The organism is Thioclava sp. 'Guangxiensis' (assembly GCF_045348365.1).
Classification (GTDB): Bacteria; Pseudomonadota; Alphaproteobacteria; order Rhodobacterales; family Rhodobacteraceae; genus Thioclava; species Thioclava kandeliae.
Genome location: NZ_CP155823.1, coordinates 576715 through 620000, shown reverse-complemented (window position 1 = coordinate 620000; position 43286 = coordinate 576715). Strand labels below are relative to the sequence as shown.

The window sequence follows — 43286 nt, the reverse complement described above, 5'->3', positions numbered from 1 at the left end:
GAGGCCGAAAGGCGTAGTCGATGGGAACCAGGTTAATATTCCTGGGCCGTGAGATGGTGACGGATCTGAACCGTTGTTCGACCTTATCGGATTGGTCGGGCAGCCTACAGGTCCCTGGAAATAGCCTCTCTATAAGACCGTACCCGAAACCGACACAGGTGGACTGGTAGAGAATACCAAGGCGCTTGAGAGAACCACGTTTAAGGAACTCGGCAAAATGCCTCCGTAAGTTCGCGAGAAGGAGGCCCCATCTGTAGGCAACTATAGGTGGGGGGCACAAACTAGGGGGTGGCGACTGTTTACTTAAAACACAGGGCTGTGCGAAGCCGTAAGGCGACGTATACAGTCTGACGCCTGCCCGGTGCCGGAAGGTTAAAAGGAGGGGTGCAAGCTCTGAATTGAAGCCCCGGTAAACGGCGGCCGTAACTATAACGGTCCTAAGGTAGCGAAATTCCTTGTCGGGTAAGTTCCGACCTGCACGAATGGCGTAACGATCTCCCCGCTGTCTCAAACGTGGACTCAGCGAAATTGAACTGTGTGTCAAGATGCACACTACCCGCGGTTAGACGGAAAGACCCCATGAACCTTTACTACAGCTTCACACTGGCATCAGGATTGTGATGTGCAGGATAGGTGGTAGCCTTTGAAGCCGGAACGCTAGTTCCGGTGGAGGCATCCTTGAGATACCACCCTTCGCACTCTTGATGTCTAACCGCGGTCCGTTATCCGGATCCGGGACCCTGTGTGGCGGGTAGTTTGACTGGGGCGGTCGCCTCCCAAAGAGTAACGGAGGCGCGCGAAGGTGGGCTCAGACCGGTCGGAAATCGGTCGTTGAGTGCAATGGCAAAAGCCTGCCTGACTGCGAGACTGACAAGTCGAGCAGAGACGAAAGTCGGCCATAGTGATCCGGTGGTCCCAAGTGGGAGGGCCATCGCTCAACGGATAAAAGGTACTCTGGGGATAACAGGCTGATGGTGCCCAAGAGTCCATATCGACGGCACCGTTTGGCACCTCGATGTCGGCTCATCTCATCCTGGGGCTGGAGCAGGTCCCAAGGGTACGGCTGTTCGCCGTTTAAAGAGGTACGTGAGCTGGGTTTAGAACGTCGTGAGACAGTTCGGTCCCTATCTGCCGTGGGTGTAGGATACTTGAGAAGAGTTGCCCCTAGTACGAGAGGACCGGGGTGAACGGACCACTGGTGGACCAGTTATCGTGCCAACGGTAGTGCTGGGTAGCTATGTCCGGACAGGATAACCGCTGAAAGCATCTAAGCGGGAAGCCCCCTTCAAAACTAGGTATCCCTTGAGGGCCGTGGAAGACCACCACGTCGATAGGCTGGAGATGTAAGTGCAGTAATGCATTCAGTTGACCAGTACTAATTGCCCGATTGGCTTGATTTGATCCAGTAGTAGACAGACACTCCTACAGATCAAAATCATGCATACGAACACAACTTGACTTGGACGCTCTTTATTCGGTTTGGTGGTCATAGCGCTGGCTATACACCCGGTCCCATTCCGAACCCGGCCGTTAAGGGCCAACACGCCAATGGTACTGCGTCTCAAGACGTGGGAGAGTAGGTCACCGCCAAACCTAATAAAGAGCGTCAATCATCTCTATAACGATACCCCCCCAATCAGACACATCCTTACGCGGGATGGAGCAGCCCGGTAGCTCGTCAGGCTCATAACCTGAAGGTCGTAGGTTCAAATCCTACTCCCGCAACCACTGAAATCTTACCAATTAGCCGCAAAGCCTCCTTAGGGAGGCTTTTTTGCTGTCTATCAACACCTTCCTCGAATGGGGCGGGCCTTCGTCTTCACCGAAACGGTGATGGGGACATGGGGGGCGTCTGCCGTTCACGACGGGCAGGTGGGCGTGCCGCATATGGGGGCCGGGGGCCAATCAGGCCAATGTCCCGATCGAGATGATCGAAGCTACCTATCCCTTGCGCATCCGCCGATACGGTATTGTGTCGGATACCGGTGGGGCGCCATCGGGGTGGAAATTCCTTTATTCGCGAATATGAATATCTTGGCGAAACCGAGGGGCTTATGTCGCTGCGCTCGGATAAACGCGATTACCGGCCACACGGGCTTTATGGCGGGCAAAAGGGGACTGGTCCGGTCAGCCATCTGATCCGAGGGGAAGAAATGATCGAGCTACCCGTGTTGGTAACCGAGCCCTACCCATTGAAGAAAGGAGATATTTTCCGTCATATCTCACCATCCGGCGGCGGGTTCGGCGCTCCTTCGGAGCGGTCGGCCAATGATATCCGGCACGACCTAGAGGCAGGGCTGATCTCGGCGGCAACAGCAATGCGCGATTATGGATATACTGCGTAGGTGCTGGTGGGAGGATCGTGCACCAACGGAAGGAATAGCTGATCCCGGACCGAGCTTGGTCTTGCCCTCCTGAACTAGTCCTCTATCATGCGGGATAAACTATCCCAAAACCTAGACCGCTTCAGGGCGGCAAGGCCAGAGGCGTATCCATCTCCGTGTAGGTGGCGGACATATAGGTTGCGAGCTGGCGGTCGAACGCGTCCAGAAACGCGTCCAGATCGCGGCCGAGAAGCGTGCCGCGCGGGCGAATGATAGAGAAGCCGAAGCTGGTCCGTGCCTCGAATGGTCGTGTCACCCCGCCCGCAGCCGCGTGCAGCCGTCCGGTGCAGGGGTCGGCCACCGAGACCCCCAGACCACGCAGCACCAACTGCGAGGCCAGTGTCGCCAGATGTGAGCGCACCACCACTTCGGGCGGAGTATTCATCTGGCTGAAGGCGCGCTCCATCATCACGCCGGTGGCGGTCGTGTCGTGATATCCGATCACCGCGTGGCCAACAAAATCCTCGAACCGGATTACGTCGCAGGCGGCGAGGGGGTGGCCTGCAGGCATCAGGCAGACATAGGGCAGGTGAACATTACGGATCAGATCGATGTCGTGGGCATGGCGGGTAGGGGCGGTAAATCCAAGCTGACACTGGCGGCTGGCGACCTGCCTGATGACATTGTGGGTCTGCATCGAGTTCAATGTCACGCGGAAATCGGGCTGATGGGGCAGGAGATCGGCCAACGTATCGGCAAGGATCGAATGCGCCAGTGCCGGCATCGCGGCAATCGAGACGGTCGAGCGCCGCCCCAGCCGAATATCGCGCGCGCTTTTCTCGATTGCGGTAAGTCCCACGAAAGAGCGGTTTACCTCGATCGCCAGCTCATGGGCCTCGGGGGTGGGCACGATTTTGCCACCGAAGCGGGTGAAGCGCCGCAGGCCCGTGCGCTCCTCAAGATCGCGGATCAACCGGCTAACGGCGGGTTGCGAGACATTCATGATTTCGGCCGCTCCCGAGACGGAGCCGCATTCGAGGATGATTTGGAAAGCGTCGAGCGCACGTCGGGAGAGGTAGGCCATAATTGGCCTTGCTCCGCTGAAGAGGTGGGCGCGGATGTTGGCGTGCTCTCGCAGGGGCTTTCCGTGTCAGGCGGGAAGGGGGGCTTTGGGGTGGACCAGCTCTGCCGCACGCAGATCGGCCCAGAAGGCTGCGGGGATGGTCTCGCGCAGGGCGGCTGTATCTTCGGCAATCCGCGAGGGGCGGCTTGCGCCGGGAATGACGGCGCTGACCGCCGGATTGGCCAGCGAGAATTGCAAGCCTGCCGCCTTCATCGACACGCCATGTGCTTCGGCAATGGCCAGTATCGCATCAATCCGCGCCTGCATCGGGGGCGTGATGGGGGCATATTCGAAATTGGGTCCGCCAACCAGCGCGCCCGAACTGTAAGGCCCGCCAACCACGATCCCCAACCCCTGAGCATTCACTTCCGGCATCAGCCGTTCAAGCGCGCGACTATGGTCCAGTAGGGTATAGCGTCCCGCCAAGAGCGAGCCATCGGGGCGCGGTCCGTCGAGCGAGAGCAGCAACTCCACCGCTTCGACGCGGTTCACGCCAAGACCCCAAGCCTTGATCACTCCTTCATCTCGCAATCGATCCAGCGTCACGAAGGCGCCTTTGCGGGCCTGATCGAACACGCTGATCCAGTCGTCGCCCCAGAAATCCTGCGCCACATCATGCACCCAGACGATGTCGAGCCGGTCGGTCTGCAGTCGGGCGAGGCTGTCTTCGATCGAGCGCATCGTGGCATCATGGCTGTAATCGCTGATGACCCTGTTTTTGCGCCCATGCGCGAAGACCGGATTATCGTTCGGCTCGGCCATCTCGTCGAGCACGACCCGCCCGACCTTGGTGCTCAGAACATAGTCATCGCGCGGCTTGTCCTTGAGGGCCTGCCCCATACGGATCTCCGCCAGCCCCGCACCATACATGGGCGCATTGTCGAAATAGCGGATCCCGTCGGCCCATGCGGCTTCGACGGTCTCCATGGCTTCGTCTTCGGGGATTGCGCGGAACATATTGCCCAAGGGCGCGGCCCCAAAGCCGAGTTTGCTGGTCAGGAGATCTTTGAGCGCCAAGAGTGATGTCCTTTCGGTCTGCGTGACATCCCGCATCCGCGGGACCTGCGTCGCAGCCTGGCGCAAATCTGCAGCTCGCACAGCAGACGAGCCTGCCCGATTGCAGGAGCATCTTGCCAGATCAGTTCCGCTCGAGCAGCGTCTTGGGCGTGATCCCGTAGGTCTTCTTGAACGCCTTGCCGAAATAGGAGCTGTCATTGAAACCATAGGCAAAGGCGGCCTCGGAGACGCTTTCGACGCGGCGTTCATTGAGTGCGGCATAGGCACAGGCCAGACGCTGGCTCTGCAGCCATGCCATAGGCGTTGTGCCCGCTTCGGTGAACAGCCGCGCCAAGGTGCGCATCGAGACATTCTGGGCAGTGGCGATTTCGGCGAGGCCCAAGCCGCTATCGGCAAGATTGTCACGCATGTAATGCTGGATGCGGCTCAGAAGCCGCTGGTTGCGAGAGCCACAACTTTCTGCGCCAAAGCTTGCACCTATGGCTGCGGTCATCATGTCCAGTACCGAGGTCGAGAAGCCTTGCAGGGCTTGCTCGCGGTCACCCTGCGCCGAGATCTCGGAGGCCTCGACAATCAACGAGGACAGGATACGCCCATAAGGCGTGTCGCCCTTGAGGACGCGACCCGTGATGTCGTCCAGCTGGGTCAGGCGTGCCTGTGCCAGCGCGCGGGGAATGCGCAACGAGACGCAGCGGTAATCGGCATCGGAATGGTGCTGATAGGGGCGGGCGGAGCTGTAGAGGTAGATGTCCCCCGGTCGGGCCCATGTCTCGTGGCCGTTTTGCACCAGCATCGTGCGCCCCGACAGCATTGCCACGGCAAAGAAATCATCGCGCGGATCATAGCGCACATCGCTCAGGCGGCGCTCATAGGTGATCGGGCTCGACGCCACGCGTGAGATCATCATCTGCCCGAAAGGTAGGGCTTCTAAAGTCGCGCTGAATTCCTCGTCTTTGGGTGCACGCCCCATACACGGGGCATAATTCTTGAAGACGAGATCGTTCCAATAGGCGAAACGGTTCTGTGTCTCGATCTGGCTGGTGTCAAAAAGAGCGCTCATTGACCCTCGCGATAGCAACTTGGTTTGGACCGAGTATTTCTTCAAATAGCTGTTAGGTGAATGTCATCTTGGGGAAGATGAGGCGTGCACCCCATCTCCCCCGAGAAGCCGAGCATAATCTGCCGGAAATATAGGCTATAAGCGTAAATTTCCGGCATAAATTAGCCAGTCCGGCGACCAAGCGCGAAGAGGCTTGCCGCAAAGAGAGTCACCAGACCGACCAGCCAGTATTGCCATTCGGTGCCGACCTGCATGAAAGTCGTGGCCGAGAAGGTCAGCTGGATCAGCAATGCGCCGAAGATCGTGGCGATGAAAGATCCCATACCACCGCTGATCACGGCCCCTCCCAGCACCACTGCGGTAATGGCCATGAGCGAATAATTGGCGCCGGTCGTTCCCGAGCCTACCCCCACGGTCGCGGCCAGAATAAGCCCCGCCAACCCGACCAGAAACCCGTTGAGGGCAAAGGCTGCCGGTAGCAGAACCTTGCGTTTGGCGCCGAGTTTGGCCGCCGATGATCCGTCCGAACCCAATGCCCGCAACTTCTTGCCGAAGGCTGTGCGCATGAGCACCAGCTCCAGCCCGACTGCCAGCATCACGGCCACAATGGCGGCCAGTGTGACCGGACCGAAACGCATCAATGCACCGTCAATCAACTTGGCATCGATGATCCCGCCCGGCACCGGGCGCAGATAGAGCGAGAGCCCCTGCAACGCGAAGAAGGCTGCCAATGTGACGATGATCGAGGGAATTCCCAGCACCAATGTGATCAAGCCTTGCAAAAAGCCCATTGCGGTGGTGATGGCCAGAATGCCAATGACGGTAAACACAAGCTGCGTGCCCGAGATGCCGTCCGGGATCCAGAACGACGACAGCACCACGACGAACCCCGCCATTGGCCCGACCGAAAAATCGATCTCGCCTTGCAGGATCAGGAAGAGCTGGCCAAAGGCGATCAAGGCCAGCGTTGCCATCTGGATCTGCACATTGTCGAGGTTATAGGGCGACAGGAAGCGGCTGTTTACCGAGACCGCCGATTGCACGATCAGCGCGCAGGCCAGCGTCAGGATGCCGATGGCAAACCATTTGCTGTCCAGAAGGCCACGCAGCATGCTGCGCTCGCCTGTGGCTGGGCTTTCGGTTTCGCGGCGGCCACCGGCGGTCAGGTTGGCTGCGGTAATCTCGGCGTCATTGACGTGATCGCCCGAAAGCTCGGCTGCAACCTCGCCCCGCGCCATGATTGCCACATGGTCGCACAGCCCCTCAAGCTCTACCCCGTCCGACGAGGCCACGATCACGGCCACACCCTGCGCGGCAAGCGCCCGCAGCTTGTGGTAGATATCGCTTTTCGAGCCGATATCGACGCCTTTTGTGGGCTCGTCCGCGAGGAAGATGCGCGGGGAGCCAAGGATCTCGCGCCCGATCAGCACCTTTTGCTGGTTGCCACCCGAAAGGGCATTGATGGTCACGCCATGAGAGGGCGCCTTGATCCGCAGATCCGTCGTGCGCTCGGCAATCTGGCTGCGTTCTGACAGCCGGTCAATGCGCAGCCCTTCGCCGTTGACACCCGCGCCAAGGTTCTCGGCGATGCTCATCGACATGAAGAGCCCCTCTTTGTGGCGGTCGTCAGGCACATAGGCCACGCCTGCCTCGCGGGCGGCAGCGCGGCTTTGCCATTCGAGGGCTTCACCGTGCAGGGTGACGGTTCCACTATGGGGCGCAAGTCCCGCCAAGGCACGCATCACATCGCGCTGGCCCTGACCCTCGACGCCCGCAAGGCCCAGAATTTCGCCCGGACGCAGGGTGAGGTTGATATTATTGAACCCTTGCCCCGAGAAGTCACGCAGCTCCAGCAGAGGTGCCTCTCCCTGCGCCCCCGCTTTCGGCGGATAGACCTGTCCCACAGGGCGGCCCACAATCATCGATACGATATCGGCGCGGGTGAACGCGTCACGCGGGCGGGTGGCGATCAGTGCGCCATCACGCAGCACGGAAATCCGGTCGGCGATCTCTTCCACCTCGTCGAGACGGTGCGAGATATAGACGATGGCCACGCCACGCTCCCGCAGACGCCGGATCAGCGCAAAAAGCTGGCGGACATCTTCTTCCTTGAAAGGTTCGGTCGGCTCGTCCAGCACGATGATGCGCGGATCGGAGGCCAGCGCCCGCGCGATCTCGACGACATGGCGCTGGCCGATGGTCAGGTCCGAGATGCGCGCATGGGGGTCCGCAGCCAGAGCGCCCGTCGTCACCTGTGCGATCAGCGCGCGCACGCGGGCGGCTCCTTGCGCCCCTTTGAGCGAGGGATCGGCCAGCGACAGACATTCGAGCACGCTCAGATGCGGCGGCAGAGGCGGGTGCTGGAAGGCCACGGCAATCCCGGCAGCCCGGAAGCGGTCGGGATCTGCGCCCTGCATGCGTTGGCCATTGATGACGACCTCGCCCAGCGTCACCGGCAAAACTCCGCAGGCCACCGAGATCAGCGTGGATTTGCCCGCGCCGTTTTCACCGATCACGGCATGGACCTCGCCCGGCGACACCGAAAGATCGACGCCGTCTAGGGCAATGGTCTTGCCGAAATGTTTATGGATGTCGCGCAGCTCCAGCACGGCGGGTTTATCGGACACCGCCGCCTTCGGTCGCGAGGCCGGATCTTTGGGGCGCGGTTGCGGCCGGTTCCGGATATGCCGGATCAGCTGCGGCAGGGTCACGCCTGCCAGAATGATGGCCGCCTGCACGATGGACTGGATGGCATAATCAAAACCCAGCGACACGACGATCTGGTCCAGCAGGACAAGGAACACCGCCCCGATCATCGTCGCCAGCACGCTGCCGCGATCACCGTTGAGAGGGCTACCGCCCACAATAACGGCGGCGACCGTGGTGAGCATATAGGGATTACCCGACAAGAGCGTGGGCGTAACAGCAAGCCCTGCCAGCATTACACCGGCCAGCGCGAAGAGAAGCCCTGCCGTAGTATAGGCCCCCAGCGTGCACAGGCTTACGGGAATGCCCAAGGCGCGCGCGGCATCGGCGCTAACAGCAGACATGAGGAACTGGCGGCCTGGACGGGTGCGCGAAATGCCCCAAGCGAGGGCGGCCCCGAGCAGCAGAAACGCCAGAAACAGCACAGAGACCAGACCGACCCGTGCGCTGGCGATCTGCACAAGCGCTGAGGGGGCCGAGCTGATCGAGCCGCCTGTCATCCAATAGACGAGACCGACCAGCAGGGAATTGGTGCCGATGGTGACAATCAGCGGCGGCACCCGCACAAAGGTGACGAGCGCACCATTGACCAGCCCGATCAGCGCGCCGCAGATCAGTGTCAGCGCCACATAGCCCAATGTCGCCCCGAGCCCTGCATCGCTTGCGGGCAGGGCGGTCATCATGACGGCCGCGACAGAAATGGTGCCTGCCACCGAGAGGTCGAAGCCGCGTTGCTGGATGACCAGATACTGGCCGATCGCGGCAACACCCAGCACCCCGATAAAAGGCGCCATCGCGAAAAGGGAGCCCGCCGACACGGCCCGCGGTGCCAGAACAATCGCCAGTGCCACGAGAAGCACGACACCGAGGGCTGCACGGAAAGCCAGCGTTCCGGTGCTTTCCCGTAAAGTCTGGCGCAGCGCGGCTCCGGTTTGCGGCGTGGGGTCGGGGGCGGCCTGAAGGGAGGCCCCTTGATGATAGGGGTCGGGTGCGGGCATCGGGTGTCTCGTCTTGCAAATGGGTAGAAACAGGCGGGCCCGTATGCAGGCCCGACGGGCGTGGCGGCGGAAGTTTCCTCCCGCCGCGCTATGTTTTATTTGAAGATTGCGATCAGCTGCTCTTTCGACAGAAGCGAGGAGTGCAGCGAGACATCTGCCGGAAGATCAGGGTCACAGACTGGGTGGATTTCGGGATTGTCGGCGGTGCTATCGACCAGAAGATCCACATTGACGATGCTGGGCTCTTCGCTGTCGATATCATTCACCGCCGCAAGACCTTTACGCAGGGCAAGGCGGAAGATCCAGGTCCAGGAGCTGGTCAGACCCATTTCGAGTTTCGGCTCGTTGGGCTTGTTCTCGGTATAGAAGCATTGCGCGCCGTTGGCATCAAGCCCTGTGACGGGCGGCATCGGACGACCAGCGGCCTTGAAGGCCCGCAGCGAGCCCAGAACGCCCACGCCATAATCCGAATACATGCCATCAATCTCGGGATATTTGGCCAGAAGCGCGGTGGTCACTTTCTGGTATTGTGCCGGATCCCAGCCCGAGACAACCGGTCCCTCCAGAACATTGATACCCGGATTATCGGCAAAGACCTTTTTCCAGCCCGGTTCCTGTGCGGTGGTTTGCGGTGCCCCCGGCGAGCCACCCCAGACGATTACATTCCCTTTGCCGTGCAGCTGGTCGACGAGGAATTGCGCATAAACGCTGGCCATCTGTTCCTGATTTGGGGTGACGATGGTGGTGTAATCGGTGCCGATCTTGCCGGGGAAGTTCACGCCCACCTCGATCGGGATCACGACAGAGCCCATGCGCATCGCATCGCGCATGGCGGGGATAGCGGCGGGGCCTGCATCCGGCGGGCCAAGCAGGATGATGTCAAAGCCTTGCGCCGCGAGCGAGCGAATATTGGCCAGTTCTTTTTCGGGGTTGCCCTGACCATCGGCCAGACCGACCTCGGTGATGTTGGGGCATTTCGCGGCCTCGTCCTTGAGTTCCTCGAATTTCATCTGCCGGTTGGCATTCATGAAACCGACCGAGAGCGCCACTTTGATGGGCTTGGTGCCACAGAATTTCGTGACATCCTCGAAATCGGCTTCGGTGCCGACCTTATCGGAGTTGAGATTGGCGGCATGCGCCGCACCGGCCACAAGAAGGGCAGCGGCCACCGCGCCCGCGCGCTGTGTCAGGGTCTTGAAATTCATGATGTCTCCTGTTGGAAGAGCGTTTACGGGGCTTTTGCCCCTTTTGTTATTCAGTTGGCTTTGGGGAAAACCGCGCGGCGCGAGAGCGGCAGAGAGATCATCGTTTCGAAATCGATGAATTTCGCGCTGTCTGCCATCACCTCGGGGATAGCCCAGCATTCCTCGGCCTGTTGCTCTGTCTCGAAGCTGTAGATCGAAATGGCGTCATATTCGAGATCGCCCTCGGTCACATAGCGCGCACCCGCGCTGGCACTGGCGGCAGGGAAATGCTCGTAAGAAATCAGGCCGCGATTGGTGATATGTTCCAGCATCAGCGGGCCATGGCGGTCACGGTAATACGCCTGAAATTCCTCCAGCGACATGCCGGGTTTGCGGCGGAAAATCATTGCGACAGAATACATTGGCTGTCCTCGGTGTTGGGTGTCTATTTGCTATGCGGCCCCTTTCGAGATCGGGCCGTTCCCCTATGGCTAGCAATTGGCGTGGCGCTGCGCCCGTACCCTGTTGCCAGATTGCGGGATTCTCTTGCCAGCCTTAGTCTCTGGCTGCCACGCGGCCATGATCTTGGCAAAATGCTCCCGTTTTCGGGCAATCTCGTCCGGTCGCATCCGGTGTCCGCGCTTTATCAAAGGTCCGAACACCGATTGGAGATATAGATGCCGCATTCCCCGACACCCGCGCCCCAAACGTCCCCCGCCCCCAAAACGTTACGCCTGAAGATGGCGCAATGGCAGGGCGGCAATCTGCCTGCCTATCATTTCGGAGCCGAGTTGCTGGCATGGCTGGCACCACCCTCCGACACACCGATGGTCGAAGTGCCCATCGATCCGCCGAGCGCCGATCCTTTGCCGCTCGAGGATGGAATTCTCGCCAAAAGCCGCGTGCTCGCGCAGGCCAGATCCGCCCGCGCGCTGATTGATGCCCATGCGCCCGACCGTCTGGTTGTATTCGGCGGGGATTGCGGCGTGGATCTGGCGCCCTTTGCCTATCTCAACGAGAAATACGAGGGTGATCTGGCGATCCTCTGGGTCGATAGCCATCCCGATATCATGACGCCCGCCGAGTTCGAGCGTGCCCATGCGATGGTGCTTGGTGCGTTGATGGGGCAGGGCGATCAGGATCTGGCGGATATCGCGGCACGCAAGGTTGAGCCTGCACAGGTGGTTTATGCCGGTATGGACGAGATGAGCCCGCTCGAGCGTGAGCGCCTGACGGATTGGGGGATACCGTTTATCGGGCCGGATCAGCTGGCTGAAACCAGCGCGCCGGTATTGGACTGGCTCCGTCAGAGCGGGAAGAAACATGTTGCGATCCATCTGGATCTGGATGTGCTCGACCCGAAGGGGTTCCGCTCGCTGCTGTTTAACAAACCCGGTAGTGACAATGCCGAATGGGCAGACACGCCGCAGGGCCGCATGAGCCTTGCGCAAGTGGTGCGGCTGCTGCGCGATGTGGCTGGAGAGGTCGAGATTGTGGGGCTGGGTATTGCCGAGCACCTGCCGTGGGACGTGATGAACCTGCGCGACATGCTGGCAGAGCTGCCGCTTTTATCGGACTAATGGCAAGGGGCGCCCAATTGGCGCCCCTGTTTTATATGCAGGCGTGACAGATCGGGTTCATTCAGCGGCCGCGCGGCTTTCCGCTCCCGCCTGTAAAAGCCCCACGACCTCTTTCGTGCTGCGGATATCGGCATAGACCGGATAGAGACTGTCCAAGCTGCCGTTATGCTCGTCATCATTCAGCGCCGCATTACCGTCAGAGATGAAGATCACCTTATAGCTCAGCTGATGGGCGTCACGGGCCGTTGCCTCGGAACAACAATTGGTGACGGTGCCGGTAATCAGAACCGTGTCTATATCGAGATCCTCCAGAACCCTCTGCAGATCGCAGGTGCCTTGGATGAACCCGCTGAAGCGGGTCTTGTCGAGGATCGCCTCGCCCTCGGCGACATCGAGACCCGGCCATAGAGCGTGATCATGTTCGCCCGCGGTGAAGCCTTTTTTCAGACCTTCGGAGAATGGCGTGCCAAGCATCGACCCATACCAGCTATTCCACTGCTTTTTCTCATCGGGATCATAGGTATAGCGCAGGAAAATATTGACGCCGCCCGCCGCGCGGACCGCTCGCGAGAGGTCATTGACATTAGGGACGATGTCTCGCGCGACAGGCACCTCGGAGACGGCACCTTCTTCCATGAATCCGTTCTGGAGATCGACGATGATATGCGCCGTGCGCGAAGGATCAATGGTCTCGAAGGCATGGTCGCGGCCATTGCGGTTATGCTTGCCCCGAGCCAGGGAGGCGGGGGTCATCTTAATGTTATGCATCTGATTTCCTTTCTTGTTATCAGGGTTCGAGACCCCGGTGCAGACGGGCCTAGCGCAAGCCTGACCGAGTTTACAAACTCGGCTCGGTCAGTGCATGTCGCGGTGGATAGGCGGGTATGGGTTGTACTGTTTGCCTTGGTAAAAGCGGGTGTTTGCCGGAACTCTGGGCTGCGGTCGCGGGCAATGGATCAGAGGCGTTCCTCCGTTTTGGCATCGAAGACCGAAAGACGCGCGGCGTCATACCACATCGTTACCCGCTCGCCGGAAACCGGCACGGGCGACCAGTCGGAGGGCAGTTTGACCGACACGGTCGCCCCTGAAAGTTCCGCCCACAGAAGCGCATCGGCTCCCATGCTCTCATGCACCGAGATCGTCATTGTTGCGGGGCAATAGCCCTCTTCCGGCTCGGGTTGCAAATGTTCGGGGCGCAGGCCCAACGTCACCTTATGGCCGTTTTGTGGCGGTTCCATGAACGGATAGCGGGTCAGATCAAGCGTGCCTTTTGCCGTTTTCAGGTCGATCTTGCCATCGCGGACCAGTAATTCTCCCTCTATGAAATTCATCCCTGGAGAGCCGACAAAACCCGCCACGAATTTATTGACCGGCCTGCGATAAATCTCGTCGGGGGCATCGAGTTGCTGGATCACCCCGCCTTGCATAACGGCAATCCGGTTCGCCAGCGTCAGGGCCTCGACCTGATCATGGGTCACATAGATCATGGTCGTTCCGAGCCGGGCATGGAGTTTCTTGAGTTCGACACGCAGTTCGGTGCGCAGCTTCGCATCGAGGTTGGAAAGCGGTTCGTCGAAGAGGTAGACATCGGCATCGCGCACCAAGGCCCGCCCGATAGCCACACGCTGGCGCTGGCCGCCCGACAGCTCTGCCGGACGGCGCTGCATCAGCGGTTTGAGCTGCAGCATCTCGGCCGCGCGCGCCACGCGTTCGCGGATTTCGGGTTTGGGCAGGCGCGCCATCTCCAGCCCGAAGGACATGTTCTGTTCGACCGTCATCCGCGGATAGAGGGCATAGGATTGGAACACCATGCCGATCCCGCGATCCTTGGGTTCGGCCCATGTCACATTACGATCCCCGATCCAGATCTGGCCGCCGGCCACATCAGTGAGGCCCGCCACCGCGTTCAGCAGCGTGGATTTTCCGCAACCGGACGCTCCCAGCAGCACGAGAAATTCTCCGGGTTGGATATGGAGGTCGAGATTACGGATAACCTTATGTGAGCCAAAGGCGATATCGAGGTTTTTGATCGAGACTTGAGACATTTGCGGATTATCCTTTGACAGCGCCTGCGGCGATGCCGCGCACGAACCAGCGTCCGGAGACGAAATAGACGAACAGCGGGACAATGGCCGTGAGGATTGTTGCGGCCATATGGACGTTATATTCCTGTGCGCCCCTCGCGCTATTGACGATATTGTTGAGCTGCACGGTCATCGGCAGGTTGTCCGCCCCTGCGAAGATGAGGCCGAAGAGGAAGTCGTTCCATACGCCTGTCACCTGCAAGATGACCGCGACAATGATGATCGGCGTCGACATCGGCAACACCACACGCCAGAAAATGGCCCAGAACCCGCCGCCATCGACCCTTGCGGCCTTGAACAGGTCCATTGGCAGGCTGGCGTAATAGTTGCGGAACAACAGCAGCATGATCGGCATCGCGAAGATGGTATGCACGGCTACGATGCCGCCCAGATTGCCATAAAGCCCCACCGTCGAGAGCACACGCACCAGCGGATAGATGAAGACCTGATAGGGCACGAACAGGCCCAGAAGCAGCCCGCCAAACAGGAGCTTTCCGCCTTTGGGACGCCAGAAAGACAGCGCGTATCCGGTGATCGTCCCCAGCATGACAGGCAGTGCCACCGAAGGCACGAGGATGAAGACGGAGTTGACGAACCCGCCCTGTAGCCCGTGACAGCTGAGCCCCGTGCACGCGCTCTGCCAGGCGGTTTTCCACGCGCCGAGGCTCGGGTGCTGGGGCAGGGCGAAGATCGAGCCCTGACTGATTTCGGGCAGCGTTTTCAGCGAGGTCGAAACCATCACATAAAGCGGAAAGAGAAACAGCAGCCCCGCCAGACCAAGGCATCCATAAAGTGCCAGCCGCCGCAGGTTAAGCCGGTTCGGGCGCAGGCCCTCGGCGTGGCTCGGATAGAGATCCTTCATGATTTGGCCTTCCGCGCGCGATGGGATTGGACATAGAGAACGGGTGCAAGGGCTGCGATCATGGTGGCCAGCAGAACGACCGAGGCCGCTGTCGCAAGGCCAAGGTTCGACCGCCCGAACAGGTAATCCATGATGAATTTTGCAGGCAGTTCCGTGGCATTTCCCGGCCCGCCACCGGTCATGGCAACAACGAGATCGTAGGATTTGATCACCGCAACCGACAGAAGCACGGTCGAAGACACGATTGAGGGTCTGATCAGCGGCAATACTACGCGCAGGTAGTAGCGGCTTGCCGAGGCCCCGTCCACGCGGGCGGCTTTCCACAAATCACCATCGACGCCGCGCAGCCCTGCCAGCATCAGTGCCATCACCAGCCCCGAGGCTTGCCAGATCGCGGCGCCCGCAAGCACATAGATCGCACGATCGCGGTCCACCAGCCAGTCGAAGGTGAAACTGCTGAACCCTAGATCCTGAACGGCTTTCTGCAGACCAAGTGTCGGGTTGAGCACCCATTGCCAGACCAGCCCCGTCACCACGAAGGAGACCGCATAGGGGTAGAGGAAAATCGTGCGGAAGAGACCTTCGCCTTTTACCTTCTGGTCCAGCAGAACCGCCAGCAGGAAACCGATCACCAGACAGCCGATGATGAAGATCCCTCCATAGACGACCATATTCTCGAGAGATTGCGTCCAGCGGCTCGAACTGAACAGGCGCCGATACTGGCTGAGCCCCGCAAAATCATTGACAGGGATAGAGCGCGAGGTGGTGAAAGACATCCGCACCGTCCAGACGATGGTCGCGAGATAGGCCCCGATCAGGATGAACCACCCCGGCAGCAGCGCGACCTGTCGGCTGATATGTCTGTAATATCGTGTCATATTTTAGCCCTTTGTGATCCGGTAGCGCCGCGCGGCCAGACAGCCGCGCGGCGCCCACCCTCACTGGAAGTCGGCGAAGACGTCTTGCAGCTCGGCTGCGAGATCCTCGGCGCTGGCACCGGTGTCGACCCAGAAATTGTCGAGGACATCGCCGATGCTACCTGCCACATCGCCCGAGAGCATCGCGGGATAGGCCGGCACGCTGCCGGCGGTTTTGGCCTGCGCAAGCGCCTTGGTCGAGCACATGTCAAGATCGGGCATCTGCGCATCCGTGCGCATGGGCAGGGCGCCTTTCGTGGTGGCGAAGGCCACCTGCGTGTCAACCGAGGTGACGGTCTTTGCCAGCAACGCCTGCGCCTCGGTGGGTGTCTTGCTGTCATTCATCGCAGGGAAGATCATCGCATCGCCATTCAGCGAGACGGGGGTATCATTCACGCCGATGCTGCACAGGATATCTTTGCCCGGCACCACGCCTGCCGCATCCAGTTCGCCCTTGACCCAGCTCCCCATGAAGAGGAAGGCCGCATCGCCCTTCATGACAAGCTGCGTCGAGAGGTTCCATTCGCGCCCCGCAGCCCCCTGATCGGAATAGTCGCGCAGACGGGCGAAAATCTCTGTGGCTTCGGTGAAGCTCGGGTTGTCGAACACCTGCGGATCGACTTTGTGGAACTGCATATAGGCTTCGGTATCGAGAGAGGCGAGAACAAAGCCGAAGAGGTTTAGATCCCAGTACCATTTACCCGGATGGGCATAGGGGATGATACCCTTTTCCTTCAGCTTGTCGCCATCGGCAAAGAATTCGTCCCATGTCTTGGGAGGCTCGGTCTCGCCAATGGCGGCCAGTGCCTTGGGCGAGGTCCACAGGAAGTTGTTCACCGCCATGCCGACCGGAGCGCCGTAAATATGGCCGTCAACGGTGACAGCCCCCATCAGCGCTTCGGGCACAACATCTTTCCAGCCCAGATCTTTCGCCAGATCATCGAGATTGGCGAAATAGCCGGCGCGCGCCATATCCTGATATTCAAGCACGGATGTTGCGACCATCGCAGTGGGTGGGTTGCCGGCTTGCACGCGCGTGGTAAAGGCTGCACGGGCGGCGTCGGTGCCCGCCACCGCGCTATCGATCCAGTGGCCGCCCGCTTTGTCATAGGCATCGGCAAGCACCCGCGCCGAGGCGGCCTCGCTGGAGGAGGTCCAGAAATGGATGACTTCGGCATCTTGTGCATAGGCGGCAGCCGTGAGGCAGGTCAGCGCGGCACCGGCAAGCAGGCCAGCCCTGAGCGGGGAGTTCAGCATGGTCTTCTCCTGTTGGGTTTGTTTTATGGGGTCGGGCGGCGCGTCAGTACCGCGCCTGACCCTGTCCGCAGAACGCATCGACGGGCGAGCTTGCGACGAACGGCGTTTTGCCGGTCAGCGCGTCGACCACAGCCTGCTGCATCTCGGGCAGGGTGGAATAGGCGTTTACATAGGTCGGCACACGCGGCGCATCATAGAGGAAATAGGGATGCCCGAAGCCCACCATGACCGTCGGGATATCGTGCCAGGGCCGTTCGGTGGTCCGGAAGAAGTCGCCCATCATACGGAACCAGTCGATATAGATATGGCTCTTCATATTCAGCGATTCATCGGCCATCAGATAGAGCACAAGATCGGTTTTGGCCGGATCATAGGTCGGGCCCTCGAATGTGTCCTTGTCATAGACCTGCACCTCGAAACCTTCGGCGCGCAGCATATCGGCGACGTCCAGAGGTTTGTTCTCCCAGCCCATCAGCGCGTTGCGGATGCCGGTCTCGATGATCAGGACGCGCTTATGCGTCTGCGGCGAGACCGGAAGCGTCTTGTTGACATCCTTCACCAGCGTGGGGGCACGGCGGAAGGCTTCCTCGGCAAGCGCTGCATCCTCGGGCTGGCGCAGGCGGGCGCGGGCCGTTTCGGCAGTAGCCGGACGATGCGTGCCATCGAGAAGCCCGACCACGGTCTTGAGCGCCAGAACCCGCGCGACCGCCTCGTTCAACCGGCTTTCGGGCAGCGAGCCGCTTTCAACCGAGCCGCGCACCTGTGCCATATCCGCCTCGGGGTCGAGCGAGAACAGAATCACATCACAGCCCGCGCGCAGCACTTCGGTGGGCATTTCGCGATGCGAGATCCATGCGCTCATCCCGCCCATTTCGGTCGCATCCGATACGACGATGCCGTTAAAGCCCATTTCCTCGCGCAGAAGCCGCGTGGTCAGTGCCGGATTGATCGAGGCGGGACGATAGGCGTCAATCCCGCAATCGGGATCAATGGACTGCATATAGGCAGGAAAGCCGATATGGGCCGACATGATCGACAGCACGCCCGCATCGAAGGCCGCGCGATAGAGACGCCCGAAACTCGCCTGCCATTCCTCGAGGCTCAGCGGGTTCTGGGTGGTGACCAGATGCTGGTCGCGGTCATCATAGCCTTCACCGGGCCAGTGTTTGACGGTAGCGGCGATGCCGTTGCTCTGGAGCCCCTCGATATGAGCCAGCGCGTGGCGCTCGATCCGCGCGACATCGCTGCCATAGGAGCGCGATCCCACGATAGAACTGCGGAAGGCCGCATTGATGTCGATCACCGGCGTGAACGACCATGTGACGCCCATCGTGCGGCCCTCCCGGGCCATCAGCGCCGAGCAGGATCCGGTCAGTGCCGGATCGTCGACGGCAGCAAACGCCATCTGGTTGGGCACCTTGGTGCCAAAGGCAAAGCTCAGATGGCTGCCCTCCATATCGGCGCTGACCAGGGGTGGAATGGGCAGGCTGTCGAAGATGCGCTGCATCTGGGTCGTTTCGCGGTCCAGATCGTCACTGAAAAACCGCGTCACCCCGCCAGGTTTCATCTTCAGCACCAGCTCCAGATCTTCCGGTTTGTCGCCCAGCAGGATCAGGAAGAAGACCTGTGCCACGCGGTCGGCAAGCGGCATGGTGTCGATGCGGGATCGGATATCGGCGACCTGCGCATCGGTCAGATTGAACGGCGCGGCCTTGAGGCTTTCGTAGATGGTCATGGGGCTATCGGTTCTCGTGGTTCGTGAAGGCGTCGCCTGTCGGACACAGGCGTCATGATCACGAGCCTAAGAGGAACCTTGTCACGGGGTCTCGGACCAGATGGCCAGAGCATAGGACGAGAGGGACAAAGGTCCGGTGCTGTCTATTGCTGATCGAGAAGCGTCTTGGGCGGGAAGCCATAGACCTTCTTGAACGCCCGCCCGAAATACGAACTGTCGTTGAAGCCGTAGGTGAACGCGGCTTCGCTGACATTGTCGACGCGTCCTTCCGCCAGCGCCGCATAGGCCACGGCAAGGCGTTGCGATTGCAGCCATGCCATAGGTGTTGTGCCCATATCTGCAAACATGCGCGTGAGCGTACGGGTAGAGATACCCTGTGCCTGTGCAATATCGGCCAGCCCCAGTTCTGGGTCTTCGAGATTGTCACGCATATAGCGCTGAACGCGCAACATCAGCTTGCGGCCGCGCGAACTGAGATCCTGCCCTTCGCAGGTGCCCGCACTGATTGCCGCTGCGATCAGATCCAGCACTGAACTCGAGAACCGCTGGATTTGTCCTTCGGCATCGTCATGTGCGGCCAAGGCGATCCCTTCGTGGATGAGCGCTGTGACGATGCGGTTATAGGGGCTATTGGCCTTGAGAATACGCCCGTTCATGTCATCGGCCCGTTCCAGCCGCCCCAGTGCGAGCGAGCGCGGGATCCGCAGGGCCATACTCCGATAGGGCGTCTCGGTATGGTGCTGATAGGGATAGGCCGAGCTGTAAAGATAGATGTCGCCGGTATTGGCCCAGACCTCGCGGCCGGATTGTCTGAGAAAGGTCCGACCGGCAAGCATGATGATCGCGTGGTAATCATCTCTGGATGAGAGAGAAATATCTGCAGGGCGCCGGTTATAGGTGATTGGACTGGAGCGGACATCACTGATCACCATCGGTCCGAACTGGGCCAGATGGAGTTGCGCCTGAAAACTTTGCCTGTCAGCTGCAGTCCCGACACAGGGCGCATAGATCTTATGAACCACGTCCTCCCAGAAAGAGAGCTGTTCGGCGGCCGCGACCTGCGTGGTGTCATAAAGCGGGGACATGTACTTCACTCGTTCAGGGAATGGCCCGAGACTGGAGAGCGGACGCTTATTTGTTAAGCGTCTATCTTCGGTTTCGGCGAGTAATGGCAGACATATGGCGTTAGGGCGCTGATAGAATAGACAGAACGCCGCGTTTTGCGCGAAAGACGGGCGGCCCCTGTTCGAAGACAGCCAAATAGTATGTGCTTAGCTCGGTGCGATTGTATGCGACGTCCCTGCCAAACCTACGCAAAAGCGGCTGACCTGACCCCAGCTGTGCCTACCAACTCTGGACCACCCGAAGCTGGAGTTTCGGACCTTTGATCATGATGGCGGGCGGCTGGGTTCGTCGAGACAGTATAGCGCGCTCGGGATTGTGTATCCGATGGCGCGATGTGGTCTGTCCTCGCTGTAGCGTCTACGCCAATCCTCCAGCTTTTCGCCCGTGTCTTCAAGGCTCAAGACCCCATATGCGTTCTGGCATTCGGACCTGAATGTGTTGAAGGCGAGGCGGGATCAGCAAACAGGCCGGGAGACTTTACAGGCCCCGACGCAAGATGAAGCCGTTATCCGTCGGCTTCCCGGTCGTAAGAAGTGCGGCGCGACGTTATTGCATCGGCCCATAGATCGAGGCCTCGGCAAAAGAGCTCACGGCCCTTATCGACTCTTATCGTTTTCGGATGGCCCGTTTTTGCGCAGACCTTTACCAATATCTGGATGACATCGTCGCCGCGGTAGCTGAAGCGGGCCTCAAAAACGGGGTAGGCGCGCGGGTGTGTGTCGACCACCGTAACACTGCGCAACTTCTGCCCTGGAGCGCTTGCGCGATTTTTCTGGAGCTCCGCCTATCCGGTGTCTTGTTCCGCAATTGCATGCCCATAGCCTTGTAAACATTGAAGGGTCTTTTAACCCTGTGATGCCAAGCTTCGCGATCAAGGAGGAAATGCAAGCGCCGATACCCCGACCGGACACGCGTTTCGTAACTCTCCTTGCTGCGCGCCTTTGACGCTGCCGGAACGGAGAGCGGTCGCTTGATCAGTCCAAACGCGGGGCTCCGCACGCCTTGCGGATCAAGAGCGCGCAATCTGTGCACATCCCGCAAACGAGTGTAGGCGACCGCTCCGGTGCTTGCGAACTTTCGCCGGATGACTTCCGTTCGCGGGTATACTCGAACCGGTGGCGTTCCCCGCGTCCCCTCTCGCAGCCCAGCGTCGGGCCTGCAAGGATCTTGAGACGCGCATTCTCGTCTTCAAGCAACTTCAGCCGCTGCATTTCGTCAGGCAGCAAACCACCGAACTTTTTCTTCCGATTGAAATATACCGACTGACTGATGCCGATCTTCCGGCATAGCGCGGCGACAGGCATTCCGTCTTCATCTTGCCCAGCTAGAGAAGACTGCCAGGAAACTCTAGCTTTACATGGTCAGGTTTTCAGCAGGTAGATCAACTCTCCGGTGGTGCGCGCTATTGTGATGTCGCCTGATCTGCTCGTCTGAATGGACAACGTCTACTCCGTGCCCCCAGAACCATCCCACCGCTACCGCAATGGAGTTTGTGACCGCCGTTCTCATCAACTCTCATCGACGTGATAAATGGTTAATAGCCAAATTTTCCTATGTCCTTTAATTGGACATCATATCCATTATTCGGTCATTACGTGGAGATTCTTATGTTACGCAATCAGTTCGATCGCCGTACGGTCCTTGCCGCGGGAGCCTTAAGTGCCCTCGCACCTGCTGCAGCCAAGGCGCAATCAGCAAAAACTGAAGGCCAGGCGGCGACCAAGAAAGCTGTGCCGAAGATCGCGCTCGAAGAACATATTATCTTCCCAGATTTTGTGGAATATCTAGCTGAAACAAAACAGAATATTCGTTCTGACCTGTTCGATAAGGTGGTCCCTATTCTAGAGGATTTCGGCGACAGGCGCCTTGAGGCAATGGATCGGAACGGCATTGCTTACTCGGTGTTGTCTATCTCGGGGCCAGGGGTGCAGATCGAACCCGATCACGCCAAAGCAGCAAAACTTGCGAAATCGGCCAACGACCGGCTGGCCGCGCAGGTCCAGAAACAGCCAAAACGTTATGGCGGCTTTGCCCATCTGGCATTGCAGGATCCGGCAGGTGCGGCGGATGAACTGGAACGTTGTATGACAGATCTCGGCTTTCAGGGCGCGCTGATCAATGGAGAAACCAATGGCGAATATCTCGACCATCGCCGTTTCGACGTGTTCTGGGAGCGCGCCGCGGCGCTGAAGGCGCCAATTTATATCCATCCAGGAAACCCCGCAGGCAAGTCGGCTGCCTATGCCGGGCATCCCGAGCTTTGGGGGCCGACCTGGAGTTGGGCGGCCGAGACCTGTACCCATGCGCTTCGACTGGTCTTCAGCGGTGTCTTTGACCGCTTTCCCGATGCGCGGGTTATTCTTGGGCATATGGGTGAGACGCTTCCCATGCAACCGTGGCGTCTAGATAGCCGCTACCCGATCTCCAACACAGCTTTCGAGATTGAAAAGAAGCCCTCCGAGTATCTACGCAATAACCTTTGGCTGACGACGTCTGGCGTGTGCGACGACGTGGCGCTGCGCTGTGCGCTTGATAATATCGGCGGAGATCGCGTGTTGTTCTCGGTAGACTATCCCTTCGAGAAACCCGAAATCGCGGCCAAGTGGATCGATAATGCCGAGATCAGCGAGGACGAGCGCTTCGCTGTTTCGCAGGGCAATGCGGCCAAGCTGATGAATATCTCGCTTTAAGCCCAATGGGATTGATTGGCCCTTTCTTCCTGCCGTGATAACTCTCACGACAAGAAGGAGGGCTGGAAATGACCCAGGCCAGTGAGAGCAAGGCGATTGGCGTAATCGCACGGGCCGCGACGATCTTTCGCGTGCTCGAGAGGGCCCCGCGCGGGATGAGCATCTCGGAACTTGCGCGCGAGGCAGCTCTGCCGCGCTCTACCGTACATCGTCTTATCACCGATTTGGTTCAAGAACACCTGCTGCTCCTTGCTAACGGACGGGTCTGTCTGGGCCCTGCGCTCCCGCGCCTTGCCGCAGCCAACCAGCATGATGTCCAGAGCCTTTCGCGCCCCGAATTGGAAAGGCTTGCCGAATGCTGTGGAGAAACAGTCAATCTTTCGGTTTTGCGGGCGGATCAGGCGCTGCTGGTAGATCAGGTCGCCTCGCGCCAGCCGTTAAGGGTAGTCTCGCCGGTCGGCGAGGTCCTGCCGCTGACCGTTACTGCGCAGGGTCATGCGTTTCTAGCTGCGCTACCGGAGGCCGATCTCCGAGCGCGGCTCGGGCTGGAGATTACACAGGCCGGCGATTACCTGGCACTTTGCAAGGAGCTTGACGTGATCCGTCGCGACGGGATCGCTTTTGAGGCGCAGCGATATCTCGCTGGTGTCTGTGCGTTCGCACTTACGCTTGATCTCCCCGTGAGCGAACGCTACGCGCTGTCGGTCGTCCTTCCACTCGCGCGGCTGGACGGACGCGAGGATATGATCCGCGATGCCCTAAGGCAGGCGGCAGACGCGATCAGGGCACGGTTCTAGGCTCAGGACCTATTAACTTTTGAAGTCGAATCTGGATCTGAACGATCTGGAGTTTGAGGTGATGAGTAACTTGTTCTGGCTGACCTAGGCGCAGATGAAGCGCATTGGCCCCTATTTTCCGAAAAGCCGTGGGCGGCCTCGCGTCGATGATCTGCGTGTGTTGAGCGAGTTGTCTTCATTAATCGCAATGGGTTGAGGTGGCGTGACGCGCCCCAAGGAATTTGGTCCGCCCAAAACGCTCTACAATCGTTGGAGCCGAATGGGTGTCTTCGCTCGGATCATGGAAGGCCTGACCTCCGAAAATTCCGACACTCGAACCGTGATGATCGATGCGACATATCTGAAAGCGCATTGCACGGCATCCAGGCTGCGGGTCAAAAAGGGGGGCGTCGACGCCTGATCGGCCGCACGAAGGTCGGGATGAACACGAAGCTCCACGCCGTCACCGACATGAATGGCCGCCCGATCCGACTGTTCATAACAGCAGGTCAGCTCAGCGACTTCACCGGTGCGCAGGCGTTGCTCGACAGCCTGCCACAGGTGAAATGGATGCTGGGCGATCGGGGATGTGATGCAGATCGGCTCAGAGAAGCGTTGAAAGACAAGGGAATGAAAGTGTGAATCCCAGGTAGGAAGTCCCGCAGGGTGGCGGTGAAATATGACAAAAGGCGCTACAAACGGCGCAACCGTATCGAAATCATGTTCGACAGCCTCAAAGACTGGCGGCGCGTCGTCACGCGATAAGACCGCTGCCCGGAAACCTTCCTCTCAGCGATGATGCTCGCCGCTACCGTTCTGTTCTGGCTGTGAAAGGGAATGAGTCTGGAGCCTAAGATGGACTCATTTGTATTTCACAGAGCGCCAAAGCCGTTTGATCATCCGGTTGTCGATCCAGCGGCCCCGACAATTCATAGAGATTTTCACCCCGGCCTCGGTCAGCGTGTCGGCCCATTCACAGCCGGTGAACTGGCTGCCCCGATCGCTATTCATGATCTCTGGCGGGCCATATTTGGCCAAAGCCTCTTTCAAAGTCTCAACATAGAAGTCTGCCTCCATGCTCTTAGAAAGCCGCGAAGCCAAACCTTTGCGATTGAACCAGTCCATGATGGTGACGAGATACAGAAAGCCCCGATGCATCGGGATGTAGCTGATGTCGACACACCAGACCTGGCTGGGTCGAGTTACCGCCAGTCCTTTCAGTAGATAGGGCGAGACCTTATGCTGGGGACGTTTCTTGCTGGTGTTGGGCGTCTGATAAATTGGAACCAGCCGCATCTTGCGCCTTAGACGGCGTACCCTGTGGCGGCCGCATTTAAGCCCCTGATGCTGGATGTATCCGCCATCTGCCGCGAACCATACCACGGCGCTTCCAAGAACTGCTTGTCGATGAGGTCCATAAATCTCAGGCTCTCGGCACTTTCGCCAACAGGACGGTAATACAGCCCCGCTGCAGTAGTGCGGATTGCCGTCGCGGCCTCAACTGATGATCCGCGCTCTCCATTTTTACCTTGCGCCCCGAGCAACTGGTGCGAGGCGCTCGATGAAAGAAACCACTCTACGACCAATTGTCCGATCCTCGAATGCGGTTTCTCAATCTCGGCCTCGGAGGCGCGAGCCCTATCGGTTTGATCGGGCTCGAAAGCCTGCGCCATGTTGGTAACCGCCGCACACTTCCACCCGCTGATCATGTTCGAATGAACGCCGTATTTCTTCGGCAATTCCGCCAGCGTCATCTCCTCGCGGATCGCTTTCAATGCGACCTTCGCCTTCAAATCAGCTGAGTGGTTCTTTCTCTTTGCCATGGTAGATCGCCTTTTTCATTCGGCGACCCAGCTTAAGCTCTGGCCCGAATGTCCAAGACCGCTTCTCGGGAAACTGTCCGATTTTCGGGGGGCAGCTCACATCTCAGGGCGGAGCGTCAGGTCCTCCACAAGCTTCTCGAGCCGTATGTGCTTTTTTTCAGCGCCTTCAGTTGACACATCTTGTTCGGAAACGGGTCGCGGTAATTTCTTCTAGTTGAAATAGGACGCTTGGCTGCCTCCCGCCTTTCGGAAGATCTCAGAAACCGGGGTGCTTTGCCTGTCCTTCTTCAGGATGGCCGCCTTCTGCGCCTCCGTGAACTTCGAGGCTTTCAAGCGTTTCCGCTCCTCTCCCGGCCAGAACAGAATAGCCAAAGCCTCCAGATTTAAACAATCCGGTTTTCAGGGGGCAGAGCAATACCCGAAGAATAAAACTGCAAGATCTGGGCTGCAGTGACAGACAGCTTCATTTTGAACCCGATCCACCAACTGATGGGACTGTACACCTTTCCTAATTCCCATAGCGCCAAACTCGCAAATTATTTATCACCGCTAGCATCAATCGCGGTGCCAACCTGCCCGCAGAAGGTGTTCGTACCTGCAAGTCTCTGTTATGCTGGTGCTTCAATTTGGAAAGATCGCGTTAGATGCCTTCAGAAAAGCCTACAGTCAAACCTATTGCAGGGCATAATTTTACGCCCGTGGCTGTAGATTTATATGATCGGACAGACCGTCCTCTGACAGTGTCGCGGCCTGAGCTGCTAATAAACGGATCAGATGCAGAGTTCCGCAAACTTATCCATGCTTTTTTCGGGTTTTTGTCTCGCCACGAGAAGGTGCGCGCAAATTTCGGGGCGAATATTGGACTGGGGGGGGTGGAATATAGCGTTCTCGTTGCGATCAGCCACATGACCGCCGACGATGGCTTCGTTATTGTCAGTCAGTTGGCCGAGCATCTCCATCTCTCAAGTGCGTTTGTCACTACTGTGACAAAGCGCCTAGAAAAAATGGGCTTGGTCGAGAAAACCGTCGATCCTGAGGATCGCCGAAAAATCCAGCTGACGATCACCGAGACTGCATATGGACTGCTGTGCACGTTGGCACCAATCCAGCAAAAGGTGAACGATGTGGAATTCGGGACGCTTCGCCGGGGCGATCTGAGCTTTATGGTTAATATGATGGAGAGCCTCATCGAGGGGGCTGAGCGAGCGCTGAAGCTGCAAGATTATTTGCGCAGTAACCCGGACCACATCCAGCCCGAGCCGAGCAAAGACGCCTGAGATGCGGCGATGGGGGTTCGGACCAGTTTTGGTCCGAACCAGTGATATGCCTGTCAGCCGATGGCCAACATTGTATTGAGAATGAGGCCACCTTCCGCCAGCTCGTTTGCGGCACCGCTTGCAACCACTTCGCCCATCGAGAGAAGATAGGCACGGTCGGCAATTGCGAGCGAATGCTTGGATTTCTGTTCCGCTACAAGCACACTCAACCCCTGAGCGCGGAATCCTGCAATGAACGAGAAGATTTCGGCCGTCATCAACGGAGCCAAGCCTAGAGATGGCTCGTCCAGAAGCAGAAGTTTTGGTCGTGCAAGCAGGGCCCGTACGATCGCAAGAATCTGCTGTTCCCCCCCGGACAGGTAGCCTGCCAGGCCGTTCCGGCGCTTGCCGAGGATCGGAAAACGCTCGAAGGCGCTAATGATTTCGCGGTTTACTGCCGCGTGGTCGCGGCGCAGATAGGCGCCCATCCGAAGATTTTCCTCGACTGTCATTCTTGCCAGAATGCCCCGTCCTTCCGGCACGAGTGACAGACCTGCCGCCAAATTGGCCTCGGCGCGCATTGGTGCCAATACCGATCCGCGATATCGGATTTCGCCACGATAGGGTAGCAAGCCGGCAATTGCTTTCATGGTCGTGCTTTTGCCTGCACCGTTTGCGCCGATCAATGCAACGATCTCTCCCTCGTCGAGAGTCAGATCGACTGTACGCACCCCGGGAATGGCGCCGTAATTCACCGCCAATGCATTCAGTTCGAGTATCAAGCCTCTTCTCCTAGGTAAGCGGCGATCACAGCAGGATCAGCCTGGATCTGCGCTGGTGTACCGCTGGCAATGCGGGTGCCGAAATTCATGACATGGATCTTGTCGCATAATCGCATCATGAAGCGCATGTCATGTTCGATAATGAGGATTGAGAGCCCATCCATACGCAGTCTTAGCAGGGTCTGACGTAGATCTTCGGCCTCGTCATGGTTCATCCCGGCAACGGGTTCGTCAAGCAGGAGGAGTTTCGGGGCCATAGCACAGGCCCGCGCCATCTCTATCTTGCGTTGCACGCCGTAAGGCAAGGAGGTGGCGACACGGTCGCGATATTGGGCAATACCGAACAACTCCATCATCTCGTCGGCACGCGCCTGCACTTTGCCGTCGGGCAGAAATCTGCGTGCCAGCCCTAGTTTCGGGGCCTGCGCCAGCAGAATATGCTCGCGTACGCTCAATGATGGGAAGAGCCTGATATTCTGGAAAGTGCGCGAGATACCTGTCCGCGCGATCCGCCAGGAAGCACGGCCCAGTTGGTTCTCGCCCGACAGCCTTACGGCTCCGCTGTCGGGGCGATAGGCGCCAGTGATGACGTTGAAGATCGTGGTCTTACCAGCGCCATTGGGGCCGATGATGCCGGTAATTTCCCCCGCGCGACAATCGAACGAGACCTCATTGAGCGCACGGATCCCGCCAAAGCTCTGAGTTACGTTCTCAAAAGTAAGGATATGGGTCATATCACGATTTCCTCCGTAAACGCGCCAGACCGAAGAAATTCCGGTCGACAAGCCCCTGACGGCGCACGAGCAGGACGCCGATCAGCAGCGCTCCGAAGATTGCCTGACGCCAGTCTGTGAAATCGCGCAGAACTTCGGGTAATAGGATCAGCACTGCGGCGCCCAAAAGCGAACCCAGCGCAAGGCTTGAGCCACCCAGAATAACAGCCAGCACAAACGAGACCGAATGGTCGAACCCGAAGTTTGCCGGTTCGATATAGAGGTTTTGATGCGCGAACAGCGCTCCGGATACCGCTGCAAGACCCGAGCCAAACGCAAAGCTTGCGAGTTTGATGCCGGTGGTATTGAGGCCCATGAGCCCTGCCGCGAGTTCGTCATCCTTGATTGACTTCACCTCGAACCAGAGGCGTGTGCGTTCAAGTGCCAGCACCAGTGCCAGACAGCCTAGCGTCCAGGCAAGGATGTAGCCCAAAGACACATGTTCCATCCCCGCGTAGCCGCCGGAGCCACCTGTCGGTTCAAAGTTCAGGAAAAAGCTGCGGACCATCTCGCCAAAAGCCAGTGTGGCCATCGCAAGGTAAATGCCGCGAAGCCGCAGCGCCGGAAAGCCGATGAGCAGTCCAAACCCCATGGCGACCACCACTGAAATTAGGATGGCTGGCGTGAGGGCAAACCCCGCGCTTACCGTGAGCCAGGAGGAAAGATAGGCGCCGATTGCCATGAAACCCGCGTTGCCCAGTGATAACTGGCCGGTTGCAAGGATGACATAGACCGAAAGCGCGCCCAAAAGCAGGATGGAGCCATCGGCCAAGAGGCCGGATTGATAGGCTGACAACATTATACGCGTCCTCCGGAAGTCTTGGCCGAGCCTCCGAGCAATCCTTGCGGGCGGACCAGCAAGATGACGATCATCAGGCCATATACAATAAAATCACGCAATTCCGCGCCCAGGTAAGCAACGGTAAGAACCTCGAGCACACCGATGATCGGTCCTGCCAAGAGCGCCCCCCAGATATTGGTCGCCCCGCCGACCACCATGACAGCGATTGCCTTTACCCCGACATCCGCCCCGATATAGGGCGTGATAGCGGAGTATTGCACGCCCACAAGCACGCCCGCCGCGCCTGCCAGGGCTCCGGATAGCGCGAAGGTGATCAGGATCAACCGTCCCGGATAGATACCCAAAAGGCGTGAGATTTCGCGGCTTTCGGCAACGGCACGCAGCGCCCGTCCCACAGCACTCCGCTGGATCAGGAGGCCAATGACCACACAGAAAAGAACAGTGACTACGATGACGATGATCTGCACCAGGCTGATAGAGACCAGTCCAATTGAGAAACGTGTGGCAAGGAGACCATCAAGCGACAGTTGTAGCGGGTCCGAGCCCCATAGGTTGGTCGCAAGGTTTTGTAAGATCATCGAGAAGCCGAGCGTGCTTAACATCGGCGTGACATGACCGGCATTACGCAGAGGTTCGTAACCGATACGTGCGACAATCGCCCCGATGATAGCCGTACCCGCCATCGCGGCCACAAGCGCAAGCCAGAGGGGGAAACCAGACAATAGCAGTGCAAAGCCCAGGTAGGCTCCGAACATGAAAATTTCGGCAATGGCGAGGTTGAGGATGCCGAGCACCCCCATCACCAGCGAGAAAGCGAGAGCGATCAGCGTATACACCGCGCCCAAAGTTAGGCCATTCAAGACCTGCTGGATAAAGATACTGACATACATCGAGGCGACGCGAACCCTGGTGAGAGAAAGAAGATCGTCCCAACCCTGAGGTTGGGACGCAGAGTGCTTACTGGCTGCAGGCGCCTTCAGCGGAGCACGCCGTGTCTTTGGCTGTCCATGCGCCATCTTTGGCTTCAACGATGAAGAAGGACTTCACAGCATCACCATCCTCGCCAAAGGAGATTTTGCCGCCCAGGCCGGAGAAATCGTGCTCGGAAGCCATATAGTCGCGTATCTTCTCGCGGTCGGACGCTAGATCCTCAGGCTTGCCGGTGATTTTTGCCGATTTTGCCGCTTCGACAAAAAGCGACATGATTTCATAGATATTGGCATCGAATTGTGAAGGTTCGATTGTGTCGGGGAGGTTCTTCTGCGCACGCAGAAGGGGGGTAAGTTTGGCGGTGAAATCCTGCACTGCGGGCGTATCGAGGCCGGCGAAGAAGGTTGTCGGAGCTACTACCGGAATTTCGGGATCGGCCGCGAGGATTGCACTCGAGATTAGCTGGGTCGAGCCTAGAACAGGCAGTTTGACACCTTGACGACGCATCTCGCGCAGCACGGTGATCGCCTGACTGTAATCTGCGGAGAGGATTACGGCATCGGGGGCCATTGCACGGATCTTGGTGACTTGCGCAGAGACATCAAGATCGCCGGTATTGAAGGTAATAGGGCTTGCGCCGTCCACGACGTCGATGTCATTTGCCTCTAGCACCTTGGGAAAGATCGAGGAGCCGACAGCGGTCGCGGTGGCATCCTTGGCGTCATAGATGATGGCAACCTTCTTCACACCATAGGTTTCGACAAACCACGGCAGAGTAACATTCGCGAGCTTGGCCTCATCGACCGTATTTCGGAAGGCCCAGGGACGGTTCGAAGCTGCTAGTCCTGGTTTCGAGCTGTTTTGCGAGACCGCGACGATCCCGAGCTGGTTTGCGAGCGGAAAGGCGACCTCGGCAGCCGAGGAGGTCGCGGGGCCAGCAATCGCCAGAACCTTGTCGTCATCCGTTAGTTTGCGGATCATCGATGCAGCCTGACCGGGCTTTGCACCATCGTCATAGATCGAGATCTCGAGCTTCTCGCCATTGATACCGCCGGCGTCATTGACCTCCTTCTCGAGCATCTTGAGCGCCACCGTATTCGCGCGGCCCCATTCAGCGAACGGGCCCGAGGCGGGTACGACTGCGCCAAAACGGATCGTGTCAGCATAGGCCGCGCTAGATGCCAGCGTGATGGCGAGTGCAGCTGCTCCGGATCGCGCGAGCATCATCTTATTGAATTCCATGTCTCACTCCACTGTTGTTGCAGACCCGAGAGCCCGCGCATTCTTATTTTTCAGGGCAGGGATTCTGCCGCTTAGTCAATCACGCTTCGATACAGAAAAACTTTCAAATAAAAACTTCCTAACAAAGCTATTTATATTGATGCGCTCATGTATGCATCATCGGCGCCCAGCTTGGGCATGTTGAGTGAGCAAAATATAGACATTACAAGAATCTATGTTTTTCACCTGTAGTTCTATTGAAAATAAGCTATTGAATTTAGTGATATTAATAAACGATTATTGATTCGGACATTCGCGGATCCAAGAACATTGTATGACTTTAAAATATGCAATATTAGAGATCTCTTAAGGGATCTTCGACGCGTTTAGGTGCCGGACGCCAAATTTCTAGGCAAATATATTTTGGAAATACCTTTGTAAGTTAATTAAATTGACAGATGATCCTTGGTGACTGAACCTTAAGAACAGTTGCGGCCCGACAGGATTGTGGGGCCAGCCGTTTGATAAGGGACCTCCGTTATGGGCCATTACAGCCAGACCTTTACGCCTGATCCTGCCGATACCCGCAGCCTGCGCAACGCGCTCGGACGCTTTCCCACCGGTGTCGTTATCGTCACGGCGACTGTAGCCGGGGAACGTATCGGCATGACGATGAGCTCGTTCAACGCGCTCTCGCTTGATCCTGCGCTGATCTTATTCTCTATCGGGCGCCATGCACATTCGCTGCCACTCTTCGAGAAGGCCGAAAGCTATGCGATCCATGTGCTCTCGCAGGATCAGACCGATCTGTCGAACCGCTTCGCGCGAGCAGGTGCGGATAAATTCGCCGGGGTCGAGACGACTCCCGGTCTGAATGGCGCGCCCCATATCACTGGCGCCCAGGCCATTTTCGACTGCGTTCCCAACGCCATCCATGACGCGGGCGACCATCGCCTCTTCGTGGCGCAGGTCAGCGAGATCCATCTCGCTGAACCGAGTTACCCGCTTATTTTCTCCCAAGGAGGCTATGTCGCGCTGCGCTGAAGCGCTGGCTCGCCGCCTCTCCCCTGCCTGAAGGATCCCCCCGATGATCAAGAACGGTGCCCAGCACACCAAATCGCTTCGCGACGGACGCGAAATCTATATCTACGGCCAGCGTGTCGAGGACGTGACCACAGCTCCCGCTTTCCGCCACTCGGTGGCATCAATGGGCAAACTCTACGATTTTCAGGCGGCGCCGGAAAATCAGGCCCTGATGACTTTCGAGACCGGTAATGGCGCCCGCGCCAATCGCATCTGGCAGCTTCCCAAGAGCTATGCCGAGCTAGTCGAGCGCCGTCACGCGCTGGAAGCTTGGACCGAGCTGCATGGCGGCTTCATGGGCCGCGCCCCCGATCACGTCGCCTCTTGCATCGCGGGCATGTATATGGGGCTCGAGGTCTTTGAGGAATATGACCAAACGCGCGCTTCGGCTCTGGCGGATTACTACCATTATGCGCGCGATAACGAGCTTTATCTGACCTATGTCATCATCAATCCGCAGGCCGATCGTTCGAAGGCCGCCAATGAGCAGAAAGATCCGTTCTTCGCGTGTGGTGTGGTTGATCAGGACTCTTCAGGGCTCACCGTGCGTGGAGGCAAGATGCTGGCCACGGGGGGCGTGCTGGCCAACGAGGTTTTCGTAACATGTATTCAGCCGATGCGTGAAGGCGAGGAGCCCTACGCCATCTCCTTCGCGATCCCGATGAATACTCCCGGCCTCAAGATCCTGTCGCGGAAATCCTATGAAGCGCAAAGCCCCGAGATCTTTGATAATCCGCTTGGCGCGCAGTTCGACGAGAATGACGCGGTGCTTTATTTCGATAATGTGAAAGTTCCGTGGGAGCGTGTCTTCATCAATCAGAACACCTCAATGTGCGCGCGACAGTTCCATGCGACCCCCGCCCATGTCTATCAAAACTATCAGGCGCAGATCCGGCTTATGGTGAAAATGCGTTTCCTTATGGGGATTGCGCGCAAGACAGCCGAGACCAATGGAACATTGGCTATTCCCGCCGTGCGCGAGACGCTTGGCCAACTGGCCGCGCAAGCGGCAATGGTTGAAGCGTTTGTCTATGGTATGGAAGCCAAGGGCAAGATGCGCGGGGCATACTACATCCCCGATACGCATCTGCTTTACTCGGCGCAAGTCTTGACCCAGCAACTCTATGCCCAAGTCATTACTACCATGCGTGATTTGGCAGGCGGTGGGCTGATTATGCTGCCCTCCTCGGTCGCCGATTTCGCAAATCCCGAAGTGGCGCGTCTGATCGAGAAGACGCAGGCCAGCCCTGTCACCGACGCGAAGGGCCGCGTGAAGTTCTTCAAGCTTGCATGGGATGCGCTTGGGTCGGAATTCGGCTCACGCCACCAGCAATACGAAATGTTCTATGCAGGTGCGACCTTCGTCACAAAGGGGCATTCCTTCCGGCACTTTGATTGGGACCGCTCCACCGGGCTCGTCGATGCCATGATGGCAGGTTACGAGCTGCCGGCTGTGTCCTGAATGTAATCCGAGCTTTGGTGTTTGATCGGCATCACTTGGCTCAAGTCGAAAACCTCTTATCTAACCACAGGAAAAAAAATGAAAATCGCAAAGTCGCATGAAGAGTTCTATCCGATTGATATGGGCACCGAGGGCTGGGAAGTGCCGCCGGGATATCCGCAGGGCATCGAGCAGAAAATCCTCTCGGGTTTCCTTGACGAAGAAAAGAAGGAGGGCTTCCGAACCCGCCTTCTGCGTTTTGCACCGGGGATCTATACGACCAAACCTTTCGTGCATGATTACTGGGAAGAGGTCTATCTCGTCTCGGGCGATCTGACCGTCGGAAATGATGAGAATGGCGAGGGGGGCGAGGCATTTGGCCAGCACACCTATGCCTGCCGCCCCAAGGGCGCCTATCACGGGCCTTTCAAATCCGAAAAGGGCTGCGTTCTGATGGAACTGCATTACTACGTTGCCGAGGATGAAGTGGTCGCATGAGTTTGACCATTGCTGAAGTAACCGCGGCGCTGGAAAGCGGCGCGGTTACCGCCCAGGGCCTGCTCGAGCGTGTTGAGGCAGCGCTCGACGCTGCGGGCCCCGAGGCGGCGCGCATCTATACCGCGCTCGATCTGGAAGGTGCCCGCAGGGCGGCTTGCGCCTCTGACGCCCGCCGTGCGGAAGCCGCGACTTTGGGGCCGCTTGACGGAGTGCCGATCTCGGTCAAGTGCCTTTTCGATATGAGAGGCTTTGTCACGCATTCGGGCTCGAAAGTATTGGAAAATGCCGCACCTGCCGCAGCCGATGCTGACGTTATCAAGCGGTTGCGCGCCGCAGGGGCCGTGATTGTCGGCCATACAAATATGACCGAATTTGCTTATTCTGGTCTTGGTCTCAATCCCCATTTCGGCACCCCGCGCAATCCGGCGGTAGCGCCGGATTTGCCCGCGCGCATCCCTGGTGGATCATCGTCGGGGGCTGCGGCATCGGTTGGTGCGGGGCTTGCGGTGATCGGTCTCGGCACCGATACCGGCGGCTCGTGTCGCATCCCGGCAGCTTTCTGCGGGCTGACAGGGTTCAAACCTACTGCAAGGCGCATCCCGCAGGAGGGCTGCTATCCACTGTCATATACGCTTGATTCCATCGGCTCGATCGCCGCAGATGTGGCTGGCGTGGCGCTTGCGGATGCGGTGTTGGTCAACGAGCCCGACCTCGGCCTCTCAGTGCCCGAGAGCATCGTCGGCCTTCGCTTTGGCGTCCTGCGGAATTATGTCGTCGACGGGCTCGAGCCCGAAGTTTCGCAAGCGTGGACTGATGCACTCGAGCGTTTGAGGCAGGCCGGAGCCGAGCTGGTAGATCTCGAGTTGCCTCCCATCGAAGCGATTCCGGCGCTCAATGCAGGAGGCGGGATCACCGGCGCGGAAGCCTTTGCCGTGCATCGCGAACGACTTGCTGAAGGAGAAGCGGATTATGACCCTCGCGTTGCGGTCCGTATCCGCAAGGCCGAAACGATGACGGCTGAGGACTATGCCGCCGTTTTAGCTGCCCGCGCGGCGATGATCGCCGAATGCGATGCGCTGACCGAGGGGCTTGATGCGGTGCTTCTGCCCACGGTGCCAATGCTTGCGCCCGAGCTTGCGCCGCTTGAGACGGACGAGGCGCTTTATGGTCAGACGAACCTGCGCGCTCTGCGAAATCCAACGGTCGCGAATTTCCTCGACCGCTGTGCATTGTCCCTTCCGTTGCCGCAGCCCGATGGCGCGTTGCCGGTGGGGCTGACCCTCATGGGCGAAACCATGGATGACCGTCGCCTGCTTGGCATCGGCACAACCGTCGAGGCGGTGCTGCGTCATCTCGCGCCCGCATTTTCAGGAGAATGACATGAAATTCGAGATCATATCCCGCACCGGATCGCAGGAGATCGTCTTCGACCCGCGCCAGCTCGTCATTGCTGGCTGGGCCGGACGCGACAAGGCGGCAATGGAGCACCATATCGTCGAGCTGGAAGCGCTCGGCATCGCGCGCCCCAAGACCACGCCGACCTTCTACCGCGTGGCTGCCGAACGCCTGACGCAGGCCGACATGATCGAAGAACTTGGCGACAAGTCCTCCGGTGAGGTCGAGCCGCTTCTGCTGCGCCATAACGGCGCGCTCTATGTTGGGCTCGGTTCTGATCATACCGACCGCGAAGTCGAAGCTTACGGGATCTCCGTGTCCAAGCAGCTCTGTGCCAAGCCGGTTTCGACAACGCTCTGGCCCATGGACGAAGTCAAAGACCATTGGGACAGTCTAGTTCTTCGCAGCTGGATCGAGACCGAGACCGGTCGCGTGCTTTATCAGGAAGGCTCGGTTGCCTCGCTGCTAATGCCGCTCGAGACGATGGCCCGCTACGAGGCCGAGGGACATTTCGAGGACGGCACCGCCATGCTCTGTGGCACCATGCCCGCCATCGGTGGCATACAGTACTCCACATGTTTCAGTGCAGAACTCGAAGATCCTGTCCTCGGGCGCACCATTACGCTGGGCTATAAAATAGCAAGTCTGCCGATCCTTGGCTAACCCACATTCAAGAGCGCGGCTTGTTCTGCGGCGCTCTTCTTGCTCTATGGCTCTACCAGTTCGGTAAGATCGACGCTCCTGTGAAAACAGGTCTCGAATGGTCCTCATGCACCATTCGAGACCCGAAGTCGCGCACCGGCTTCATGTTCCTCGCGGCAAACATTTCCAGTGCCTACTTTACTGGCGCCCGCAACCAGATCCGAACGATTTCTGGGCAGTTCATTCTGATGCTCTCATTACTCGGGTTCGCCGGAGACATATTTCTCGTCTGCTGCGATATTATAGGCCAGAGCCAAGGAAGGAAGACGTTGGCGCCAGAGCCATGGCAGGGTATCGGATATGCAGCAGCACAGCGCGCTGACAAGAAGTCTCGACAGCTCGATCCGGATCGGATGCCTGATTGGGTGCGCGGACATCGTCAGCCGGAACGGTAGCTCTTTCGAGGCAGTTGTCCGCAAGGCGGGGCTGAGCCCTGAATCGCTATCCACGCCCGATCGCATGATCCCATTGAGCCTGTATACGCGTGTGCTGGATGTGGCGGCCGCCGAATGTCCGACAGGTAATTTCGGGATCTGTTTCGGAGACGTTTTCGATATTCGTAATCTTGGCGCAATCGGCTATCAGATGTTGCATGCCGGAAGCTGGGGCGAGGCACTGGAAACCTTTTGCAGCAACTTTTCGGTTGTTCAGGACCATTCGCATATGCAGCTGAAGCGTAGCGGCGGTTTGGCCTGCCTGAGCTACGAGCTGAGCGCGTTGCACTCGGATCTTCGTGCGCAGGATGCGGAGTTTTCAATTGCGCTTTTATGTCGTGCGCTAACGCGTCTGTCACCGGCATTCGTCCCCTCGCGCATAGATTTCCAGCATGTATTTCGCGCTTCTGCCCGTGGCACCTGTCTTGAAGAGGTTGAAATCCGTAGCCGCCAGCCGATGACCGCGCTTTATTTCGACGCGGCATGGCTGGAACGGCCCGCGCCGCAGGCCGATCGATATATGCATCGGCTGATCCTGGAGGATTTGGAGCGAGAGCTTCTGACGCGCAGCAACCGGACGGGGCTGATTGGCGCACTCCATGACGCGATGCAGTCCCGCAGTGACGGTCGGGGTCTCGCGACCTGTAGCGCGGGTGAAATCGCAGCGGAACTCGGGCTCAGCGAACGCACGATGCACCGTCGGCTTGAGGCTTATGACACAAGCTTCCGAGATCTGCGCGCCGCTGTCTGCATGGAAATCGCCTGTGAGTATCTCCTCGGAAGCTCCATGTCTGTATCCCAGATCGGCTATCGGCTGGGCTATAGCGAGAGCAGCGCTTTCTCGCGGGCGTTCAAGGCAGAAACCGGCCTGTCGCCCAGTAATTTCCGTTTGAGGGGTCGCCTGATCTCGTGAGCATGGGCCTGCCGGAAAGACCGGAAGGCCCATGTCGGGCGTGTGCGCTTTTAAAGGCCGCAGAAGTTCCGGATTTCGGAGCAGAGCTCCTCGGGTACTTCCCAGTTCGGGGCGTGGCCGGCCGCAGCATATACGCTGAGCCGCGCATCGGGTAAGGCGGCGAGCAGGGTGTCCTGATCTTCGCGCAGGAAGATCTCGTCATGAGCGCCCCAGACGAGAAGGACCGGGAGCGTCAGTTGTGCCAGCTCGGGGAACGGTCCCGCCGGTGGCCGGTAGTCAAGCAACCCCGCAAGCGCCGATTTCCACACATGGGCGGGAGCCTTCATGCTTTCGTCCACGATCTTGTCCAGCGTCATGCCTCCTCCCAAGGGGTTGACGCATGTGCCTGCCTGAAACTCATGGGCAAAGCTGCGTGGAAGAGGATCCTGAAGCTCTGAGAGGTCCCGTGCCAGCGCCACCAGCGGCGGTGTCGCTCCTGTGGCAGCGGTATCGACCAGCACAAGTTTTTGGGCCAGACCGGGCGCTCGGAGTGCGATCTCCCGGGCGATGAATGTGCCCATCGAATGCCCGACGATGACGGAAGGCCCTGTCCCGAGCGCCTGCAGCAATGCGATAACATCCTCTGCATGCTGGCCGATGGAATAGCCGGTCTCCGGCTTGTCGCTCTCGCCGAACCCCCGCAGGCTCACGGCAAGGACGCTGCAGCTGTCGGGAAAGGCCTGCATCATGCCATAGAAGGAATACCAGCTATCACCATAGCCATGGACCAGAACGAAACTATGGGGCCCGTGCCCTTTACGGGCATATTCCATGGTGATGCCGGTCTCCAGTGGCTGCCGCCCGAAGATGATCATCTCGCTTGCAATATCCGGAGCGTCAGTCATGCGATGCTCCTGCGATGGAGAGGAAACTCGTGCCGAGCGCATCATAACGGGCAGGGTCCCGCCGCGAGAGATAGACGGCATAGCCCCAGCCCATGAGCCCCGTGCCGATAACCGCCGCCGGAAGCAGCAGGATCACTGCGACATTGGTGGCGCCTGTCAGCATCGGAAGGTTCGACAGTGCGAGCAGCAAGACGATGACCAGACCGATCAATGCCGCGACGGGCGCAATCACCCTTTGCCAGAGTGTCGTGTCATGTGGTGTGCGGGCAAAATAGCGCAGGATCGAGATGCCCACGAGGATCTGGACCGAGAGGACCCCCAGTGCCGAGAGTGCGGCCATGAACGAATAGACGGTTGCATAGGGATCGATCCTGAATAGGGCACATAGGCCGATGATCAGGGCAACCGAGAGGCTCTGGACACGGTTGGCCGTATGGGTCGAGCCGAAATGCGGATGCACCTGTGCCAGCGCCTTGGGCAAGACAGCTTCGCGCCCGCCTGCAAAGAGATAGCGGCTGATCGTATTATGGAAGGACAGGATACAGGCAAAAAGGCTGGTGACCAGCAGAGCGCTCATCGTCGTGCTGAGCAGGCTGCCGCCAAGTGCATGTGCCGTGTTCACGAAGAGATCCGAGCTATCGGCGGTTGCCGCGTCACGGATATTGGACGGGCCATAGGCAATAACCATGCACCACGCTGAAAAGGCATAGAACAGGGTGATACAGATCACGGCAAGATAGGTCGCCATCGGGATCGTGCGGCGCGGGCGCTTGGCTTCTTCCGCAAAAATCACGGTTGCCTCGAAGCCGAGGAAGGAGGCCACAGCAAACAGAAGGCTGACACCGATCCCCGCCGAGAACCCGACCGAGGGCAAGAACGAGGTTGCACTGATGCCTTCCGGCCCGCCTTGGGCAAGGATCAGCAGGTTGAGCACCATCAGCACAACGATTTCGCATAGCATGCAGATCCCGAGAATCCAGCCTGAGAACTCGATCTGGCGTCGGCCGCAGAGATCCACGAGGATCACGCAGATCAGAGCCGCGGCCCACCACGGCAGAGGCAGTCCTAGCGGTTCCAGAAGTCCCGCAATGACGATCCCGAAAAAGGCATAGATGGCAATCTGGATCGCATAATAAGTCAGCAGCGTCATTGCGCCTGCCGCCAGTGCCCAGCGTGATCCCAGCCCTTTGGAGACAAAGGCGTAAAAGGCACCAGCGCTTCCGACATGGCGGCTCATTGCCGTAAAGCCCACGCTGAACAGGAGATAGATCAGCCCCGCAATGACATATCCCATAGGCGCACCCGCACCATTGCCGATCGAATAGGCCAGAGGTGCCGCACCGACGATCGCTGTCAGCGGTGCGGCGGCAGCGATAACGAAGAAGAGGATATGGGTAACACCCAAGGATCCTTTCCTGAGAGTGGTTTGAGGTTGTGGATCCGCCATATGGAATTCCTTTCCGAGAGAAGTGTGACACTTGCCATCAGGAAAATTCTAGTGAGGCAGCTTGGAACCCGTCTTGACAGTTCAGGCCAACGACATGGCAGTTTCAGCCAATTCTACGATCTGGTCTCCCGCATTTGACTGGCCTAGACCCGTGCCCAGAAGAGGTCGTATCGCCCAGCAGCCCTGAACCGCATCATGTCCGTAGGCCGAACTCCATGAGGCACGAGGTTTCAGACCGGACCACTCAAATGGGGGAAGATCAACTTACACACTCAGGCACGGGCTGGCGAAATCATCATTCGTTCGAGCTTCAGTTCAGGGTATTTCGCTGAAAGCGATTTAAAATCAGCCATCATCTGTCCCTCGATCCAATCGGCAACGGCGCGGGATCTGGCGGAGGTTTCGTTGAACTGGAGACAGCACAGGCGCGACGTCAGCATGACGGGCTCGGGGTATACGGGGACGAGAAGGCCGGTATCGAGCCAATGTGCTACGATGTTCAGCCACCCCGTGGCAGTTCCCTGACCTGACAAGGCTGCCTGGACGACAATGGAATAATCGGCAAACGAGAGCGCCGACGTCCTGTCGCTTTCCTCGGGGGTGATGATGCTCGCCGGATCGCTTATGCCTTCGAGATAGACACGCGGCACTGTTCCATGGCGCGCGGTCCGTGCGATCGAGGCCGCGCAGATATCGATATATCCCTCGCGCAGGAGAACACGGGCCCCGTCCGGCGGGCTCTCGTAATAGCGCATTGCCAGATCGACGCCCTCGATCGGGCCCGATACCGGTCCGGCAATCAGCTGGAAGCGCAGTTCGAGTTGCGGAAACGCGGCCCGAAAGACCGAGATCCGCGGCATGAGCCAATGCGCGACGAAGGCCGTCGAGACCGAAAGCGTGATCACCCGGTCCTCATCCCTCTTGCGGGTCAGGCGATCGAGCTCGGCGGAGATGTCGCTGAACGATCGTCCGACAACCTGCGCCAGACGCGCTCCTTCGGCACTCAGCGTCGCTCCGCTGCGCGAGCGTTCGAACAGGGGCTGTCCCAGATGGGTCTCGAGTGCATGGATCGCACGGCTGATTGCCGGCTGCGTGACGTTCAGCTCATCTGCGGCCCGCGAGAAGTTCTGATGCCGCGCGGCGGCCTCGAAGATGAAAAGGCTACCGACTGAGGGCAATTTACGACGAAGACTATCCATGATCTGAGGTTATAATAGTTATCAGACTTCTTCAATTGAATTTGCCTTCATTGCACCGCAACATGAGGTCAACACATATCCCATTAGAGGCCTGTTATGGATCTGACCCGTTTCAAACTGTTGACCTTCGATGTGGTCGGCACCTGCATCGATTTCGAGAAAGGCGTGCTCGACGCGATCCGCGAACTGGGCGGCGATGCGGCCAAGGGCCTGAGCGATGACGAGATTTTCAAACCCTATGTGCAGGCGCGTGACATCCATCATGGCCGCACCAGCGAAGCCTTTGGCGATGTCTATCTTCATATGGCCAAGGTGCTAGGGCTCGAAACGGCGCACCGTAATGCGGAGCTGTTCCAGTTGCGGCTGTTGCAGCTTCCTGCTTTCCCCGATGCGCCCGAGGCGCTCGGGCGTCTGCGGGCGCGTTTTCGTTTGTGCGCGATGACCAATGCCGATCGCACCGCCTTCAGCGCCTATCACTGGACGCTGGGGCTGCCCTTCCATGACGCCATTACCTGTGACGATGCGGGCGTCCCCAAGCCGGATCCGCGCGTCTTCGACTATAGCCGTGGCCGTGCTTCGGTGCTCGGGATCAAACAGGACGAGATCCTGCATGTGGCTCAAAGCCAGCATCATGATATCGGCGTGGCGAAGGCACTCGGCTACAAGACCTGCTGGATCCAGCGGCGCTTCGATCAGGAAGGTTACGGCGGCTCGCCCGATCCGGCCGAATATACCGAACCCGATCTGCATCTCCATTCGCTTGCGGATCTGGCCGATGCGGTCGATGCCGCCTTCGCCAAGTGAACGGGCGCGATACTGTCTCGGTTCCTCCCAAAGCGCCCTCGCTCTGGGAGGAGCTTGCTCCTGCCGCGCCAGAGTATCCGTCGCTTGCCGTCTCCGATCGCGCCGAGGTGCTGGTGGTGGGCGGGGGCTATGCGGGGCTTCATGCGGCCCTGACCCTTGCGCGGGCGGGCAAGACCGTGATCGTGGCAGAGGCGGGGCCCTTAGGCACGGGCGGCTCGGGGCGCAATGGGGGCGTGGTGAACGCGAAGTTCCGCATATCCTATAGTGCTCTGGCCCAGAGCCACGGGATCGCGACAGCCCGCAGAATGCACGAGATCGCCGACAGGTCGGTGGCCTATCTCGAGGAGACGCTCGAGAGGTATGATATCGGGGCGCATTACGCGCGTCACGGCGCGCTGCGCTGTGCCCATACCGCGCGCGCATTCGAGGCGCTGGCGCGGGATGCCGAATGGCAGAAGGCCGAACTGGGCGTGAGCGGTCTCGCATTGCTCGACCGTCAGGAGATGCAACGCGAAACCGGCAGCACGGATTTCTGCGGCGGAGTGCTTGCGCCGCAAGGGGGCACGATCCGTCCACTCGACTATCTGCACGGACTGGCGCAGGCGGCGGTAAGGGCCGGCGTGCGGCTCTATGCCCGAAGCCCTGTGCTGGAGGTCGAGGAAGCCACCGGATCTCTCCGAGCGACACTCCCGAACGGCGAGATCCGTGCCGATCATGTGCTCTATGCGACCGATGCCTATTCCTCCATCAGTCGCGTCACGGCACCATTGCGCCGGTCGGTCGTACCGTTCCGCTCGGCGATGGTGGCCACGGCGCCTTTGCCTGCCACAATGTCCGAGGAGATCTGTGCCAATGCCCGTAGCTATACCGAGACTCGGCGGATGATGCGCTGGTTCCGGCGCGAGGGCGACAGGCTGATCTTTGGCGGACGCGGTGCGCTTGGCGCGGTGGACGCCCCTGCGGCCTTCGCGCGGCTGGAAAGCGCGATGCGCGCGATTTTTCCGCAGCTTGAGGGGCATCCGGTGACCCACCGCTGGTCCGGCCATGTTGCGTTGACCTTCGATGCCTTACCGATGGCGGGGGCACTTACGCGACGCCAGCACTTCGCGGCGGGCTTCAACGGCGCGGGTGTCGCGATGTCGGGCTATGTCGGGCATTGTATGGCGCGCAGGTTCCTGGGCGAGGCGCCGGATCTGGGGCTTGTGGCGCGGGACACCCTCCCCAAAGTGCCGTTCTTCGCGTTCCGCTCCATCGGGGTCAGGGCGGTCACGGCGGGCTACGAGACCCTCGACCGGCTCGGCTTCTAACGACAAAGAGAATGGCGGAAGGTGGCACCAGATCACCCCGCCAAACCATGATCCTCGGATATAGTTCCTCACAGGGAGACAGATATGACGACCGAACGACCGACAAACTGGACAGATCGTGATAGCCGCCTGCTGGAGGGCGCATTGCGGCAAG

40 protein-coding genes, 1 tRNA gene, 2 rRNA genes and 1 pseudogene (2 of these 44 only partly in view) are annotated in these 43286 nt (G+C 59.0%); 18 read left to right on the top strand and 26 right to left on the bottom strand.

Annotated features, from left to right (window positions below; translation table 11 throughout):
- From ABEB22_RS16310 to ABEB22_RS16295, 4 genes are all read left to right on the top strand, one after another.
- A 23S ribosomal RNA gene (locus ABEB22_RS16310) occupies nt 1-1400 on the top strand; it begins 1431 nt to the left of the window's first position.
- Between the two features lie 78 nt (nt 1401-1478).
- Nucleotides 1479-1593: ribosomal RNA gene (rrf, locus tag ABEB22_RS16305) — 5S ribosomal RNA — on the top strand.
- Nucleotides 1594-1651: 58 nt separating this feature from the next.
- Nucleotides 1652-1728 (top strand) — tRNA-Met (locus ABEB22_RS16300).
- A 257-nt stretch (nt 1729-1985) separates the two neighbouring features.
- Complete coding sequence (locus tag ABEB22_RS16295; protein ID WP_349295827.1) at nt 1986-2345, top strand: hydantoinase B/oxoprolinase family protein; 360 nt, start codon at nt 1986-1988, stop codon at nt 2343-2345.
- Between the two features lie 121 nt (nt 2346-2466).
- Here the strand turns inward: ABEB22_RS16295 and ABEB22_RS16290 are convergent, their stop codons facing one another.
- From ABEB22_RS16290 to ABEB22_RS16265, 6 genes are all read right to left on the bottom strand, one after another.
- On the bottom strand, nt 2467-3408 hold the full coding sequence (locus tag ABEB22_RS16290) for a LysR substrate-binding domain-containing protein (protein WP_349295433.1): 942 nt from the start codon (nt 3406-3408) through the stop codon (nt 2467-2469).
- Between the two features lie 66 nt (nt 3409-3474).
- Nucleotides 3475-4464 carry an aldo/keto reductase gene (locus tag ABEB22_RS16285; RefSeq protein WP_349295432.1) on the bottom strand — a complete coding sequence of 330 codons (990 nt, stop codon included), beginning with the start codon at nt 4462-4464 and terminating at the stop codon, nt 3475-3477.
- Between the two features lie 121 nt (nt 4465-4585).
- Entirely contained in the window at nt 4586-5524 is a 939-nt protein-coding gene (locus ABEB22_RS16280) for a helix-turn-helix domain-containing protein (protein WP_349295431.1), read from the bottom strand.
- A 161-nt stretch (nt 5525-5685) separates the two neighbouring features.
- On the bottom strand, nt 5686-9228 hold the full coding sequence (locus ABEB22_RS16275) for an ATP-binding cassette domain-containing protein (protein ID WP_349295430.1): 3543 nt from the start codon (nt 9226-9228) through the stop codon (nt 5686-5688).
- 95 nt (nt 9229-9323) lie between these two features.
- Nucleotides 9324-10433, bottom strand: a complete 1110-nt coding sequence (locus ABEB22_RS16270) for a substrate-binding domain-containing protein (protein ID WP_349295429.1) — start codon at nt 10431-10433, stop codon at nt 9324-9326.
- Nucleotides 10434-10483: 50 nt separating this feature from the next.
- Nucleotides 10484-10834, bottom strand: coding sequence for an EthD domain-containing protein (locus ABEB22_RS16265; protein WP_339114687.1), 351 nt, complete (start codon nt 10832-10834; stop codon nt 10484-10486).
- 255 nt (nt 10835-11089) lie between these two features.
- Between ABEB22_RS16265 and ABEB22_RS16260 the strand changes: the two genes are divergently transcribed.
- Entirely contained in the window at nt 11090-11992 is a 903-nt protein-coding gene (locus ABEB22_RS16260; RefSeq protein ID WP_349295428.1) for an arginase family protein, read from the top strand.
- Between the two features lie 57 nt (nt 11993-12049).
- Here ABEB22_RS16260 and ABEB22_RS16255 read toward each other — a convergent pair whose 3' ends face one another.
- The 9 genes from ABEB22_RS16255 to ABEB22_RS16215 form a co-directional block, all read right to left on the bottom strand.
- The gene (locus ABEB22_RS16255; protein WP_339114685.1) at nt 12050-12760 is read right to left on the bottom strand and encodes a cysteine hydrolase; all 711 of its coding nucleotides are present in this window, start codon (nt 12758-12760) and stop codon (nt 12050-12052) included.
- A gap of 188 nt (nt 12761-12948) precedes the next feature.
- Entirely contained in the window at nt 12949-14037 is a 1089-nt protein-coding gene (locus ABEB22_RS16250) for an ABC transporter ATP-binding protein (protein WP_339114684.1), read from the bottom strand.
- Nucleotides 14038-14044: 7 nt separating this feature from the next.
- Entirely contained in the window at nt 14045-14938 is an 894-nt protein-coding gene (locus ABEB22_RS16245) for a carbohydrate ABC transporter permease (RefSeq protein ID WP_349295426.1), read from the bottom strand.
- Nucleotides 14935-15816 (bottom strand): sugar ABC transporter permease, encoded by an 882-nt coding sequence (locus ABEB22_RS16240; protein ID WP_339114682.1) that lies wholly within the window; start codon nt 15814-15816, stop codon nt 14935-14937. Before ABEB22_RS16240 ends, ABEB22_RS16245 begins: the two co-directional genes overlap by 4 nt.
- A 60-nt stretch (nt 15817-15876) precedes the next feature.
- The gene (locus ABEB22_RS16235; RefSeq protein ID WP_349295425.1) at nt 15877-17112 is read right to left on the bottom strand and encodes an ABC transporter substrate-binding protein; all 1236 of its coding nucleotides are present in this window, start codon (nt 17110-17112) and stop codon (nt 15877-15879) included.
- Nucleotides 17113-17155: 43 nt separating this feature from the next.
- A complete protein-coding gene (locus tag ABEB22_RS16230) occupies nt 17156-18847 on the bottom strand; it encodes a glycoside hydrolase family 3 N-terminal domain-containing protein (RefSeq protein WP_349295424.1) in 1692 nt (563 codons plus the stop codon).
- Between the two features lie 143 nt (nt 18848-18990).
- On the bottom strand, nt 18991-19932 hold the full coding sequence (locus ABEB22_RS16225) for an AraC family transcriptional regulator (RefSeq protein WP_339114679.1): 942 nt from the start codon (nt 19930-19932) through the stop codon (nt 18991-18993).
- A 303-nt stretch (nt 19933-20235) separates the two neighbouring features.
- On the bottom strand, nt 20236-20373 hold the full coding sequence (locus ABEB22_RS16220) for an integrase core domain-containing protein (protein WP_406871171.1): 138 nt from the start codon (nt 20371-20373) through the stop codon (nt 20236-20238).
- 573 nt (nt 20374-20946) lie between these two features.
- Nucleotides 20947-21276, bottom strand: coding sequence for a transposase (locus ABEB22_RS16215; protein WP_406871170.1), 330 nt, complete (start codon nt 21274-21276; stop codon nt 20947-20949).
- 303 nt (nt 21277-21579) lie between these two features.
- On the opposite strand from ABEB22_RS16215, the gene ABEB22_RS16210 reads away from it, so the two are divergent.
- The 3 genes and pseudogenes from ABEB22_RS16210 to ABEB22_RS16200 all read left to right on the top strand — a co-directional run bounded on the left by ABEB22_RS16210 (nt 21580) and on the right by ABEB22_RS16200 (nt 24269).
- The gene (locus tag ABEB22_RS16210; protein WP_339114678.1) at nt 21580-22662 is read left to right on the top strand and encodes an amidohydrolase family protein; all 1083 of its coding nucleotides are present in this window, start codon (nt 21580-21582) and stop codon (nt 22660-22662) included.
- Between the two features lie 68 nt (nt 22663-22730).
- Nucleotides 22731-23459, top strand: a complete 729-nt coding sequence (locus tag ABEB22_RS16205; protein ID WP_339114677.1) for an IclR family transcriptional regulator — start codon at nt 22731-22733, stop codon at nt 23457-23459.
- A 94-nt stretch (nt 23460-23553) separates the two neighbouring features.
- Nucleotides 23554-24269 (top strand): annotated as a pseudogene (locus ABEB22_RS16200) (IS5 family transposase).
- A gap of 30 nt (nt 24270-24299) precedes the next feature.
- Here ABEB22_RS16200 and ABEB22_RS16195 read toward each other — a convergent pair.
- On the bottom strand, nt 24300-24734 hold the full coding sequence (locus tag ABEB22_RS16195; protein WP_349295423.1) for a DDE-type integrase/transposase/recombinase: 435 nt from the start codon (nt 24732-24734) through the stop codon (nt 24300-24302).
- Between the two features lie 8 nt (nt 24735-24742).
- Nucleotides 24743-25261 (bottom strand): hypothetical protein, encoded by a 519-nt coding sequence (locus ABEB22_RS16190; RefSeq protein WP_349295422.1) that lies wholly within the window; start codon nt 25259-25261, stop codon nt 24743-24745.
- Between the two features lie 644 nt (nt 25262-25905).
- On the opposite strand from ABEB22_RS16190, the gene ABEB22_RS16185 reads away from it, so the two are divergent.
- A complete protein-coding gene (locus ABEB22_RS16185; RefSeq protein ID WP_339114674.1) occupies nt 25906-26538 on the top strand; it encodes a MarR family winged helix-turn-helix transcriptional regulator in 633 nt (210 codons plus the stop codon).
- Nucleotides 26539-26591: 53 nt separating this feature from the next.
- Here the strand turns inward: ABEB22_RS16185 and ABEB22_RS16180 are convergent, their stop codons facing one another.
- The 5 genes from ABEB22_RS16180 to ABEB22_RS16160 all read right to left on the bottom strand — a co-directional run bounded on the left by ABEB22_RS16180 (nt 26592) and on the right by ABEB22_RS16160 (nt 31046).
- Nucleotides 26592-27299 carry an ATP-binding cassette domain-containing protein gene (locus tag ABEB22_RS16180; RefSeq protein WP_349295421.1) on the bottom strand — a complete coding sequence of 236 codons (708 nt, stop codon included), beginning with the start codon at nt 27297-27299 and terminating at the stop codon, nt 26592-26594.
- A complete protein-coding gene (locus ABEB22_RS16175; protein WP_349295420.1) occupies nt 27296-28033 on the bottom strand; it encodes an ABC transporter ATP-binding protein in 738 nt (245 codons plus the stop codon). Before ABEB22_RS16175 ends, ABEB22_RS16180 begins: the two co-directional genes overlap by 4 nt.
- Before the next feature lies 1 nt (nt 28034).
- Complete coding sequence (locus tag ABEB22_RS16170) at nt 28035-28871, bottom strand: branched-chain amino acid ABC transporter permease (protein ID WP_339114671.1); 837 nt, start codon at nt 28869-28871, stop codon at nt 28035-28037.
- Nucleotides 28871-29764, bottom strand: a complete 894-nt coding sequence (locus tag ABEB22_RS16165) for a branched-chain amino acid ABC transporter permease (protein WP_339114670.1) — start codon at nt 29762-29764, stop codon at nt 28871-28873. The genes ABEB22_RS16170 and ABEB22_RS16165 overlap by 1 nt, the downstream gene beginning before the upstream one ends.
- 67 nt (nt 29765-29831) lie before the next feature.
- Entirely contained in the window at nt 29832-31046 is a 1215-nt protein-coding gene (locus tag ABEB22_RS16160; RefSeq protein WP_339114669.1) for an ABC transporter substrate-binding protein, read from the bottom strand.
- A 519-nt stretch (nt 31047-31565) separates the two neighbouring features.
- Here ABEB22_RS16160 and ABEB22_RS16155 point away from each other — a divergent pair.
- The 5 genes from ABEB22_RS16155 to ABEB22_RS16135 all read left to right on the top strand — a co-directional run bounded on the left by ABEB22_RS16155 (nt 31566) and on the right by ABEB22_RS16135 (nt 36105).
- Complete coding sequence (locus ABEB22_RS16155; RefSeq protein WP_349295419.1) at nt 31566-32069, top strand: flavin reductase family protein; 504 nt, start codon at nt 31566-31568, stop codon at nt 32067-32069.
- Between the two features lie 43 nt (nt 32070-32112).
- Nucleotides 32113-33570: a 4-hydroxyphenylacetate 3-hydroxylase N-terminal domain-containing protein gene (locus tag ABEB22_RS16150; RefSeq protein WP_349295418.1), complete on the top strand. Its 1458-nt coding sequence runs from the start codon at nt 32113-32115 to the stop codon at nt 33568-33570.
- Between the two features lie 78 nt (nt 33571-33648).
- On the top strand, nt 33649-34047 hold the full coding sequence (locus ABEB22_RS16145; RefSeq protein ID WP_339114666.1) for a cupin domain-containing protein: 399 nt from the start codon (nt 33649-33651) through the stop codon (nt 34045-34047).
- Nucleotides 34044-35426 carry an amidase gene (locus tag ABEB22_RS16140; RefSeq protein ID WP_349295417.1) on the top strand — a complete coding sequence of 461 codons (1383 nt, stop codon included), beginning with the start codon at nt 34044-34046 and terminating at the stop codon, nt 35424-35426. Before ABEB22_RS16145 ends, ABEB22_RS16140 begins: the two co-directional genes overlap by 4 nt.
- A gap of 1 nt (nt 35427) precedes the next feature.
- Nucleotides 35428-36105, top strand: a complete 678-nt coding sequence (locus tag ABEB22_RS16135) for a DUF2848 domain-containing protein (RefSeq protein WP_349295416.1) — start codon at nt 35428-35430, stop codon at nt 36103-36105.
- 236 nt (nt 36106-36341) lie between these two features.
- On the opposite strand, the gene ABEB22_RS16130 is transcribed toward ABEB22_RS16135, so the two are convergent.
- Nucleotides 36342-36593 (bottom strand): hypothetical protein, encoded by a 252-nt coding sequence (locus ABEB22_RS16130; protein ID WP_349295840.1) that lies wholly within the window; start codon nt 36591-36593, stop codon nt 36342-36344.
- Between ABEB22_RS16130 and ABEB22_RS16125 the strand changes: the two genes are divergently transcribed.
- A complete protein-coding gene (locus ABEB22_RS16125; RefSeq protein WP_349295826.1) occupies nt 36487-37491 on the top strand; it encodes an AraC family transcriptional regulator ligand-binding domain-containing protein in 1005 nt (334 codons plus the stop codon). The two genes, ABEB22_RS16130 and ABEB22_RS16125, sit on opposite strands and share 107 nt — an antisense overlap.
- A gap of 50 nt (nt 37492-37541) precedes the next feature.
- Here ABEB22_RS16125 and ABEB22_RS16120 read toward each other — a convergent pair whose 3' ends face one another.
- The 3 genes from ABEB22_RS16120 to ABEB22_RS16110 form a co-directional block, all read right to left on the bottom strand.
- Nucleotides 37542-38375, bottom strand: coding sequence for an alpha/beta hydrolase (locus tag ABEB22_RS16120; protein ID WP_349295415.1), 834 nt, complete (start codon nt 38373-38375; stop codon nt 37542-37544).
- Nucleotides 38368-39780: an APC family permease gene (locus tag ABEB22_RS16115; protein ID WP_349295414.1), complete on the bottom strand. Its 1413-nt coding sequence runs from the start codon at nt 39778-39780 to the stop codon at nt 38368-38370. Before ABEB22_RS16115 ends, ABEB22_RS16120 begins: the two co-directional genes overlap by 8 nt.
- A 314-nt stretch (nt 39781-40094) precedes the next feature.
- Nucleotides 40095-41021: a LysR family transcriptional regulator gene (locus ABEB22_RS16110; RefSeq protein ID WP_349295413.1), complete on the bottom strand. Its 927-nt coding sequence runs from the start codon at nt 41019-41021 to the stop codon at nt 40095-40097.
- A gap of 96 nt (nt 41022-41117) precedes the next feature.
- Here ABEB22_RS16110 and ABEB22_RS16105 point away from each other — a divergent pair, with 96 nt between their 5' ends.
- The 3 genes from ABEB22_RS16105 to ABEB22_RS16095 form a co-directional block, all read left to right on the top strand.
- Nucleotides 41118-41825, top strand: a complete 708-nt coding sequence (locus tag ABEB22_RS16105) for an HAD-IA family hydrolase (protein ID WP_349295412.1) — start codon at nt 41118-41120, stop codon at nt 41823-41825.
- On the top strand, nt 41822-43132 hold the full coding sequence (locus ABEB22_RS16100; protein WP_339114658.1) for an FAD-binding oxidoreductase: 1311 nt from the start codon (nt 41822-41824) through the stop codon (nt 43130-43132). The genes ABEB22_RS16105 and ABEB22_RS16100 overlap by 4 nt, the downstream gene beginning before the upstream one ends.
- An 84-nt stretch (nt 43133-43216) precedes the next feature.
- Nucleotides 43217-43286, top strand: the start of a protein-coding gene (locus tag ABEB22_RS16095) for an ABC transporter substrate-binding protein (protein ID WP_349295411.1). 1544 nt of this gene lie beyond the right edge of the window; the window shows 70 of its 1614 coding nt (coding positions 1-70); the start codon lies at nt 43217-43219; its stop codon lies beyond the right edge, outside the window.

Coding starts and splice junctions, on each gene's coding strand:
- ABEB22_RS16170 (WP_339114671.1), bottom strand. CDS start 28,871: ATGTTGTCAGCCTATCAATCCGGCCTCTTGGCCGATGGCTCCATCCTG.
- ABEB22_RS16235 (WP_349295425.1), bottom strand. CDS start 17,112: ATGCTGAACTCCCCGCTCAGGGCTGGCCTGCTTGCCGGTGCCGCGCTG.
- ABEB22_RS16280 (WP_349295431.1), bottom strand. CDS start 5,524: ATGAGCGCTCTTTTTGACACCAGCCAGATCGAGACACAGAACCGTTTC.
- ABEB22_RS16230 (WP_349295424.1), bottom strand. CDS start 18,847: ATGACCATCTACGAAAGCCTCAAGGCCGCGCCGTTCAATCTGACCGAT.
- ABEB22_RS16215 (WP_406871170.1), bottom strand. CDS start 21,276: ATGCCTGTCGCCGCGCTATGCCGGAAGATCGGCATCAGTCAGTCGGTA.
- ABEB22_RS16270 (WP_349295429.1), bottom strand. CDS start 10,433: ATGAATTTCAAGACCCTGACACAGCGCGCGGGCGCGGTGGCCGCTGCC.
- ABEB22_RS16225 (WP_339114679.1), bottom strand. CDS start 19,932: ATGTCCCCGCTTTATGACACCACGCAGGTCGCGGCCGCCGAACAGCTC.
- ABEB22_RS16255 (WP_339114685.1), bottom strand. CDS start 12,760: ATGCATAACATTAAGATGACCCCCGCCTCCCTGGCTCGGGGCAAGCAT.
- ABEB22_RS16260 (WP_349295428.1), top strand. CDS start 11,090: ATGCCGCATTCCCCGACACCCGCGCCCCAAACGTCCCCCGCCCCCAAA.
- ABEB22_RS16250 (WP_339114684.1), bottom strand. CDS start 14,037: ATGTCTCAAGTCTCGATCAAAAACCTCGATATCGCCTTTGGCTCACAT.
- ABEB22_RS16105 (WP_349295412.1), top strand. CDS start 41,118: ATGGATCTGACCCGTTTCAAACTGTTGACCTTCGATGTGGTCGGCACC.
- ABEB22_RS16145 (WP_339114666.1), top strand. CDS start 33,649: ATGAAAATCGCAAAGTCGCATGAAGAGTTCTATCCGATTGATATGGGC.
- ABEB22_RS16185 (WP_339114674.1), top strand. CDS start 25,906: ATGCCTTCAGAAAAGCCTACAGTCAAACCTATTGCAGGGCATAATTTT.
- ABEB22_RS16195 (WP_349295423.1), bottom strand. CDS start 24,734: ATGCGGCTGGTTCCAATTTATCAGACGCCCAACACCAGCAAGAAACGT.
- ABEB22_RS16160 (WP_339114669.1), bottom strand. CDS start 31,046: ATGGAATTCAATAAGATGATGCTCGCGCGATCCGGAGCAGCTGCACTC.
- ABEB22_RS16210 (WP_339114678.1), top strand. CDS start 21,580: ATGTTACGCAATCAGTTCGATCGCCGTACGGTCCTTGCCGCGGGAGCC.
- ABEB22_RS16120 (WP_349295415.1), bottom strand. CDS start 38,375: ATGACTGACGCTCCGGATATTGCAAGCGAGATGATCATCTTCGGGCGG.
- ABEB22_RS16165 (WP_339114670.1), bottom strand. CDS start 29,764: ATGTATGTCAGTATCTTTATCCAGCAGGTCTTGAATGGCCTAACTTTG.
- ABEB22_RS16205 (WP_339114677.1), top strand. CDS start 22,731: ATGACCCAGGCCAGTGAGAGCAAGGCGATTGGCGTAATCGCACGGGCC.
- ABEB22_RS16140 (WP_349295417.1), top strand. CDS start 34,044: ATGAGTTTGACCATTGCTGAAGTAACCGCGGCGCTGGAAAGCGGCGCG.
- ABEB22_RS16175 (WP_349295420.1), bottom strand. CDS start 28,033: ATGACCCATATCCTTACTTTTGAGAACGTAACTCAGAGCTTTGGCGGG.
- ABEB22_RS16190 (WP_349295422.1), bottom strand. CDS start 25,261: ATGGCAAAGAGAAAGAACCACTCAGCTGATTTGAAGGCGAAGGTCGCA.
- ABEB22_RS16155 (WP_349295419.1), top strand. CDS start 31,566: ATGGGCCATTACAGCCAGACCTTTACGCCTGATCCTGCCGATACCCGC.
- ABEB22_RS16275 (WP_349295430.1), bottom strand. CDS start 9,228: ATGCCCGCACCCGACCCCTATCATCAAGGGGCCTCCCTTCAGGCCGCC.
- ABEB22_RS16290 (WP_349295433.1), bottom strand. CDS start 3,408: ATGGCCTACCTCTCCCGACGTGCGCTCGACGCTTTCCAAATCATCCTC.
- ABEB22_RS16110 (WP_349295413.1), bottom strand. CDS start 41,021: ATGGATAGTCTTCGTCGTAAATTGCCCTCAGTCGGTAGCCTTTTCATC.
- ABEB22_RS16265 (WP_339114687.1), bottom strand. CDS start 10,834: ATGTATTCTGTCGCAATGATTTTCCGCCGCAAACCCGGCATGTCGCTG.
- ABEB22_RS16245 (WP_349295426.1), bottom strand. CDS start 14,938: ATGAAGGATCTCTATCCGAGCCACGCCGAGGGCCTGCGCCCGAACCGG.
- ABEB22_RS16150 (WP_349295418.1), top strand. CDS start 32,113: ATGATCAAGAACGGTGCCCAGCACACCAAATCGCTTCGCGACGGACGC.
- ABEB22_RS16135 (WP_349295416.1), top strand. CDS start 35,428: ATGAAATTCGAGATCATATCCCGCACCGGATCGCAGGAGATCGTCTTC.
- ABEB22_RS16240 (WP_339114682.1), bottom strand. CDS start 15,816: ATGACACGATATTACAGACATATCAGCCGACAGGTCGCGCTGCTGCCG.